The following is a 49,779-nucleotide window of genomic DNA, read 5'->3' as shown; positions in this document are numbered from 1 at the left end:
ACGATCGAGCCGATGCGGGAGCTACTCGGTGAAGAGGAGATCCAGACGGTCGAAGAGCAGCTTAACAGTCCCTGCGTCGAAGAGATCGCCGCCTTCGACAATTTTGTGGACTTCATGGACAGCCCCGAGTACGACGTCGTCGTCTTCGACACCGCACCGACGGGCCACACTATCCGGCTAATGGAGCTTCCCTCCGACTGGAACGCCGAACTGGAGAAAGGCGGCTCGACCTGTATCGGGCCGGCGGCATCGATGGAGGACAAAAAACAGGACTACGAGCGCGCCATCGACACGCTCCAGGACGACGAGCGAACCTCGTTCTCCTTTGTTGGTAAGCCGGAGGACTCCTCGATCGACGAGATCAAACGCAGCGCGAGCGACCTCGGCGAGCTTGGGATCGAGTCCCAGCTGTTGATCCTCAACGGCTACCTCCCCGAGTCGGTGTGTGACGATCCCTTCTTCGAGGGGAAGCGAGCGGACGAGCAGGCCGTCATCGAGCGCGCCCGCGAGGAATTCGACGCCGACGCAACGGCGACGTACCCGCTCCAGCCCGGCGAGATTGCTGGCCTCGACCTGCTCGCGGACGTGGGTGGTGTCCTCTACGATGGCAAAGAAGCGACCGTCGACGTCGGGACCGCGACTGATGTTGATGCTGACGGCGCGGCCGAGTTCGATTCGATGGCGGACCATGACGCGGTAGTCGATCAACTCACGCCCGGCGAGGAGACGCAGTACCTCTTTTTCACTGGGAAGGGCGGCGTCGGGAAGAGTACGGTCGCCTCGACGGCGGCGACGAAACTCGCCGAGGCGGGCCACGAGACGCTCGTCGTCACGACTGATCCGGCCGCGCACTTGGAGGACATCTTCGGCGAGCCCGTAAGCCACGAGCCCACCTCGGTCGGCCAAGAGAACCTCGACGCGGCGCGGATCGACCAGGAGAAAGCGCTTGCGGAGTACCGTGAGCAGGTCCTCGACCACGTCACCGAGATGTACGAGGACAAAGAAGACACCCAGATCGACGTCGACGCTGCGATCGCGAACGTCGAGGAGGAGCTGGAGTCGCCGTGCGCCGAGGAGATGGCCGCCTTAGAGAAGTTCGTGAGCTACTTCGACGAGGANGTCGAGGAGGAGCTGGAGTCGCCGTGCGCCGAGGAGATGGCCGCCTTAGAGAAGTTCGTGAGCTACTTCGACGAGGACGGCTACGACGTGGTGGTCTTCGACACAGCCCCCACGGGACACACGCTCAGACTGCTCGAACTCCCGTCCGACTGGAAGGGGTTCATGGACCTCGGCTCGCTGACGAAAGGTGCCGCGCCTGCGAAGGGCGACCAGTACGACGAAGTCATCGAGACGATGAAAGACCCCGATCAGAGCACCTTCGCGTTCGTGATGTACCCCGAGTACACGCCCATGATGGAGGCGTACCGCGCGGCTGCCGACCTCGAAGACCAGGTCGGTATCGAGACCTCGCTGGTCGTCGCCAACTACCTCCTCCCCGAGGAGTACGGCGACAACGCCTTCTTCGCGAACCGTCGCGCGCAACAGGCCCAGTACCTTGAGGAGATTCGTGACCGGTTCGACGCGCCACTGATGTTGGCACCGCTCCGGCAGGACGAACCGATCGGCCTCGACGAGCTGAGTGCCTTCGGAGAAAAGATCACCGGGCTAGCGAACATCGCCGAGGCGGACGCGCCGGAGGTGACCCCGTCATGAGCGACGCCCAGAGTTCGGACGACATGACAGAGAGCGCCGCAGACGAAGGTGTGGAAGCGAACGTCGAGGCGGCGCTCCGGGAGTTCCTCGACGTCCTCGCCGAGTCGGAAACGTACCGCCGGTTCGTCGCAGCCGACGAGGCGCTCCAGGAGGATGCCGATGCGATGGCACTGCTCCGCGAGTACCAGCGGAAACAACAGCAGATGCAACGCGGTGGCTTCGACGAGTCGGTGATGGAAGAGCTGAAAGAACTCAAATCGGAGCTGTCGTACAACGAGACGATCCAACGCCAGCAGGCCGCACAGGCTGAACTCGTTAACCTCCTCCAGCAGACGAACGACATCATCAGCGAGGAGATCGGTGAGGAGTTCGCGCAGTCTACCGGAGGTGGGTGCTGTTGAGCACCTCCGAGCAGAATCCCGATACAGACGGAGCCACCGACGAGGAGGTCCTCGCAGCCGCCGAGACGCTCGGTGAGGAGCTCGCCGCCGCAAAAGACGAGTCGTCGGAGTTCGCGTTCACCACGATGGTGATGCAGTGTAACGAGGCGATCGGCGACGAGACGGGGATCGATTACGGTAGCGTCTGCGGTGCTGACGACGACGGCTGCTGTTAGCGGAGATCGGCTGCTGGTGGGGAAGACCGGCTGCCGGTAGCAGCGTTTGATAGGATCCGAGTCGGGTCGACTACTCTCCCCCGCCTTATTCCGCAGATGGCGTCTCCGACAGGAGTTCGTTGAACAGCTCGACGACGCGTTCTTCAATCTCGTTGCGGATCTCACGGACCTCTTCGATCGGACGTTCGTGCGGGTCGTCGAGCCCCCAATCACGGCTCTCGCCGTTCCACGTCGCTGGGCACACGTCCGAGGCCGAACAGCCCATCGTGACGACGAGGTCGACCGCCTGTAGCTCGTCGGGGGTCACCTCTCGGGGCGTTCGGTCGCTGATGTCGATGTCCACTTCTGCCATCGCCTCAACGACCATGTCGTGGACGTGATCCGCGGGCTGTGTCCCGCCGGTGACGATCTCGATCCGGTCGCCCGCGCCGCGTCGGTCGCGTTCCCGCTCGGCAAACGCGGTGGCCATCTGGCTCCGTCCCGCATTCTGGACGCAGACGAAGGCGATCCGATGGGCCGACTGATCGTTGTGTTGAGTCACAACACACTATGCGGAAGGTACCAGTATAGTCGTTACTTCACATCGATATAGAGCCCTATAGAGCGATATACAACGAGAATTTCACCGACCCTGGTTTGTTCACAGAAACAGTATTTGAATACAAGGCACGCATCAGAGTCATCCTCCGATACTATGCAGCGCGCTGAGAGCGATTTGATATCGCGGTATGTACTATATTAGTCGCCTCGCCGAACGCACGCCCCTTTTAGGAATCGCCGGAGTAAGGGCGCGTATGGTGCGAAACGTCGCCGGCGACATGGCGGAGCTCGACCCCGAGGACTTCTATCTCCTCTCGGGCGTCGAGCAGGGGATGCGCTTCTCTGAGTGGGTCCGCCGCGACAAGCTCCCGGACTACGCCGACCTGACGCGCGAGGAGGTCGACTACCGCATCGACCGGTGTCTCGACCGGGAGCTGATCGAGCGGAAGACGATCCAGTACGAGGGGTACCAGCTCACCTTCGAGGGGTACGACGCCCTGGCGCTCCGGACGTTCGCCGAACGCGAGACGATAGACGGCGTCGGATCGCCGCTCGGACTCGGCAAGGAGGGGGACGTGTACGAGGCGCAGTCGTTCCGCCCGCTCGCCTTGAAATACCACCGGGAGGGGTACACCAACTTCCGCGAGGTGAAGCGCGACCGCGAGTACACCGCCGACCGCGACCACGTCTCGTGGCTCTACACCGCGCGCAAGGCCGCCGAACGCGAGTACGAGGCGATGGAGGCGCTCTACCCCGACGTGAGCGTGCCGCGACCGGTGGACCACAACCGCCACGCCATCGTGATGGAGAAGTTCGTGGGCGTCGAACTGTCGCGCGCGTCGCTCGACCCCGAACAGGCGGTCGGCGTCCTCGATCTGATCTGCCGCGAGCTCGCGACCGCCCACGATCTGGGCTGGGTCCACGCCGACGCCTCCGAACACAACGTCGCGGTCGCGGAGAGCGGCGTCACGATCTTCGACTGGCCGCAGGCGGTCTCGGTCGACCACGAGAACGCGCGCGAGTTCCTCGAACGCGACGTGGAGAACCTCGTCCGGTACTTCGCCCGGAAGTATCCGCACGAGGTGCCCCGAGACGCCGATACCGACGGGATCGCCGCCGCTATCGCCGACGGCTCGTTCGAGACGGTTCGGGCGTTCGGCGGCGAATAAACTGAATACCGATATACGAAATCTGTTCTCACCCGTTCGGTCTCGGCGGACGGCTGCCCCCACGCCGACAGCTTTTGTTCGCCGGCGTCGAACGGTGAATCGATGGCGTCACGGTCGAACGACTCGTCTGCCGCGTTTCTGGTGACGGTCGCGGCGAACGTCGTCCCGCTGGTCGGCGTGTTCCTCCTCGGGTGGAGCGCACGGACGTTCGCGGTCGTCTACGCGGTCGAACTGGTCGTCGCCCTCCCGTTCGCCGGGGCGAAGGCGCTGTTCGCGCGCCGCCCGCCGAACTACGACGAGCTGGAGCGCTCCGGAGAGGGTGACCCGCCCAAGTCCGACGAGCGGGACGGGGCCTCCGTCGGACCGAGCGATCTCAGACGCCGGCGCGGGAGCGTCGCGATCGCCGACTCGCTCCCGCCGGTCTACCCCCGGAACGTCCCGTTCGCCTCGCGGGCGTTCGGGGCCGCCGTGTCGTGTACCGGAGTGTTCCTCTTCGTGTTGAGCCGGTTCGTCGACGTGCCGGCGACGCTCGCCGACCCGAGCGTGGCGGCGAGCGTCGTCTTCCTGATCGTCTCCCACGTCGGCATCGTCGAGCGCGAGTACTTCCGGCGGCGACGCCACGAGGCGAGCACCCCCCGAGACGTGGTCGCGAGCGCGACGACCGAGGCCGGACTGGCGGCGATGGTGCTCATGGTCACGATCGTCGGCGGCCCGGCCGGCGCGCTGGTCGCGTTCGTCGCGGTGAAGCTGTTCGCGGAGTGGCGGGGCTACCGCGGCGAGGCGGCGTTCGACCCCGAGGAGGGGGAGGGAACGCTCCCGCCCGTGGCGGCCCCGGACGTGCCACCGGCGGCCGAGGTCCGTCCGGACCGGCGATCCGTCCGCGCCACCGCGCTCTGGCGGGGCGCAACGTCTGCGGTCGGCACGGGCCCGGTGTACCTCTTCGCGTGGGCCGGGCTCACTGCCGGGTCGGTAGGGCCGGTCGCCGCCACCGTGATCTGTTTCGGCCTCCTGCCGGCCGGCGTCGGCGGGCTGAAAGCCGTCGAGTACGCCCTCACTCACGGCACGCTGGCGTACCAGCGCCGCGACGACGCGGTGGTCGCGTACGACGACCTCACCGAGACGGTCCAGTGGGCGACCCCCGTCGACGACGTCCGGGACGCCGAGGTGCGGGAGGGGGAGCTCGTCGACCGCGCCCGCGACACCCGGACGTTCTCGCTCACCACCTTCGCGGGCGAGCACGACCGCAGCGTCGCGCACCTCCGGGAGTACGGTCGGGCCGTCGAGGCGTTCGAACTCTCGGTCGAGACGACGGCGTTCGGTCCGCTCGACCGACGCGCTGTCGGGGCGGCGGTCGCGGTCGGAGCCTGCGGCGTCGCCGCGGTTGCCGGTCTCGCCTCCTCCGCCCCCACCATCGCGGCGATCGCCGCCGGGTTCGGCGGCCCGTTCGGCGTCGTCACTCTCGGAAAGGCGTGGCGGTGGGCGCTCCCGGCCGCCTGACGCGACGCCGAGGGCGGGCGGCGGACCACAGGCGCGACGGGGGCGCATCGCGGGCGGTCACCGACGGAAAACACGTGTCGGACCAACTCCCGAGACCGTTCGCTCCGGCTCCGTCCCGCAGTTCGCGTGAGCCCGCCGAACGCGACGACCGTTTAGGCGCGCCTAACATTCGAAACCGCTTTAATCCTTTAGGGTGGCCTAAACCGTATGGAACGAGACGCGGACCGACCCGCCGGCACGCGGCGCGACGCGATCAGGTACTGCGGAGCCGTCGCCGGCGCGGGGTTACTCGCCGGGTGTAGCGGCACCGAGTCGACGCCGAGCGAGTCCGGATCCGGCGGCGGAAACGGCTCGGCGGACGGAAACGGCTCGTCGGGCGAGGGCGACTCGTCGGGCGAGGACGACGACGCGGGGTCGTACACCGCATCGCTCGCGCCCGTCGGCGAAGTCGAGTTCGACGGCGTCCCGGAGAACGTGTTCACGATGTACAACCAGTACGCGGACATGGTGGTCGCGCTCGGCCACGGCGACGCCGTCAACTCCATGTTCGTCCCGGAGATGGGCGGCCCGACGATGAACAACTACTACGAGCGGCTGGACGGCGTCTCCTTCGACTGGAAGGGGCTCCCGAACCCGTACGACAACTTCACGAAGGAGTTCTTCTACGACCTCGACAGCGACGTCCACCTCCTCGACCCCGCGTGGGCGGTCACGCAGGACAACTGGGGCGTCGACGACGTGGCCGACGTCAGCGAGTCCGTCGGCCCGTTCTTCGGGAACTTCTACAGCGGGACCCGCTCCCCCCCGACCGAGGCCTACGCCGACGCCTACGAGTACTACACGCTGTGGGAGATGTTCGGGCGCGTCGCCGACGCGTTTGGGGAGCGCGAGCGCTACGAGCGACTGCGCTCGGTCCACGAGAACCTCGTCGCGTCGATCCGGGCGGACCTCCCGCCCGAGGACGAGCGTCCGACCGCCGTCCGCGTCACCCTCGGCGACGGCCAGTTCTGGGCGTACCACCTGAACCGGCCGGGGTTCTGGCTGGCCGACACCCGCCCGCTCGCCGCCAACGACCCCTTCGAGGACGACGTGTGGGACGGCCTCTGGGGCGGCGTCGGCTACGAGCGGATGCTTGAGGCCGATCCGGACGTGATCCTCCACCTGTGGGGGGCCACCCCCCGGTACGAGATGGCGAGCGTCCGCGAGCGACTCAGGTCGCACTCCGTCGGGAGCGAACTCACCGCGGTACAGGACGACCGCGTGTACGCGCAGGGGATGCGCTACCAGGGCCCGATCATGAACCTGTTCCAGATCGAGATGACGGCGAAACAGCTCTACCCGGACGTCTTCGGCGAGTGGCCCGGCTACGAAGACGGCCAGCCGTACCCGGAGATCCCGGCCGACGAGCGGCTGTTCGACCGCGACGAGGTCGCCGCCGTCGTCACCGGAGGGGCGGAATGAGCGCCCCCGACCGCGACGTCGTCGTGGTCGGGGCCGGTCCCGCGGGCTGCGCGGCAGCGGTGTTCGCGGCGCGCGACGGCCTCGACGTCGCCGTCTTCGACCGCGGCCGGTCGTCGCTCGCGCGCTGCGCGCACTTAGAGAACTACCCCGGGTTCCCGGCCGGAATCGACGTTGGAACCCTCTCGGACCTCATGCGCGCGCAGGTTGAGCGGGCGGGCTGTGCGCTCGTCGACGACCTCGTCGAGTCCGTCGAGCGTCCCGGCGACGACTCTGACGGCTCCGCCGGCTCCGACGGCCCGCGGCTCGTCGTCCGCCCGCAGGAGGGCGACCCGGTGACGGCCCGCCGGGTGGTCGCGGCGACGCGCTACGACGGGGAGTACCTCCGCGGCCTCGACGACGACGACGCGATGTTCGAGGTCCGCGACCGCGGCGGCGAGACCCACGAGCGCTTCGACCGCGAGTACGCCGACCGCGACGGGACGACCCCCGTCGACGGGCTGTACGTGGCCTCGCCCTCCGACGCGGACCGACAGGCGATCACCGCCGCGGGCCGCGGCGCGCGAGTCGGTAAGCGCGTCGTCGCCGACGCCCGGATCGACGCCGGCTGGTGGCCGGACGCGGCCGAAGGGGTCGACTGGGTCCGCCGGGAGAGCGAACTCGACGACGAGTGGGCCGACCCCGACCGGTGGGTCGAGTGGTTCGACGAGACCCACGCGGACGGCCCGGTCGCCCCCGACTCGGAGCGGTTCGCGCGCGTCCGCGAGGCCGCGGTCGACGACGCGCTGTCGTCGTACGTCGACGCGGACGAGGAGGCGGCCCGCGCCGCGGCCGGGCACCGCGCGCTCGCGGAGCGGCTCGACTCCGAGGCGGTCGTCGACGCCCACGGGGCCGACGCGCTGCTCGACGCGATGGACGACGAGGCGGTCGCGGCGCACGTCGCGGGAGACGAACAGAGCGCCGAACGACCCGACGAGGCGTCGCCATGACCGGCGGGGAGACGCGGACCGACGGCGGGTCCGTGGCAGAGGGAGAGGGCCGGACGGTCGGCGGCGAGTCCCCCGCACGGCGGCCGGGCGAGGGGAACCGGCTCGGGTGGCTGTTCGAGCAGCGCCTCGCCGCGGTGATCGCGGGGAGCCTCGCCCTCGTCGTCGTCGCGGGGCTCGTTCAGGTGAGCTTCGGGACGTACTCGATGACGGTCGGGGGGGCGTGGCGGGCCGTGTTCGACCCCGCCATCCTGCTCGACCCGCGGTGGTTCCTCAACTTCCTCCTCGGCGAGGAGCTGATGCGGGCGGCCACGGGCTTTCAGGGCGAACTGCCGCGGCTCGCCCGCGAGACGCTCGTCGTCTGGAACATCCGGCTCCCGCGGGTGCTCGTCGGCGTCGTCGTCGGCATGAACCTCGCGGTCTCGGGCGCGATCTTTCAGGCGGTGACGCGCAACGAGCTCGCCAGCCCGTTCATCCTCGGCGTCTCCTCCGGCGCGGGGCTGATGATCCTGCTCACGCTCGTCGTGTTCGGCGGGCTCTCGACGTTCCTCCCGATCGTCGCGGCGCTGGGCGGCTCGGTGGCGTTCCTCGTCGTCTACGCCATCGCGTGGAAGAACGGGACCAGCCCCGTGCGGCTCGTGCTCGCGGGCGTCATCGTCGGGACCGTGTTCAACAGCCTCCAGACCGGGCTCTTCTTCTTCGCCGACGACATCGGCGTCGTCCAGTCGGCGATCCAGTGGACCACCGGGTCGCTGACCGGGACCGACTGGGAACAGGTCCGGATGGCGCTCCCGTGGACGCTCGTGGCGGTGACCCTGTCGCTGGCGGGGTCGCGGCAGCTGAACCTCCTGCTGCTCGGCGAGCAGACGGCGAAGTCGCTGGGGATGTCGATAGAGCGGGTGCGGTTCGCGCTCTCCGGCGTCGCGGTGCTGGCGGCGGCCGCCAGCATCGCGGTGGCGGGCATCGTGAGCTTCGTGGGCCTCATCGTCCCCCACGTGGTCCGGAACCTCGTCGGCAGCGACTACAAGCGGGTGATCGTCGGCTGCCTCTTCGTCGGCCCGGCGCTGATGGTCGGGGCCGACGTGGGGGCGCGCCTCGGGATGAGCGTGCTGACCGGCGCGGACGCGCAGGTCCCGGTGGGGATCGTCACCGGGCTGGTCGGCGGGCCGTACTTCCTGTACCTGATGCGGCGACAGCAGAACATGGGTGACCTCTGAATGTCCATCTTCGGCGCGAACGCGACCGAACCGGAGGAATCGAGCGGCGGGAACGAACTCGACGGCGCGGACGGACCGACCGCCGTGGACGAGCCGGCCGACCCGGACGGACCCGGAACGGGCGGCGACCCGAGCGACCTCGACGCCGAGGAGCTCGTGTTGGGCTACCCGACCGCCCCGGAGCCGGTCATCGACGGCGAGTCGATCGCGGCCGAGCCGGGGGCGGTCACCGCCCTCGTCGGGCCGAACGGCTCCGGGAAGAGCACCCTGCTGAAGGGGTTGGCGAACCAGATCGCGCCCGAGGACGGCTCCGTGCTCTTGGACGGGCGCGACGTGCACTCGATGGACACGAAGTCGCTCGCGAAGAAGCTCGGACTGCTCTCACAGGAGAGCACGTCGCCGGACAGCATCACCGTCGAGGACCTGGTGTACCACGGTCGCTACCCGCACCGCGGGTTCTTCGAGCGGACGACCGACGAGGACGCCCGCGCGGTCGAGCGCGCCATCGACCTCGCCGGCTGCGGTCACCTGCGCGACCGGGAGGTCGGGAGCCTGAGCGGCGGGCAGAAGCAGTTGGCGTGGATCGCGATGGTCCTCGCGCAGGACACCGACGTCCTCCTCTTGGACGAGCCGACGACGTTCCTCGATCTCCACCACCAGATGGAGGTGATGGAGATCATCGAGACGCTCCGCTCGGAGAGCGAGGTCACCGTCGTCGTCGTCCTCCACGACATCGAGCAGGCCGCGCGGCTCGCCGACCGCGTGGTCGCGCTCAAGGACGGCGAGGTCCGGGCGCGCGGCCCGGCCGAGGAGGTCGTCACCGAGGAGCTGCTCACCGACGTGTTCCGCGTCGACGCCGACGTCGTCGACACCGACCGCGGCCCGCGCGTGACGCCGATCCGGGCGCGACACGAGGAGTAGCGCGCCCCGAAGCGCCCGAACGGCGATCGGCTGCGAATTATTTAGGCTGGCCTAAAGATCGGAACGGTTTTAATTGTTTAGGTAAGCCTAAAAGTATGCCCAGAGACGACGCGGCACGCGGAGAGCCGACCCGCAGAGCGTTCGCGAAGTACGGCGGGACGGTCGCCCTCGGCGGCCTGCTCGCCGGCTGTACCGGCGGCGGCGACGCCGGCAACTCCGCCGACTCCGCGGGCGGCGGCGGGAACGAGACCGGCTCCGACGGCGGCGACTCCGCGGGGGCCGACGGCGACGCCGAGAGCGACGAGGACGACGGGAGCTACACCGTGTCCATCTCGCCGACGGGCGAGGTGACGTTCGACTCGCCGCCGGAGACGGTGTTCACGCGGCTCACCCATCACGCGGGCATGGCGTTCGCGCTCGGCCGAGGAGACGAGATCACCGCGATGCACGCGCCGGACTACTACGACGGCGTGTGGAACCAGTACGTCGAGCGCCTCCCGGGCGTCTCGCTCGACTGGACGGGACTGTACTCCTCGTGGCAGCCGAGCAAGGAGAAGCTGTACGAACTCGACAGCGACGTTCACCTCGCGGACCCGGCGTGGATCACCCGGCAGGACGCGTGGAGCCGCGATGACGTCGACGAGATCGGCGAGCGCGTCTCGCCGTGGTTCGGCAACTCCCTCTCCGACCGCCACCAGGACCCCCCCGATGATTGGGCCGACGGCTACCGGTACTACGGCCTGTGGGAGCAGTTCGAATTCGTCGCCGAGGCCTTCCGGGAGCGCGAGCGCTACGAGGCGCTCGCGGGCGTCCGCGAGGACCTGCTCGCGACGATCGACGAGGACATTCCGCCGGAGGGGGAGCGCCCGAGCGCGATCATGGTCGCCGCCGCCGACATCGACGAGATCTACGCGTACACGCTGAGCAACCCCGGCTTCCTCACGGCCCACACCCGTCCGCTCGGGCCGCGCGACGCCTTCCAGGGGAGCATCGAGTCCGGGACCGTCGTCGACTTCGAGACGATACTCGACGCCGACCCCGACGTCATCCTCTACCTCGGCGGCATGGAGCCGGGGACGGACATGGCCGGGCGGCGGACCGCCTTCGAGGAGGACCCTGTCGGCTCGGAGGTCGCCGCGGTCGAGAACGACCGGATCCACCCGCAGGGCGCTCGGTATCAGGGGCCGATCCTCAACCTGTTCCAGATCGAGATGACCGCGAAACAGCTGTACCCCGACGCCTTCGGCGCGTGGCCGCGCTACGAGGAGGGGCCGTACCCGGAGATCCCGGAGGACGAGCGGCTGTTCGACCGGGGGCGCGTCGCGGACGCGATCAACGGGGACCTGTAGATGCGCGCCCGCGAGTGGACCGTCGCGGCGACGTACGGCGAGCCGACCGACTACGACGTGCCCGCGCTGCCGACGTGGCGCGTCGAGCGCGGCGCGGACGGCGACCTCGCGTTCGCGGCGACCGACCGCGACGAGCCGTTCATCGCCGCCGAGCGGCCGGTTCGGGTGCGCCGGTGACTGATTCGGGTGCGCCGGTGACCGGCGCGGGACGGGCCGTCCCGCCGTCGGGGTCGAGCGCCTCCCGCGACCGAAGCCACTACTTCGGCGCGCCCGTGCCGACGGGTATGGACCAGAGCGATATTCGGGCGGCGGACCGCCGCCGGAGCCGACGGGTGTTCGACCGATGACCGACGGGCCGACCGCCCAACGCGACGTGGTCGTCGTCGGGGGCGGCGTCGCCGGTCTCTCCGCGGCCGTCTTCACGGCCCGGAACGGACTGGACACGCTCGTCGTCGACCCCGGGGAGTCGATCCTCCGCCGGAACGCGCGCCTGGAGAACTTCCCCGGCTTCCCGTTCGGCGTCGACCCCCGCCGGCTCCTCGACCTCCTCGGCGAGCAGGCGGACGGAGCGGGCGCGGACCGACTCGACGCGCGGGTCACCCGGATCGAGGCGGTCGATCCGGGCGACGCCGTCGCCGACCCCACGGACGCCGCGGACGCCGCCGCCGGCGCTCGGTTCGTCGTCGAGACCGACGCTGACGACCGTGACGGCCCGGTCCGGGCCCGGTACGTCGTCGCGGCGACGAAGAACGAGGTCGGCTACCTCGAGGCCGTCGAGGGGGTCGGAATCCTCGACCGCGGCAAGTCGTACGTCGACGTCGACGAGCGCGGCCGGACCGGCGTCGACGGCCTGTACGCGGCGGGGCGGCTCGCGGAGAAACCCCACCAGGCCGCGGTCTGCGCCGGCCACGGCGCGGAGGTCGGGGTGACGCTGCTGGAGGACGACGACGCGCCGTTCTACCACGACTGGGTCGCGCCCGACGGCTACTTCACGGCCCGCGGCCGCGAGGTGCCGCCGGGCTGCGAGGAGGTCGACGCCGACGAGCGCCGGGAGCGCGAGGCCGCCGCGCTCGACGCGACCCGCGAGCGGTTCGCCGAGCCGCACCCGGACCCGCAGGAGACCCACCCGAGCATCGAGGAGTGACTGACCCGCCGCCCCGAACCGACACGTGATCGGAACCACGCTACTTGACATCGCGGACCACATCGAGTCGCTCGCGGCCGCGGACGGCGAGTTCTCGCTCGTCTGCGCGCGGTACGGCGACCGCCCGGTCCCCGCCGCGGGGCTGCGGTTCGACAGCCGGGAGGCCGCCCGCGCGGCCGCCCGAGCGACGGAGCAGTACCGCGACGCGCTCCGTCGATACGACCCGCGGCTGCCATTCTACGACGTCGTCGTCAGACAGGAGTTCGCCGGCCCGGAGCCGCCGTTGACGGACGAGCGGGCCGACAACGCGCGCCGTTTCGTCCCGGGCCCGGGCGACCGACCGACCGATGAACTCTCCGACCGCGTCGTGGACGGCGCGGCCGGGGGATCGCGCGCCGGTGACCGCGACGGTCGGGCGTCGCCGCTCCCCCGGTCCGCCGGCGACTCCTCGGGACGCGGGCCGCGCCGCGACCGCGTCGAGTTCTGTCACGCCGCGGCGGCGGCGACGTTCGAGGCGCTCTCCGCCGGCGGCCACGACCGCGCCGAGTCGGCGGTGATGGACGCGTACTTTGCCCTCGCGGAGCGGCGCTCCGACCCGGACGACCTCTGTCTCTGCCTCCTCGAAGCGATGGCGACGGCGCTCGAACGCCGCCTCGATCCCGAGACGCAGGCGGCGGTGCTGTCCGCGGCCGCCGACCGACTCCCCGACCCCGAGCGGTCGCCCGCCGCCGATCGGTCGTCGTCGGCCTCCGATCCGTCGGCGTCGTCGGCCTCCGATCCGTCGGGGCCGTCGGACCCGGTGACCGCGGCGTTCGACCGACTCGCGGCGGTCGGGCTCGTCGACGACTACGAGCGCGTCGCCCCCGAAGAACGGCCTCCAGAGCTCCGGTCTTCGGCCTCGGACGGCGGGACGGTCCGCGTCTCGGGGTACGCGCTGTCGCCGACCGACGGGCGTCTCCCGACGCTCCCGGTGGCGCTGGCGGTGACGCGACGGGACCCGCGGGGACGGCCCGCGGGGGTCGCGCTCCTCGCGGCCGGGAGCGAGGCGACCGGCCCGGACTGGCGGTTCCGGGTCGCCCACGACGACCCCGTCCGCGACGGCGGTCCGGTGACCGCGCCGATCCCCTCGGAGGAATAGCGCCCGTGAGTCCGGTGGCGGTGGGCGGCGTCGACGCGCGCCCCGACCGGCCCGCGGTCCTCACTCGTCGTCCGGTTCGATCCGGACGAGGTCGGCCTCGACGTCCTCGACGAACGCGCCCTGCCCGCCAACGGTGACCTCGCCGTCGTCGGTCTCGACGACGAGCGAGTGTTCGACCGGGAACTCGTTGTTCGTCGGCTCCACCATCCCCTGTCTCGTCTCAACGACGCGCCCGACGAGGTCGACCGACTCGTCGTCGTCGGTCCGCCGCCCGGCGACGGTCACCCGAGGCGGGTCCCCGGCGCGGAGCCGGAGCGTCGCCTGAAGGACGGTGTGCCTGAAGTTCGTGTACTCGGCCGGGAGCGCCGCGGGCGCGGCGACCGCCAGTTCGGTCGCCGCGGGCCAGTAGTTCCCGAGGAAGGAGCCGACGATCACCGGTGCGAGCTGCTCCTGCGCGAAGGCGATGGCCTGCCGGTCGGTCGTCGACCGGCGGAGGAGCTCCGGCGGGGCGACGACGCCGGCCGCGGAGTCGACGGTGAGCAGCGTCGGCATCGCCTCGCTCCACGTCCGCACGACGTTCGCGACCCCCGACAGGGCGGGGTCGTCCGCGGCGAGGTCTCCCGAAGCATCGGAGACGACGAGCAGGACGAGGACGCCGCGGTCGACCGCGTCCGCGAGCTCGTCGCTGACCTCCGGGAGCTGTCCGGCGGTGAGCGACAGCGTCACCTCGGCCTCGGCGTCTTCGAGCAGCGACCGGACCCGCTTGAGGACGGTGACCCGCGACTTGATCACCTCGAACTGCTCGGCCTGTCGCTCCACGCGCGAGTACCGCTCCGCCAGCCCGGGCCGCATCGCGTCGACGTCGGACCGGAGCCGCTCTATCACCTCCTCGGGCGGGTTCGCGCGGATGGTGGTCGGCACGACGTGGTCGTTCACCTCGACGAAACCGCGCTCCGCCAGCGACTCGCTCACGCTGTAGACGTACCGCTTCGAGACGCCCGCCGCGTCGGCGACGGTGCTGGCCTTCGCCTCGCCGTGTTCGAGCAGACTGAGATAGGTGTCGACCTCCTTGTCGGAGAGTCCGAAGCGTCGGAGGAGGTCCGTCAGCGTCCGGTCGTCCATACGCGTTCCCGGTCCGAGCGGCACTTATAAGGGTCGGTCCGGGACTCGCCCCTCGGCGGCGACTACCGAAAGACGGCGACCGACTCGACCGCGATCACAGCCTCGCCGTCGCCGACTCCGTTCCCGTCCCCGTCGCGGACCGGATCGCCCCCGAACAGGTCCGCGTCGACCGAGTCGGGGACGGCGACGGTCGCCGGCTCCGCGCCGAAGTTGACGACGACGAGGAGCGCGTCGCGGTCGTCGGGACTGCCTCCACCAGTCCCGGTCCCTTCGGACGGCGTCCGCTCGTAGGCGGTGACGCGCTCGGCGTCGCCCTCGACCACGCGCACGTCGGCCGCGCGACCGTCGAACGTCACGGCCCCCTCGCGGAGCAGCGGTTCGGACGCCCGCAGCGCGGCCAGTCCGCGGTGGAACTCGGTGAGGGCGTTGTCGCCGTCGTGCCACCGGATCGGACCGCGGTACGTCTCGTTGCCGCGCTCCTGTCCGGCGTAGATCATCGGCGCGCCCGGCAGCGTGAACGTCACCGCCGCGGCCGCGCGGAAGGCGTCGCGGCCGTACGCCGCGAGGTACCGGTCCTCGTCGTGGTTCTCGACGTACCGCATCTGCTCGTGTCCACCCTCGCCGAACCCGAGCCACTCGCCGCGGGCGAGCGCGGTCTCGACCGCGTCCGCCGGCTCCTCGCCCGCGCCGATCGCGCGGAGCGTGTCGTACAGCGAGGTGTCGTAGTGGCGGTGGAACTCGCCCTCGCCGTAGAACGGGTCGTGCGGCAGGGTCTCGTCGAGGAGCAACACGTCGTCGGGGACGCGGTCGGCGACCTCCTTCCAGAAGCCGTGCGGGACGCCCCACGCCACGTCGGCGCGGAACCCGTCGACCACGCCGGCCCACTCGTCGACCACGTCGAGCAGCCACTCGCGGACCGTCGGGCTGTCGTAGTTCAGGTTCGGAATGCGGCCCCACTCGAAGTAGTAGTCGGGCACGTCGCCGTCGCCGAGTTCCGCCCAGTCGATCCCGGTCACGTCGCGGGCGGCGACGGTCCGGCGGTAGTGGTCGGCGTAGGCGTCGACGCCGGCGGCGTGGAGTTGGAACGCGGGGTGGTCGCGGGAGGTGTGGTTGATCACCAGATCGAATATCACGCGGATCCCGGCGTCGTGACACGCCTCGACGAGCGACTCGAACGACTCGCGGGAGCCGAGGTCCGCGGCGGTGTCGTAGTAGTCGGTGACGTGGTAGCCGTGGTCCGTCGGCGAGGCGAGGACGGGCGTGAGCCAGAGCGCGTCGACGCCGAGGTGACCGAGGTACTCGACCCGCCGCTCGATCTCGCGGAACGTCGTCGGGAGCGTGTCGCCCGCGAACGACCGGACGAAGACCTCGTAGATCGTCGGCGACTCGGCCCACTCCGGCGTCGGGTTCGCGTCGGTCGCTTCGACCGAGACGCCGTCTCCGCCGGTCTCGACCCGCACCGTCTCCGCCGCCCCGTACCGCTCGCCGTGCGGGACCGCGCGGATCCGGACGGCCTCCTCGACGCCGTCGCCCCGGAGCGCGTCGAGCGGGACCGAGAGCGTCCGGCCGTCCGCCCGCGACTCGATCGCCGCGACCGCCTCGGGGTCGGCGTCGCGGTCGTCGACGAGGAACGTCGCGTCGAGCGCGTCCGGATCGCCGCCGCGCTCCACGTCGTCGACCGCCGGAGCCGGCTCGACCGCGGCGGTCAGGCGGAGTCGGGGAGTCTCGTCGGGGTCGTCGGTCCCGACCACGGCGGCGTCCAGCGAGACCCGCGGCCGGCCGGGACCGGGCACCTCGCAGACGCCGTGATGTGCCGCCCCCCGGTCGTCGTCGGGGACGAAGGCGAAGCCGTGGCTCCCCGGCGGGACGCGCACCCGCGCCACCCAGTCGTCGCCGTCGCGCTCGGCCCGGTCGCACGCGAGCCGGTTCTCGTTGAGCGGCCACAGCAGCGAGACGCGGTCGACCTCGTCGTCGGGGTTGCCGCCGTCGCCGCCGCTCCCGCCGTCGGCAACCTCGTCGCCGTCGCCCGCGAGATCGGACGCCGAGACCCGAATCTCCGCCTCGCGCCGCTCGTCGGGGAAGGCGCGCACGCGTTGGCGGTGGACGCCGTCGGGCGCGTCGAGCGCGAGGACGTAGGTGCCGGGGACGTCGGGCGCGAGGTGGACGACCGGGTCGTCGTCGCGCCCCGTCTCGCCCGCGCGCAACGCCGCCGTCGGACCGTCCGGGTCGGTTTCCGGGGCCGCACCGTCCGGTGCGACCGTCGTCGCGGAACTCGGCGGGCCGGTCGCGTCCGGGTCGGGGGCGTCGCCGGCCGACAGCGCGCTGTCGGCGGGCGCGTCGCGGACGCTCCACCGGTACGTCTCGTCGGGGTCCGGGGACCGCGGCGCGAGTTCGACCGACTCGCCGACGCTCGTCGTCCGCGGGGGGCCGGGTTCGTACACGCCCGGCCCCTCGTCTCGCCGGGGCTTGAGGGTTTCCGTTCCCGGAACGCGTGAACAATAATTACACCAAAGCTTCATACGCGGCGACCGCGTGTGTTCGCGTAATGCAGCTCCGCGACGCGCTCGACGACTACAAGCGCCACGCCGGCGACGGGACGCGCTTCCCCGGCGAGCGGCGCACCGTCTCCGGCCGGTTTTCGGGCGGCGACGGGCGGCTCGTCCACGTCGGCGGCGACGGCGAACTCCGCGACTTCGGCTACCCGCTCACGGGTCAGGCGGGGCTCGTCCGGTCGCGGATCGGCCTCGCAGTCGACGGCGAGGTGACGTGGCTCGACGAGACCCACACGACCCAGCGGTACGTCGGCGACACCGCGTTAGTCGAGACGGTCCACGAGACGCCGCACGCGACGGTGACGCGCCACGACCTCACGCTCGGCGACGCGCACCTCACGCGCGCGACGGTCGACGCCGGCGAGGACGGCCACGCGAACGTCGACCCCGAGGCCCTCTCGCTCGTCGTCTACGCCCGGTTCGCCCCCGACGGCCGCGACGACCGGGTTGGACAGCTTCGCTTCGACGACGCCGTCGAGGTGTACCACGCGGACGAGCACGACTTCCTCGCGAGCGCGACCGGCCTCGCCGACCTCCGCGGCCAGCTCCCGGCCACCTTCCCCGAACTGCTCGACGAGGACCCGACCGACCTCCCGCGCGCCCGCGACGGCGATCGCTACGAGGAGGAGCGCCTCTCCGGCGAGGTGATCGCCGACGTCCCCTTCGAGGACGGCGTCGCCACGGTCGCCACGCTGTTGACCGACCGGACGGAGACCGACCGCGAGGCGGCCCGCGACCGCCTCGACGCGCTCTTCTCGGACCTCGATAGCGTCGACGCCCTCGCCGACGCGGCCGCCGCCGAACTCCCGTCGGTCCCCGAGTCGGCCCCCGCCCGCGAGTCCGTCGTCGCCGACCTGCGCGTGCTCTCCCTGCTGTCCGCGCCGTCCGGACTCCGGATCGCCGGCGCGGACTTCGACCCGTACTACGCGCACTCCGGCGGCTACGGCTACACGTGGTTCCGCGACGACGCCGAGATATCCGGGTTCCTGCTGGGCGCGGCCGACGCCGTCGGCGTCGACCTCGACGACCGGCACGCCCGCTCCGCGCGGATGTACGTCGCCACGCAGCGCCCGGACGGCTCGTGGCCCCACCGGGTGTGGCCCCGCGACGGCGCGCTCGCGCCCGGGTGGGCGAACGCCCGGATCGAGGACGGGCCGGACGTCGACTACCAGGCCGACCAGACCGGCAGCGTCGTCGCGTACCTCGCGCGGGCCCGCGACGCCGGCGTAGACGCGGACGGCATCGACCGGACGCTGGTCGCCGCGCTCGCGGGGCTCGACCGGACGCTCGAAGTCGACGGCCGGCCGGTGGTCTGTCAGAACGCGTGGGAGGACTCCGCCGGCCGGTTCACGCACACGGCCGCGACGTTCCTGGAGGCGTACAGCGAACTCGGCCGCCACGGCGAGGGGCTGACCGTCGACGCGCTCGACGATCCCGAGACCGTGCCCGGTGCCGCGTCGCTGCCGGACGACCTCGCCGCGCACGCCCGCGACCGGGCCCGCGAGGTGTACGACGCCATCGACGACCTGTGGGTGCCCGAGCGCGGCTGCTACGCGCTCCGCGAGACGGTCGACGGCGGCATCGACGACCGCCTCGACTCCTCGACGCTCGGGCTCGCGGCCGCGCACCGCTCGTTCGACGCGCTCGGACGGGAAGACGCCGAGGGCGACGAGAAAGCGGCAGAAGGCGGCGCTGTCGACGACGAGCGCCTCGACCGGCTCGTCTCGCACGTCGAGACGGTCGTCGACGGGCTCTACCACGAGACCGACGCGATCGCCGGGCTGACCCGCTACGAGGGCGACGGCTGGCGGCGCGCGGGGCAGGCGTCCGAGAAGGTGTGGACCGTCTCGACCGCGTGGGGCGCGAACGCCTGCGCGGAGCTCGCCGCGCTGCTCGCGGTCCGCGACGACCCCCGCGCCGCCGAGATGGTCGAGCGCGCCCGCGACCTGCTCGCGCACGTCTCGCCCGGCGGCAGCCTCTGCGAGCCGACGACGTACCTCCCCGAGCAGTTCTTCGACGACGGGACGCCCGACAGCGCGACCCCGCTCGGGTGGCCCCACGCCATCCGGCTGGCGACCGTCGCGCTGCTCGACGACGAACTCCCGCAGTTCGCCGACCGCGCCGCCGCGGACGACTGACCGACTGCGACGACTATTCTATACTCCACCGTGCGGTCGGCGCGCGCCGACGAGCGCCCGAAGGGCGCGAGTCGCACGCGCGAGGGACGCGGTGAGCGCTCGGAGAGCGCGAACCGCGAGGCTGGGGAGGTGTGAGGTGCGGTTGCGGTGCTGTGCGGGGCGGGAATCGAAGGGGCAGCCGCGAGGCGGACAGAGGCGACGTAAGCACCACAACGAGGGAGCGCAGCGACCGAGTGAGGAGCGCAACGAGCGTCTGTCCGCCTCGCGGCTGGGGCTTCGGTGGTGTTCGTGCCGATCGGCTGTTTAAAGGCAGAACCAACACCGTATAGCCGAGCGGCTGGGGCTTCGGTGGTGTTCGTGCCGATCGGCTGTTTAAAAGCAGAACCAACACCGTATAGNTATAGCCGAGCGGCTGGGGCTTCGGTGGTGTTCGTGCCGATCGGCTGTTTAAAAGCAGAACCAACACCGTATAGCCGAGCGGCTGGGGCTTCGGAAGCAGTCGCTATTCGGTCACGGCCGACCACGCACGAATAAACGCAGAACTCGAAACGGTATCGCGCTTATCGCCACTCCTCTCGCGGGATACAGTCCGACTCCCGGACCGTGACCCAGCGGGTCGTCCGCTCGTCCGGGTCGACGTCCCGCTCGAAGAACGTCACCTCGCCGGTGCCGTCGCCGCCGTCGGTCCGCTTACAGACGAGTTCCGGCGACCCGTCGCGAACACGTGCGGATGACGTGGACGTGGACATACGTCACGATTCGCGCTCCGTCTGATAATAACTGTTGGTTTCGTGCGCGGAAAAAGATAACACTACGAAGGTAGTGAACGGCGCGTCAGCGCCTGACCGGCACGTCGCGCTCGTCGAGGTACGCCTTCGTCTCCTCGATGGAGTAGTCGCCGAAATGGAAGATGGAGGCCGCGAGCCCGGCGTCGGCGTTCGCCTCGGTGAACACCTCGTACATGTCCTCCGGGCTCCCGCAGCCGGAGGAGGCGATGAGGGGGGTCGACACCGCCTCGCCGACCGCCTTCATGAGGGGCACGTCGTAGCCGTCCTTCGTCCCGTCCTTGTCGATGGAGTTGACGAACAGCTCGCCCGCGCCGCGCTCCTCGGCCTCCTGCGCCCACGAGACGGCGTCGACCCCGGTCCCCTCGCGGCCGCCCTTCTTCGTGCACTCGAACCACACCCGTTCGCCGTCCTCGTCCTCGTAGAAGTGGTCGCCCGCGTCGTCGTACCGCCGGCGGGCGTCGACGGAGATGACGATGCACTGGCTGCCGAACGCGGCCGCGCCCTCCTCGATGAGCTCCGGTCGCTCCAAGGCCCCGGTCGTGATCGACACCTTGTCCGCGCCCGCCCGGAGCGTCTCCTTGATGTCCGCCTTGGTGCGGATCCCGCCGCCGACCGTGAGCGGGATGAAACACTCGTCGGCGACCGCGTTGACCACGTCGAGCATCGTCTCCCGGCCGTCAGCGCTGGCGGTGATGTCGAGGAAGACGAACTCGTCGGCCCCCGCCTCGTTGTACTTCTTCGCCAGTTCGACGGGGTCGCCGGTGTACTCCAGGTTCTCGAAGTTGACGCCGGTGTACACGGCGGCGTCGCCCTCGTCGTCGAGGTCGACGTCGATACAGGGGATGATACGCTTCGTGAGTCCCATTCGTTGCCGAAGCGTTGTCCGTCGGCCGGGTTAAAAGGCGCGGGGCGCGCTCGCCGGGGTCCCGGGACGCGACCTCACTCGGCGTCGTCGACGCCGGTCGCGGCCGCCTCGGCCTCGCCCGACTGCTCCCGCCTGTCGTACTTCGCGACGGCGCGGTCCGCGCGCGTCGAGACGCCGTTCGGGTTCCGCGCCGGGCTCCGGTCCCGCCGCCGCGCGACCAGTCCGTCGGAGCTCCCGCCGGTGAGGCCCAACAGCACGTCGCGGCCCGTCGCGGCCCACCGCGAGGGGGTCGACTCGCCGCGCACGACGTCCTTCGCCGCGCCGATCGCGTCGCTCAGGGCGTGTGACCCCGTGCGGAGGAGGACGGACGGCCGCACCCCGTAGTTCTTCAACAGCCGGTAGGCGAGCGCCCGGTACTTCCAGCCCCACTCGCGGGCGCTCCGCCCGCCGTCGGCGGCGGCCGGGTTCGGCAGTTCCTTCCGCGCGGACAGGTCCGGTCGCCACGCCACCTCGCGGTCCATGCGCGCGAGCCGGTGGGCGGCGTCGCGCGCGCCGCCGACCCGGAGGTACTCGTCGAAGCCGTCCAGGTCGCGCAGGGCGTCCCGCCGGAAGGCGACGTTGCCGCCCTCGAAGTAGGTCACGTCTCGACCGGCGATCCGGCTGCGCTCCGGCTCGTCTGGGTCGTCGGCGTCCGCGCCGTCCGGAAGCTCCGGCCCGCCCCCGTCGCCGAAGTCGGCGTCGGCCGTCCCGCCCGGCGGGACCGGCGTCACCGGTCCCGAGACCACGGGGGCCGCGTCCAGCCCGGCCGCGACCGCGGCGCGCCAGCCGGCCTCGATCCGGTTGTCGTAGTCGACCAGCGCGACCGCGTCGCCCGTCGCGGCCTCGATGCCGGCGTTGCGGGCGACGTTCACCGTCCGGTCGGAGATTTCGACCAACACGTCCACGTCGTCGCGGTCGCGGACCATGCCGGTCGTGCCGTCGGCCGAGGGACCGTTGACCACGACCACCTCGGCGTCGGGGGCGTCGGCCGCCAGCGCGTCGAGGCAGGCGGCCAACCGGTCCCGACCGTTGAGCGTCGGGACGACGACCGAGAGGTCCATACACGCTGATAAGGGAGCGAGAGGGTAAAAAGGACTGCGTGTGTGACCGACCGAGCCGACCCGGACGGTTCGTCGGAGCCGATCGAATTTGAACGGCGAAAACGGACGCCTCAGACGGGGTAGTCGTACTCCTCGACTTCAGACGGCGTAGTCGTACTCCTCGACTTCAGACGGCGTAGTCGTACTCCTCGACTTCAGACGGTGAGGTAGTACACCTGCTTGCGGGCGTCCTTGAAGCTGTACCGCGAGTCAACGAGGCCCTCCTCTTCGAGGCGGTTGAGCGCGTAGCGGACCGTGCGGTCCGGCAGCAGCGACTCCTCGGCGAGGCCGCCCTGCGAGAGGGGCGCGTCGCCCTCCAGCACTTTGGCGACGAGCTTCGCGCTCGGGGGCAGCTCGCGCAGGCGGTCGCGGTACTCGGTCTCCGACAGGCGCTCTTGGTCAGCGGTCTCCGCGGGACTGGTACTCATGTCTCACACGAATTCCACGAGTAGTGGTAAAGGTTGGCTACATATAGGGGAATCTGCCTCTGATAATATAATGTGTTAATATCACGCTTGGCGCGGATCGCCCCCGCCGATCCGCCCGGCACTTTTCCGCCGAGCGCTCGTATCCGGCCGCGTGATCCCCGAGTCCCACGTCGACATCCTCGAAGCCGAGTCGTACGCGCACTTCGCCACCGTCGGCCCGGACGGCCTGCCCCACGTCACTCCGGTGTGGGTCGACCACGAGGACCGGGAGTCCGTCCTCGTGAACACCGCCCGCGGGCGACGCAAGGAGCGGAACGTCCGCAACAACCCGAAGGTCGGCGTCAGCGTGCTCGACCCCGACGACCCGTACCGCTACGTCTCCGTCCGCGGCGAGGCCGAACTGACCGAGGAGGGCGCGCGCGAACACATCGACGAACTCGCCCGCCGCTACTTCGGCGTCGACGAGTACCCGCACCACGACGAGGAGGAGGGCGCGCGGGTGATCGTCAAGATTCCCGCCGAGAACGTCGCCACGAGCGGGTGAGCGAGGCGACCGCGGCGGAGCCGTCCCCGTCGACGCGGACCACTGACGGTGGACAGCGAGCCGCCGCACGCGGGTCGACGCCGGAGACGGCAACCCGTCGCACGCGGGCCGTCGCCGGACCGCATCCAGTACGGTTTTGTCGGTCCGGCTTCCATCACGGACAACGTGAAGGGACAGGACTGGTACCAGGCCGACGAGGTCGCCGAGGAGTACGACGACGTCCGGTTCTCCGGCGGGGGACAGCTCATCGACCGTCGGGAGAAAGAAGCCGTCCTCTCCGCGCTGGGCCCCATGGACTCGGGCCACCGCGTGCTGGAGGTCGCCTGCGGCACCGGGCGGTTCACGACGATGCTCGCCGATCAGGGCGCGGACGTCGTCGGACTCGACGTCTCCCGCGAGATGCTCGAACAGGCCCGCGAGAAGGTCGCGGCCGCCGGCCACGCCGACGCGGTCGAGTTCCTCCGCGGCGACGCCTCACGGCTCCCGTTCCCGGACGACCACTTCGACACGGTCGTGGCGATGCGATTCTTCCACCTGATGGACGACCCGGTCCCGTTCGCGCGGGAGCTCTGCCGGGTCAGCCGCGATCAGGTGTTCTTCGACACGTTCAACAGCCGCAGCCTGCGGACGCTGTACACCTGGCTGCTCCCGATGGGGTCGCGGCTCTACTCCGAGCGACAGGTCGCCGCCATGCTCGGCGAGGCGGGGCTCACGCTCGCGAACGAGGAACACGACTTCGTGTTACCGTACGGGTTCTACCGCGAGCTTCCGGGCGCGGTCGCGAAGCCGTTCCGGACGCTCGACGAACTCGCCGGGAACACGATCCCCGGCGACTACGTCGCGTCCGTGTCGTACTGGGACGCCAGAGTGGCGGACGAGAAGTAGCGACCGGGGCTCAGACCGCCTCTTCGACGACCTCGCCGACGGCGAAGTTGGACTTCACTTCCGTCACTTCGATCTTCACTCGCTCGCCGACCTCGGTGTCGGGGACGATGATCACGTAGCCGCGCTCGACGCGGGCGATCCCGTCGCCCTGCTTGCCGAGGTCCTCGATCTCGACGTACCGCATCTCGCCGGGCTCGACCGGCGGCTGCGGGCCGTCGCCGCCGTGCGACGCGGAGTCGTCGGCCTCGTCGGCCGCCCCGTCGGCGGACTCGTCGCGCGCGACGAGCGCGACGCGGTACGTCTCGCCCGGCTCCAGCGCACCGGTCTCGACCTCTCGTTTCGGCACGTCGACGACGAACTCGCCGTCGTCGGTCTCGCGAACGTCCGCGCTGAACAGACAGAGGAGCTTCTCGGAGATTTCCATAGTAGACTCCATCGGGAGCAGGGTGCGAGGTAGTATAGTTGTACCGCCGACACAGTCAGGACCCGCGCGGTCGGCGGCCCGTCACGCGCTCAGGAACGCGTCGACCAGCGCCGACTCGGCCTTGCGGAGGTGCGTTCCCGCGGTAGACGACGAACAGCCGACCGCGTCGGCGACGTCGCCTACCGACCCCGTCCGCGGCACCTCGTAGTACCCGACGCGTCGCGCGGCGCGGACCACCTCGCGCTGGCGCTCCGTGACCTCGACCCCGGCCAGCCGCCGGCCGCCGGCGTACGACCCGATCCGCCCGATTTCGACCTCGATCCGGTCCGGCATCGAGGCGAGCGCGTCGCGCAGCTGGTCCGGCGGTCCGATCAGTCCGAACGACAGCCGCCCGCCGGACCGGTACACGAGCGGGGGAACCGAGATCAGCTCGGTGTCGGCGAACGCGCCGAGAAACGCCTCCAGCGGCCCCCCAAGCCGTTCGTACGCCTTGAGATAAAACGGGGGATCGCCCGGTGCGGTCTCGAACCGCTCGATGGTGTCGACCGCCCGCAGTCGCTCCAGGTACGGCTCGCGTGGAGCCGCGACTCGGAACAGCGTGGCGAGCGTCTCGTCGGGGAGACGCCGCCAGGTCACCATTTCGGTCCGCCAGCCGTCGCCGTCGTCGAGAAACGCGTGCATCGGGTGCCGGACGGACGGCGGAAACGTGACCGTCACCTGGACGTATCGCATGCGTGGCGTCCCGCCCGCCCGGCACTTATATCTTAAAAACGCACGGACGAATGCGTGCGAAGGCTCAGCGGGCTGCGCGCCCGACCGTTTCACATGGGCCAGTCGACGACGCGGTCCGACGCGGACGGTGACCGGTCGCGCCCGCCGGACCCCGGCGGCGTCCCGGTGTTGGGTAACGTCCACGAACTCGCGAGCGACGCGCTGGGATTCTACGAGCGCCGGTCGGCCGAACACGGCGGCGTCGTCGGATACGACGTGTTCGGGACGGAGAGCTACCTCGTCACCGACCCGGCGGCGATCCGTCGCGTCCTCGTGGACGATCACGACCGGTACGAGAAGGGAGCGATGCCCAGAGAACAGCTCGGCGGGCTCCTCGGCGACGGGCTGTTCCTCGCCGAGGGCGACGACTGGCGCGAGCAGCGGACGGCGATGCGCTCGGCGTTCTTCCGCGAGCGAGTGGCCGACCACGGTGACGCGATGGTCGCACACGCCCGCCGCACCGCGGCCCGATGGGACGACGGTGACGTCGTCGACGTCCACGCCGCCGCCACCGACTACGCCTTCGCCGTCCTCGCCGAGAGCCTCCTCGGGAGCGACGTGGAACGCGAGCGCGAGACGGTCCGGGCGGCCGCCGAGAGCGTCACGGAGCGGTTCGACACGGGTCGCCTGACCTCATTCCTCCCGGAGTGGGTCCCGACGCCGACGAACCGCCGGTACCGCCGGCGGCTCGCCGCGCTCCGCGCCGCCCTCCGCGGCCTCGTGGCCGAGCGCCGCGCCGACGGCCCCCCGCCGCCCCCGGAGAGGCGGACGACCTCCTCGGGACGCTGATCGCGGCCGCGGAGCTGGGGGCGTTCGACGACGACGCGCTCGTCGACAACGCGGTGACGTTCCTCTTCGCCGGCCACGAGACGAGCGCGCTCGGGCTGACGTACGCGCTCTACTGCCTCGCTGACCGCCCGGCGTTCCAGCGGCGGCTCCGTCGGGAGATCGCGGCCCTCGACGGCGACCCCGAGCCGGAGAACCTCCGGGAGTGCCCCGCGCTGACCGCGGCCGTCGACGAGGCGCTCCGGCTGTACCCCCCGGTCCATTCCTTCTTCCGAGAGCCGACCGAGCCGGTGACGCTCGGCGGCTACCGCGTCCCGGCCGGCGTCGTCCTCACGGTCGCGCCCTGGGCGGTCCACCGCGACGGTCGTTGGTGGGAGGATCCCGAGTCCTACCGGCCCGAGCGGTGGCTCCGAGAGACCGGCGACGGCGAGGTCGTCCACGGCGACGACCGCCCCGGTCCGGCGGTCGGCGAGCGCCCCGAGTACGCGTACTTTCCCTTCGGGGGCGGTCCCCGCCACTGTATCGGGATGCGGTTCGCCAGACAGGAGCTCCGACTCTCGGTCGCGACGCTCCTTCGTCGGTTCCGTCTGGAGCGGGTGACGACCGACCTGTCGCTCCGAGCGAGCGCCAACACCCGCCCCGCCGAGCCGGTCCGGGTCCGCGTTCACTCCCGGGGCGTACCCGACGATCCGGCCGCGGAGGTGAACGAACCCCGCGGCGGCCGCTGACCGCCGTCGACCCGACACGAAAGTTCATATAATCCGACATTAACATCCAACGCATGAACCCTTCACCAGCCGTCACCCGTCGTCGCATCGCAATCGCGCTCGCCGTCGTCGCGCTGCTGTCCCCGCTCGCGACCGGTCTCGCGGCCGCGCAGTCGACGCAGGGCACCGGCGGCGCGGTCGTCGTCGCCGAGGGAGAGACGGTCGACGGGCTCCAGACCGCGGCGGGCACTGTCGTCGTCCGCGGCACCGTGGCGGGAGACCTCTCCGGTGCCGCCGGTTCGATCCGGATCGCCGAGACCGGACGGATCGACGGCGACGTCTCGGCCGCCGCGGGGACGATAACCGTCGAGGGACGAGTCGGCGGCGACGTCGAGGTCGGCGCTGGCGCGTTCGAGCTGACGGACACCGGCCGGATCGACGGCTCGCTCGACGTCGGTGCGGGGTCGGTCCGGGTCGACGGCGCGGTCGGCGGCGACGTCAGGGCGACGGCCGACGACGTCGTCATCGGCCCGAACGCCGACGTCGGCGGAGAGTTCCGGTACGACGCGGAGACGTTCACGCGCAGTCCCGACGCGACCGTCGCGGGCGGGATCGCAGAGGATACGAGCCTCGGCGGCGACTCCGGCGTCGGCTTCGGCGGCGACCTCGTCCCCTCGTGGGTCGGCGGCGTCTACGGCGTCGCCGTCAACCTCGCCCTCGGCGCGCTCCTCCTGCTCGCGTTCCCCCGGTTCTCGCGCGGTGTCGCCGACCGCGTCGCCCGGGGAGCGCTCCGCAGTACCGCCGTCGGGCTGGGCGTTCTGGTCGGCGTCCCCGTCCTCCTCGCGCTCGTGGCGATCACGGTCGTCGGGATCCCGCTCGCGCTCGTCGGGATCGCCGCGTACGTCGTCGCGCTCTGGGTCGGGTCCGTCTACGGCCGGTACGCTCTCGGATCGTGGGTGCTCGACCGCCTCGGTAGTCCGAACCGCTGGCTCGCGCTGGTTGTCGGCGTGATCGGCGTCGCCCTCGTTGGGCGGATCCCCTGGATCGGCGGGCTCGTCGACCTCGTCGTGCTGTTGTTCGGGGTCGGCGCGCTCGCGCTCGGACTGGCCGGCCGCTACCGGAGCGGGGGCGATTCCGCCCTCTCGGGGGGAGATCCGGGCCCTATCGAGTGACCCCGTCCGAGGACGTTCCACGCTTCGCCCGCTATCCGTACGCTTCGGCCCTCTGTCCCGCACGCTTCGGCCCTCCCCGAGGGTACCTCGCCCCGGATCAGTCGCCGTCGACGGGCGTCCCGTCGGCCTCCTTCGGGCCCTCGGAGTCGAAGACGACCACGTCGCCGTCGGCGCGGTCGCTCGCGCCGGGGTCGTAGCCGTCGCGGACGCCGATCGCCTCCTCCAGTTCGCGGACCGCGCGCTCCTTCAGCGCGGCGGCCAGCTCCTCGGCGTCCTGCCGGGTGATGTCGCGCCCGAGGCCCTCGCACTCGTGGGCGCGGACGACGCCCGCCTCGTCGACCGCCTCGCCCATCGGCTGGCTCGTCCCCTCCAGCGCGACGCTGAACGGGTAGGTCCGACAGATGAGCGGCCGCGCGTCGTGGACCGTACACGCCCCCCGCCCGTCGGACTCCTCGTAGAAGGTGCAGTCGCCGCAGTCGTCGGTGGCGAGCGCCCACTCGAACGTCTCGCCGACCGGGTCGCCCTCGGCGTCGGCGTCGAGTCCGAACGGCATCGGCCGGGCCACGTCGCGCCAGTCGTACGCCTCGCCGAACTCCCTCTCGGCGGCCTCGGCGACGCGCCGGACCTCGTCCGGGAAGACGGTCGCGGTGTGCGGCTCGCGGTCGACGTCGCCCCCGTCGCCCCCGTTGCACCCGCCGGTGTCGTCGTCCGCTTCAGATTTCACGTCTCCGCCGGTCTCGTCGACCCCCGCTCCGGCCGGCGCGCCGCCGGGTTCGTCCGGGGCGTAGCCGGTACAGCAGCCGCCACAGCGCGTGCACTCGAACCCGATCGACTCGATGGCGTCGGCGAGGGCCGCGACGTCGAGGTCGCGGGCCGCGGCGAGTTCGGATTCGAGCGTCTCCATGCCCGTCGATCCGGGCGCGCCGGAGTTAACGTCGTCCCTTCCGGGCGAAGGAGCGAAGTGCGACCGCCCCCTACCGAGCGGGCGTGAAGGAGTACGAGCGAAAACAGCTCTTGGAGCGGGTCAACCGCGAGTCCTCGACGGTGGGCGTCGAGATCCCGGAGTCGATCGAGATCCAGGGCGAGGATATCGACCTCCGCTCGTTCGTCTTCGAGATCAAGCGCCGCGACTCGGTCCCGCCGGGCGAGCGCGACCGCGTCGACCGCGCGAAGCGGAACCTCCGGCGCGAGCGCCTCGACCGGCTCGAACCGATCGAGGAGAACGAGGTGAGCCGCGAGGAAGGCGAGGAGCTGGCGTCGGCGATCATCGGCATCGACCGCGCGCTGGAGGCGCTGGAGGGGTTGGACGCCCCCGATCCGGAGACCGAGGCGAAGCGGCAGGAGGCGGCCGACCAGAAGCGGTGGATGAACTTCCTGAAGAAGGCGCTCGGGCGCGAGGACGCCGGCGGCGGGCGCACGAAGTTCTGACTGGCCGCTCCTGCGGCCGTGCGGGCGACTCAGTTCCCGGTGAAGTCGATCCGCGAGCCGCCGCCGTCGCCCTGCTTCGCCGAGGGGCCGAGCCGGACGAACTCGTAGTCGTCGTCGGCGAGGAACACGCCGTCGCCCTCGACGCTCACGTCGACCGATTCGAGGACGGCCCCCTCGCAGGGGCCGAAGTTACAGTAGCCGCCGTCGGCCTCGAAGGTCGCGCCGTGCTTCTGGCAGAACACCTCGCCGTCGCGGACGAACGCGCCGTCGTCCTTGTCGAGGCGCACGTCGGTCCAGTGCTGACAGTAGTTGCGGAACGCGCGCACCTCGCCGGCGGCCCGCGTGAGGATCGCTTCGACCTCCATCGCCCCGTCCTCGCTTTCGCCGATGTCGCCCTCGCCCTCGTCGACCGCCGCGGCGTCGACCGGTCGCAGCGTCGCGAGCAGCGTGCTCTCCTCCGGAACCTCCTCGACGCCGGCGATCCGGCGGCTCTCGTCCATACGGATGCGAGGCCGGCGGCCGGCTTCAACGTTGTGCGTCCCGGCGTTCGGGACCTCCCGGCCGCTCCGACGCGCACGGTCCCGGGATCCCGTCCCGGCTCAGACCCCGAGCCACTCGTCGTCGCGGACCTCGTAGCCGTGCGCCCGGCAGTACTTCGCTCCCTGTCGGCGGAGGTCGCGCGACCCGGGGACCGACTCCTTCTCGCGGATCCGGTCGACGACCCAGTCGGCGATCGCATGGACCCCCTCCTCGTCGTCGAGTTCGTCGACGTCGCTCAGCGCGCGGAAGGTCCGCTCGAACGCCTCGTGTTGCGACCGGCCGAAGTCGACGTTCTCCAGTTCGGCGGCCGCCTCGACGACCCGTTTCATCGCGGCCGCGACCGCGGGGCGACGCACGCGCTCGCGGACGGTCGCGGGCGCGTCGAACGCCTCCAAGTCCGCGTCGGGGACCAGGTCGGCGACGGTGTACACGCGGGCCTCCGTTTCGAGTTCCCGGTCCCCGACCGCGGCGACGACCTCGCGGCCCGTCGCGGGGAACGTCAGCGGTTCGAGCGCCGCTTCGAGGGCCTCGGCCGTCTCGTCGTCGAACGCCGGCTCCGGCTCGTCGCCGCGGCTCAGTTCCGCCTCGACGTCGCGCTCGCGCTGTCGTCGGTCCTCGTCTGCCGCCTGTTTCTCGCGTCCGTCTTTGTCGTCTGCCATCCGTCATTTAGGATCCCTGACGGGATAACGCTGTGGGCGAACTCCGGATCCCCCGCGGTTTCAGCGGTTTCGGACGCCGAACCCCACGCTCACAGCCGCTCGCCGTCGTAGTGTTTCTCCTCGATCCGCCGGTCGAACAGCCGGGAGATAAGGGTCGTGAGCGGCCCGGCGACCCCGTCGCCGTCGCCGTCGACCGCGATGCCGTCGACGGTCGCCACCGGGCGGACCTCCCACGTCGAGTTCGTGAGGAAGGCTTCGTCGGCCTCGCGCACCGCGTCCGGCGCGTACGTCCCCTCTTCGACCGGGATCCCTTCCTCTTCCGCGACCTCGATCACGGTCGCCCTGGTGACGCCGGGGAGGATCGGCCCGTCGAGCGAGGGAGTCCGGAGCGCTGCGCCGTCGGCGAAGAAGAGGTTCGAGGTCGCCCCCTCGGCGACGTGGCCGTCCGGGTCGAGCATCAGCGCCTCGTCAGCGCCGGTCACTCGGAGTTCCAACCGGGCGAGGATTCCGTTGAGGTAGTTGTGCGTCTTGGCGGCGGCCGGGATCGCGCGGTCGTCCGCCTTGCGCGTCTTCGTCGTCTGGAGCGCGGCCGGCCCGCCGTGGACCGGCTCGCCCCCGACGCCGCCCCGCGGGAGCGGCTTCGCGATGACCACCACGGTCGGGTCGACCTCGGGTCTCGGGTCGAGCGTCCCGGGCTGGACGCCCCGCGTGATCGAGCACTTCACGTACGCGTCCGCGAGGTCGTTCGCGGCCAGCGTCTCGTCGACCCGCCGTTTCAGCTCCGCGTCGGCGATGCCGTGGTCGAGCCCGAGCGTCTCGCAGGTGTCGCGGAGCCGGTCGGCGTGCGCATCCCACCGGAAGGGCTCGCCGCCGTACGCGCGCATCGTCTCGAAGGCCGCGTCGCCGTAGGCGAACCCGCGGTCCTCGACGGAGACGGTCGCCTCGCTCGCGGGGACGAGGTCGCCGTCGACGTGGTAGCGCAGGTCGCGGTCGGCGTCGCTCACGGCTCGCACCCCGCGACGAAGTTCCGCACCAGCCGCTTCCCGCGGGGGGTGAGGATGCTCTCCGGGTGGAACTGGACGCCGACGTGGGGCTTCTCGCGGTGGCGCACGCCCATCACGACCTCGCGCTCGTCCTCGGTGCGGGCGGTCTCGACCAACTCGTCGGGCAGGTCCTCGCGCTCGACGCACAGCGAGTGGTACCGTCCGACCCGGAGCCGGTCGGGGAGTCCGGCGAAGACGCCCTCGCCGTCGTGGGTGATCGTCGACGGCTTCCCGTGGACGACCTCGGGCGCGTGGCCGACCCGGCTCCCGCCGCTCGCGCACAGCGCCTGATGGCCGAGACAGACGCCGAACACGGGCCGGTCGAGTTCGAAGACCGCGGTCGAGACGCCGGCCTCGGACGGGGTCCCGGGACCCGGCGAGACGACGACGCCGTCCGGGTCGAGCGCGCGGATCCCGTCGAGGTCGACCGCGTCGTTGCGCCGGACCGTCACCGCGCCCGCGACCTCGCCGACGTACTGGACGAGGTTGTACGCGAACGAGTCGTAGTTGTCGACGACGAGGACCCGCGCGTCGGTCTCGCCCGTCCCGGCGCGCCAGCCGTCGCCCGCTCCGGCGGTCGTCGCCGCGTCTGCGTCCGTCATCGCTCGACCGCCCCCTCGGTCGTCCCGTCGGGTGCCTCTCCGGCGGCCTCATCGCCCCTCGTCTCGTCGACCGCCATCCCGCCGGTCGCGAGCGCCTCGTCGACCGCGCTCACCAGCGCCCGCGCCTTCGCGAGCGTCTCCTCGTACTCGGCGTCGGGGTCGGAGTCGTGGACGATCCCCGCCCCGACCCGGAGGTGGTACTCGGCGGCGTGGCGGACGAGCGTGCGGATGACGATGTTGAGCGTCGCGCGCCCGTCGAACCCGGCCGCGAACATCGACCCGGTGTACGGCCCCCGGCGCGTCGGCTCCAGTTCGTCGATTATCTCCATCGTCCGCGGCTTCGGCGCGCCGGTGATCGTCCCGCCGGGGAAGCAGGCGGCGACCGCGTCCGCGAGCCCCACGTCGCTCCGCGCCTCCCCCTCGATCAGGCTCACGAGGTGCATCACCTCGCTGTAGCGGTCGACGCGGCGATACTCGCTCACGTCGACCGTGCCGAACCGCGACACCTTGCCGAGGTCGTTGCGCTCCAGATCGACCAACATCGCGTGCTCGGCGCGCTCCTTCTCGTCGCCGGTCAGCTCCGCTTCCAGCGCGGCGTCGGCCTCGTCGCCGTCGCCCCGCGGGCGCGTGCCGGCGATGGGCTCCGTGACGAGGCGCGCGCCGCGCTCGGGGTCGTCGGTCGGCTCCCGCTCCAAGAGCAGTTCCGGGCTCGCGCTCACGAAGTCGGTGCCGCTCGGGCGGTCCGTCCCGCCGGCTCCGCCTTCGCCCGCTCCGCTCCCGCCGAACTCGATCAGCCCGGAGTACGGCGCGGGGTTCACCTCTCGGAGCGCGTCGTAGGCGTCGACCGGGTGGACGGCGGCCGGCGCGGTCAGGCGCTGGGAGACGTTCGCCTGGAACGTGTCGCCCTCGCGGACGTACCCCTTGACGCGCCGCACCGCGTCGGCGTACCCCTCGCGGCCCACGTCGCTCTCGAAGGTCGCGCGCTCCGCGGTCGGGTCGGGCGGCTCCTCAGCGTCCGGATCGCCGGTCTCGATGCGGCGTATCAGATCCGCCGCCCGTTCGGCCCCCTCGTCGAACAGCGCGTCGAGCGCGTCGCGGTCGGCGTCCGGGTCGTCGAGCCCCTCGGGAACTCGGGGACAGGCGGTCACCCGGAGCGTGACGGTCGCGCCGTCGGCGTCCGCGTCGCCGTCCGCGCCGGTCAGTCCGTCGCCGTCGCTCCCGGTCGGACACTCCCACGCCGCGATCCGGTCGAAGAGGGCCGCCTCGAGCCGCGGGAGGCCACGGTCGTCGACCGCGCCCGGTCCCTCCGGCGCGGGGGCCGGGAAGTCCTCCAGTTCGCGGGCGGCGTCGTAGGAGAGCCAGCCGAACGCGCCGCACGGATAGGGGACCTCGCAGTCGCCGCGCGCGAGCGTCTCGCCGTCGAGGACGCCCTCTAGCGCGGCGAGCGACGGCGACGGGCGGCGGTAGTCGCCGGAACGCTCCGAGCCCGCGGACTCGATGACCGCCGCCTCGCCGGAGACGGTCAGCCGCTCGACCGGATCGACGCCGAAGTACCCCCAGCCGGACTGGCCGCCGGTCGTCTCGTAGAAGACGCCGCCGGGACCGTCCCGCGCCCGGCGGTAGGCCCCGAAGGGGTCGTCGACCGCGACCCGACGTTCGACCGGGACCCGCGCGCCGGCCGGCGCTGCGGCGGCGACCGCGCGGAACCGGTCCCGGTCGGTGTGTGCCGTTCGCCTCATGTGCCCCCCTTCGGCGGGGGCGGTGAAACAGTTGCGGTCGTCGAAACCGCCCGGCTTCAGAACTCGCTCGCGCGGTCGATCCACGTCGCGGCGCGCTTCTCGCCGACGCTCGCCCCCTCGGCCACGTCGGCGGCGTCCGCCCCCGCGAGCTCGTCGACCGTCTCGATCCCGATCGACGCGAGCCGCTCCGCGTACGCCGGGCCGATGCCCTTGATCTCCTCGACGCTCGGCCCGCGGTCGTCGTCGTCGACCGCGACGTCGTCGCCCTCGGCCCCCGCGGCCTCCGCCGGCTCGGCCGCCCCGTCGTCGGTCGCGCTCTCGGCGTCGTCGGTCTCGTCGTCGGCCGCAGCCTCCTCGTCGACGAGCGACTCGGTCGAGGCCGCGGCCTCCGTCCCCGCGGCGACCGGCTCCGCGTCGTCGGTCCCGGCGTCGCCGGTCTCGGCGTCGTCCGCGCCGTCGTCGCTCTCGGCGGCGGCCGCGTCGGCGGCCGGTTCCGACTCGCGCTCGACGGTCACTTCGGTCTCGGCCGACTCCCGTTCGGCGGAGCCGCTCCCGAATCCGAGCTTCTCTTTGAGCTTCTGAAGTAGGGCCATTGGCGACGGCTACACGTGCGAGATATTTAAAAACCGTCTCCGCCGCAAGCGCCCGTCGTCCCGTCCCGCCGGTTTATAAGTACGGTCGCGCCGTCCCAGCGGTATGGACGTCATCAACCCCGTCATGTGGTCGGTCCACGTCGGCTTCGCCGTCCTCTGGGTCGGCAGCGTGCTGTTCGTCACCCTCGCGATACTCCCGCCCGCGCTCCGCGGCGATGTCGGCACCGACGCGCTCGGCTCGGTGGTCGGTCGCCTGCGGTGGATCACCCGGATCGCCGCGGTCGCGTTCGTCCTCTCCGGCGGCCACATGGCCGGCAATCTGTACACGTTCGAGGCGCTGACCGGGACGCCTCGGGGCCACCTCGTAGTGACGATGCTGGGGCTGTGGTTCGTCGGGACCGGCCTCGTCGAGGTCGCCGGCTCGAAACTGGCGGACGGGCTCGATGCGGGCAAGCTCCGGGAGCCGGCCCGCGACGCCAAGCCCTTCCTCTACGGCGCGTCGGCGGTCTCGGTCGGGCTGATCGTCACCGCCGGGCTGCTCGCCAGCCCGACGCTGTTTTGAGATAGCCCGGTTCTGTCGCCGGTCAGTTTTACGCGGTTGTCTCGACTGAAACGACTGATCGTCACGCGGCCGTTTATAAACCGACGAGCGGCACGGACACTCCCGAAGCCCGGTGACAGCCGGCGCGCAGCGCCGGCGACCGCCCCTTCGAGTCCCGCCCCGCACAGCACCGCCCCGCACCTCACGCCTCCCCAGCCTCGTCGGGCGCGTCTCCGGGCTCCCTGCGGTCGCCCTCGTCGCGCCCGACTCCCTGCGGTCGCCCTCGTCGCGCCCGACTCCCTCGCGCGACGCTGTCTCGCGGTCGCCTGCGGCGACCGCTCGCAGGCGCGCGCCGCCACAGTTGTATTTATAACTGATCGCTCCGCGGAGTCACTCCAACACCGCGCGCAGCGCCGCGTTCATCGCGTCGACCGGGGCGTCCTCGCCGGTCCAGACCTCGAACGCCTCGACCCCCTGGTACAGCAGCATCCACGCGCCGTCGACCGTCGTCGCGCCCGCGTCGGCCGCCTCCCGGAGCAGGCGCGTCTCGATCGGGGCGTACACCGCGTCGAGCACCGCGAGGTCGCCGTGGAGGTGGGCGGCGGGGACCGGCGTCTCGTCGGGCGACTCCATCCCGACGCTCGTCGCGTTGACGAGCAGGTCGGCGGCCGCGACGCGGTCGGCGAGGTCGTCGAGCCCGCCGCCGGTCGCGTCGGGGACCGCCTCGGCCAGTTCGACCGCCCGCTCCGCGGTGCGGTTCGCGACGTGGACCGCCGCGCCCGCGTCGGCCAGCGCGAACGCGGCCGCCCGCCCCGCGCCGCCCGCGCCAACCACGAGCGCGTCGCGACCGTCGACCGTCACGTCGTGGTGTTCGAGCGCCCGCGTCACCCCGGCCGCGTCGGTGTTGTGGCCGCGCGGGCGGTCGGCGTCGCCCTCGCGGACCGGCCCGTAGTCGACCGTGTTGACCGCGCCGATGCGCTCGGCGAGCGGGGCGGGGTCGACCGCGTCGAGCGCGTCGCGCTTGAACGGCACCGTGACGTTGAGGCCGGCGACGCCGAGGTCGGCCGCGCCCGCTATCGCCGCGGCCGCGGCGTCGGCGTCCGGCTCGAAGGTCACGTACCGCGCGTCGAGTCCGAGCGCCTCGTAGCCCGCCTCGTGCATCGGCGGCGACAGCGAGTGGCCGACCGGGTTCCCGATCAGTCCGTACACGTCCATGCCCGCCGACGCGGGCGCGACCGACAAAAGGCGGTCGGTCGGCCGCGAGGCCGCTCGACCGTCACGACGGTACCCCGCGTCACTCCCGTCGCCCGTCCGCCTCCCGCTCCGCGTCGATGACGTCTTCGAGGGTCTCCGTGCCCACGTCGCTGGCGACCTTGACGCCGACGAGCGACACGACGATGCCGCTCACGATGAACGCCGCGAGCTGCTGGACCGGGGTCATCGCCATCCCGTAGACGGACAGGGGGTCCCGCACCGCTTCCTGCGCGAGAAAGTAGCCGGCGAAGCCGCGGACGACCAAGGCGACCGCGGCGATGACGAACGGGAGGTTGAGGTACGGCGTCCGGATCCCCTCGTCGCGGATCAGCTCGTCGAGCAGTCGCCCCACGGCCGCGGTCACGCCGGCGACCGCGAACCACGGGACCGCCGCGAAGGCGAACTCCACGGCCTCGACGAGGCGGGGCGACCCGGCGTTCAGCTCCGACGCGGCGAGGAACCCGAAGAACCCGCCGACCAGCGCCAGCCCGCCGGCGACCACGTACGTCACGACCGACACCTGCCCGGCGTACAGCGCCTCGCGCACGCGCTCGGGCATCCCCGCCACTCGCCGGTCGATCGCGAGTCCCTTGTACAGAAGCGCCGCGCCGAGCAGGCCGGCGACGCCCGCGATCGCCTCCCCGGCGGAGAACCGGGCGAAAAGCACCGGCAGCAGGAGGAGCGCGACGCCGATGGGGACCAACACCGTCGACCGGAGCTGCTCGTCGGCGAGGAACTGCTTGAGCAGGTAGTAGGTGGACTCGATGTCGCGGGCCTGTCGGACGACGACGCGGTCGACCGAGTCGACGGGGACCCGCGACTCCACGACCGGGAGGACGCGCTCGTCCTCGGCGGAGTCGACGACGACGATCGCCGCCCGCGGGTCGTACCGCTCCACGAGGTCGTCGAGTTGGGCCGCGATCGACCGGTCGGCCCCGACCGGGGTGTCGCTCTCGGCGGAGACGACCGCCACTACCGACTCCTCGCGTTCGTCTCGGAGGTCGCGCGCCACGCGCAGCGACTCCAGCAGGCAGTTCACGCTGGCGTCCTCGGGGTCGTCGAGGCCGGCGTCCGTCACCAGCGAGCGGACGGCCTCCCAGCCCGCGACCGGCATCGGGACGTTGGTGGCGCGACCGATCGCCCCCGACCGGTCGACGCAGATGACCAGCGTCGTCACGTGTCGTCTCACACCGCGGCCGGACAAAAATCCTCCCCGTCGTCCGTCCAAGTCCGCCGTCCGTCGTCCGAGGTCTCGCGCCCGCCTCGACCGTCGCTATCGCAGTTCCACGTCGATGTCGCCGCCGTCGTCGGCGAACACGCCCGCGACGCCGCTTCCGGCCGCGAACGCGACGCGCTCCGCGCCGATCCCGAGCCGCTCGGCCAGCCCCCGCTCGGGGGTGAACTCGCGCACCTCCGGCTCCGCGCCGAGCAGGTCGGCGAGCCGCTCCTCGACGTCGTCCTCGGTGCCGAGTTCGTCGACGAGGCCCATCTCGGCGGCGTCCTCGCCGAGGTACACGCGCGCTTCGGTGTCTCTGATCTCGTCGGGGTCCATGTCGCGGCCCTCGCTCACGGTCTCGACGAACTGCTCGTAGTAGCCGTCGATGATCCCCTGGAGGTACTCGCGTTCGTCCTCCTCGATCTCCTTCAGCGGGACGCCGGCGTCCTTGAACTCGCCGGCCGTGAACTGCTCGTAGGAGATCCCGAGCTTGTCCGCCAGCCCCTTCGCGTTCGGCCGCGAGCCGACGACGCCGATGGAGCCGACGAGGCTCGCCTCGCGCGCCCACAACTCGTCGCAGCCGCTCGCGATCCAGTAGCCGCCCGAGGCGCAGGTGTCGGTCGCGTACGCGACCGTCGGCCCGTCGAAGTCGGCGGCGGCCCGCCGGATGTCGTCGCTCGGTACGACCTCGCCGCCCGGCGTGTTGAGCTCGACGAGCAGCGCCTCGACGTCGTCGTCCTCGTCGGCCGCCTCGATCTGTTCGACCACGTCGTCCGCGGTCGCGCCGCCCGGTCCCGACAGCGGCGACGGCCGCCCCTGACTCCGCCGGATCGGTCCCGACACGGTCACCTTCGCGGTGTTGTACGTCTCGGCGTCACCGAACCGCCCGCCGGTGAGCCGCGCGAGGGCCGCGCGGCCCGCGATCGTCGTCGCCGCGCCCACCGCGGCGGCCGCGAGCAACCCCTTCCGTCCGTTCGTCGGCACGTCGTCCATACCGGCGGTTGGCGTCGCACGCGCTTATAAGCCGTGGCCGGGGTCGGTCGCCGCGTCGATCGGCCGCCGGCCGCCGCGCGGAGCCGTGGCTGGCGGCGGCGCGGAGCCGTGGCCGGTCGCGGCGCTATCGCGTGAGAAAAACCGCAGAAAACCGCGTCGGAACCGCCGGAGTCGCCGGCTTACAGGAGGCCGGTCTTCTGGAGCTTCATCAGGTCCTCGGTGTCGAGCGTCTCGCCCTCCTTGAACTTCTGATAGATCTCCTCGGCCTCTTCCTTCTCCTCTTCGCGCTTCTCGGCACGCTCGTCCTGGCGCTCCTCCTCCTCCTTCTTGTCGAGCTCGCGCAGGCGCTTCTGGACGCGGACGAAGTCCTCGTGGTGGCGGTCGGCCGCCTCCTGGGCCTCGACGAAGAGCTCGTGCATCTCGTCGGCCTCGTCGCGGATGTCGTCGGCCTCGCGGTAGGCCTCGATCATCTGGTTGTGGTGCTCCTGGGCCTTGTCGGCGAGCTCCGTCACCTTCTGGTGGTGCTGGGACGCCTCGGAGCGGACCTCCTCGGCCTCCTCGACGAGCTCGTCGAGCTCGCTCGTGTCGTCGACCTTCTCCTTCTTCTCGGCGAGCTTCTCGCGTTTGTCGTCGATCTTCTCGATCAGCTCGCGCTCGTCTTCCGCGTCGAGGACCTCCGTCTGCTGACGGAACTCCAGGTCCTCGATCTCCTCTTCGAGCTCCTCGATGGACTTGCCGGAGCCGAGTTCGAGGTCCTGTTTGAGCTCCTCGACCTCGTCGAACAGCTCGTTGGCCTCGGCGTTGAGCTCGTTGCGCTTGTCCTTGTGCTCTTGGACCTGCTCGTTGAGCTCGTCGCGGCTCTCGCGGTGTTCTTGGGCCTCGTCGACCTTCTCGCGCGTCTTCGCGTTGAGGTCGTCGCGCTTGGAGGCGCGCTCCGAGGCCATCTGGTTCAGCTCGTTGCGTCGGTCTCGCAGCTGACCGGCGCGCTTGATGAGCTGCCCCTTGGAGCCGTTGTCCAAGTCGTCCTCAGAAAGGTCCACGTTGTCCGCCTCGTCCATCGGTTCCACGTCGTACTGCTCGATGACTTCTTCTTTCGTTACCATTTGTTATCTCTCCATCACCGCTCCGGCGATAGCGACCGCTCGCTGTGGTGCGTCGGGCCGTCTGCAAGAACTCCCGTTCATTTCAGCGTGCGATTCCACCAGCGCCAGAGGCGTTCTGGTACCAGCAACTACCCCCGGGCGATACATAAATACTTCGGTGATTTGCGTGTACACCGGTGTCACGGACCGTGTACCGTCGGATTTCGTGGTCACAGTTCACACGATCCGCGAAGGAGGCCGGGAGGCCCCCCTACGAGCCGTCGCCGTCCCCGACGTCGTACGAGAGGACGACCCCGTCGTCGAGCCGCTCCGCGTCGGTGAGCGTCAGGTCGGGGAACCCCTCTGTGAACCCCGCCCCGTCCGCCAGCGTGGGCGCGTCGCGGCCGCCGATCACGAGCGAACCGACGTAGACGTGGAGTTCGTCCACCACCCCGGCCTCGAAACACGAGAAGATCACCTCGCCGCCCCCCTCGACCATCAGCCGGTCGACGCCGCGGTCCGCGAGCCGCTCGACCCCGACCGCGACGTCGACGCGCTCCTCCCCGGCGATGATCACCTCCGCGCCCGCGTCGGCGAGCGCCTCCCGTCGCTCCCGGTCGGTCGCCTCCGAGACGAGCAGGTACGTCGTCGCCTCGTCGTCCAATATCCGGGCGTCGGTCGGCGTCCGGCCGGTGGAGTCGACCACGACGCGGGCGGGGTCCCCGGACCGCCCGACCCGCAGGCGCTCGACCCGGCGGTCCTCCTCGTCGAGCGTGAGGTGCGGGTCGTCCGCGAGGACGGTCCCGACGCCGACGAGGACCGCGTCCGCGGCCGCCCTGACCCGGTCGACCCGGTCGAAGTCCTCCGGCCCCGAGATCCGGAGCTGTTCCCGGCGGCGGGTGGCGAGCTTCCCGTCGACGCTCTGGGCGGCGTTGACGACCACGTGCATGTGCGACGTGTCGTCCGGATCCGGGTTGGTCGTTTCGGTCCGATACGTTTACGACCTCGATTCAGGCGTATCGGAAGTGGAGGGGCTCGAATCGCTCGCCACCAGCCACTACGGAACCGGGGTCGTGACCGACACTACCGAAGCCCCGCACCGCGCCCGCAGCCTCACGCCTCCCCAGCCTCGCCGCTCACGCCCTTGCGGGCGTTCGCGGCGTCCCTCGCGCGTGCTGACTCGCGGTCGCCTGCGGCGACCGCTCGCAGGCGCGCGCCACCGCGTCCGGGTGGGTTCGGACTTCCCCGTCCCGCTTCGCGCTCGACGCCTGTCGACACGGTTTTTGCGCCGGTCGTCGACCGATCCGCCGTGACAGACCCAACCGCGCACCACGTCGGGGTCACCGTCGACGACCTCGACCGCGCCGTCGACTTCTACGCCGAGACGTTCGACCTCGACGTCGTCGCCGAGTTCTCCGTCGGCGGCGACGCCTTCGCGGAGGCGGTCGCCGTCGAGGGCGCGTCCGCCGAGTTCGCCCACCTCGACGCCGGCGACGCGATCGTCGAACTCGTCGCCTACGAGCCGGCGGGCGAGGCGGGTGCGGACCCCGAACTGAACCGCCTGGGCGCGACCCACCTCGGGCTGACCGTCGACGACGTCGAGGCGTTCTACGCGGGCCTCGCAGACGACGTGGAGACGCTGAGCCCGCCGCGGACCACGTCGAGCGGGACGACGGTCCTGTTCGTCAGGGACCCGGAGGGGAACCTGATCGAAGTGCTGGACGCCTGAGAAGGCGAGTCCGCGGTCGACCGCACCGCGACCGCACTATCGGTTCGCCTCGCGCATCACGAGCATCGACAGCGGGAGGCTCGCGGCGACGAGCCCGTAGACGCCGCCGATGAGCGGCTCCATGCCGAATTCGGGCGCGAGCAGGTAGCCCGCCCCGAACCCGATCGGGTCGAACACGACCGCGAGGAGGATCACCTGCGCCGGAAACGACAGCGCCTCGAACCGGCGGGGAAGGAGGGGCATGTCGGTCTCCGGTTCACACGTCAACCCGATAAAACTTCGAGAAACCGCGCCGCAGCCGACCGCGCCGCGACGGACCGCGGCCTCACTTCACCTTCGTGCCCGGTCCGGCGTCCTCGTAGGTGGTGAGGAGGTCGGCCTCCTCGCCGGCGGCCAGCACCATCCCGTTCGACTCGACGCCGAACAGCTCCGCCTTCTCCATGTTCGCGAGGACGATCACCTTCGTGTCCGGCAGGTCGTCGACGTCGTGGAGCTGCTTGAGTCCCGCGACGATCGTCCGGGTCTCCGCGCCGAGGTCGACGGTGAGCTTCACGAGGTCGTCGGCCCCGTCGATCCCGTCGGCCTCCTCGATCCGGCCGACCCGGACGTCCAACTCCTGGAACTCGTCGAAGCTGATGCGGTCGTCGCTGAGGGGTTCGATGTCGGTCATGTCGGCGTCGTCGGATGCGTCGTCGTTCGCGTCGTCGCTGCCGTCGTCATCGTCATCGCTGTCGCCGTCGCCGCCGTCGTCCTCGGACTCGGCGACGCGGGCGTCGAGCTTCTCGTTGAGCGCCTCGACGCGCTCGTCTTCGATCTGTTCGAACAGCTCGGTCGGCTCGCTCAGGTCGCCCGCGGGGGCCTCGCCGGCCGCCTCGACCGTCGCGTCGTGGACGGAGCCGGGCTCGCCGAGCTGGTCCCAGAGCCGCTCGCTCTTCTCGGGGGCCAGCGGCTCGAAGAGGACGGCGATGGCCTTCGCGAGCGCGACGCAGTCGTAGATGACCTGCTCGGCCTCGTCGGGCTCCTCGTCGACGAGCTTCCACGGCTCGTTGCGCTGGATGTACTCGTTGCCGAAGCGGGCGAGGTCGGTGACGGCGTCGCCGAGCGCCCGGACGGAGTAGTCGTTGACCGCGGCGGTCACGTCCTCGACCGCCTCGTCGATCCGCGCCGCCACGTCGTCGCTGGGGGCGTCGGCGTCGGGCCCGTCCTCGTAGTTCCGGTGAGCGAAGAGCAGGGAGCGGTAGAGGAAGTTGCCGACGGTCCCCACCAGTTCGGTGTTGACGCGCTCGGCGAACTTGTCCCACGAGAAGTCCACGTCCTGCTGGAACCCGCCGTTGGTGGCGAGGTAGTAGCGCAGCGGGTCGGGGTGGAACCCCTCGTCGAGGTACTCGTCGGCCCAGACCGCGCGGTCGCGGCTCGTCGAGAACCCCTTCCCGTCGAGCGTGACGAAGCCGCTGGCCATCACCGCGCGCGGCTCCGCGTGGTCGGTCGCCTCCAGCATCGCGGGCCAGAAGATCGTGTGGTGTTGGATGATGTCGCGGCCGATCACGTGAACGATCTCCCCGCCCTCGGGGAACTCGTCGCTCACGCCCTCCTTCCAGGCGGTCTCCCAGTCGAAGGCGTCGGACCCGACGCGCTCGGAGTGCTGTTTCGTCGAGGCGATGTACTCGATCGGGGCGTCGACCCAGACGTATAAGACGAGATCCTGCTCCCCGTCGTCGCCGGGGTAGTCGATCCCCCAGTCCATGTCGCGGGTGATACACCAGTCCTGAAGCCCCTGCTCGATCCACTCGCGGGGCTGGTTCCGGGCGTTCGAGGTCCCTTCGAGCCGGTCGAGGAACTCCGAGAGGTAGTCGGCGAACTCGGAGACCGCGAAGAACTCGTGGGTGCGCTCGCGGTACTCCGCGGGGTTGCCGGTGATCGTCGACTCGGGGTCCTCGATCTCGCCGGGTTCGAGGTGGCGCTGACACCCCTCGTCGCACTCGTCGCCGCGGGCGTGCGCGCCGCAGTACGGACAGGTCCCCTCGACGTACCGGTCCGGGAGGTACTGGTCGTCGACGGGGTCGTACGCGACCATGATCTCCTTCTCGTAGAGGTGACCGGCCTCGTCGAGGTCGCGGACCAGATCCTGCGTCAGTTCCGTGTTCGTCTCGTCGTGGGTGTGGCCGTAGTTGTCGAACTCGACGTTGAACTTCGGGAACGTCTCGGCGTAGCGCTCGTGCCAGTCGAGCGCGAAGTCCTCGGGGGAGACGCCCTCCTGTTCGGCGTTGACCGCGACGGGCGTGCCGTGCATGTCGGAGCCGGAGACGAACGCGGTCTCCTGGCCGAGTCGGTCGAGCGCGCGGCTGTACACGTCGCCGCCCACGTAGGTGCGGAGGTGACCGATGTGGAGGTCGCCGTTGGCGTACGGCAGTCCACAGGTCACCACCGCGGGGCGGTCGGTGGGGAAGTCGTCGTGGCTCATGTGGTGTGTATGTCGTGTGTCGGTCGATCGGGTCTAAAGCCCGCTGGTTCGGGGCCGCGCGGAGCGTCCCGCTCGCGTCGGTTCGACACCGCTCGCGTCGGCGGTTCCGTGCGCGTCGGCGGTTCCGTGCGCGTCGGCGGTTCCGTGCGCGTCGACGCTTCTCGGTCGCGTGTGGCGGGCGGTCGCGCCTGCGTCTCGTCGGCGGCCCGGGCGCTACGGGGAGGCGACGGGCTTCGTCGCCGCGCCGCCGCCGACCGCGTTACCGGTCGCCGCCGACGCGACGGGTCCACCCGTCGCTAGAAGGAACGCATCCGCATCCCGGGCCGCCGATGTCGCGTCACGCCCGGTCGTTCGCCGCCGCGGAAAATAAAAGCACCCGTGTCGGCGGCTCACAGCAGGCCGCGGACGATCCGCGCCGCCTCGGCCGCGGTGGGCGCGAGGACGTAGACGATCGGCTCGACGCCGACCGCCCCGGTCTGGTACGCCACGAGCGCGTCCGCGTCCGCCGGGAGATCGGCCGCCGAGACCGCGCCCGCGACCGCCTCCCGGGTCGGCCGCTCCGCGTCGAACTCGACGGTCGGGTGGTCGGCGGCGAGCGCCTCGACGGTCTCGGGGTCGTACCGGAGGTTGACCGCGCCGCGGACGGCAGCGTCCCCCTCGCGCGCCGCGAGCAGCACCGTCGCGACGTGTTCGCTCACGCCGAACTCCGGCTCGCCGGGGACCATCGCCCGCCCCTTCACGTCGACGAGCCGGCCGGGGACCGCGGCCACGTCGTCCACCGTGGCGGCGTCGGCGAGGCACTCCGCGACGTTCGCGCCGACGTTCGGGATCAGCCCGGCGAACCCGGAGGCGTTCGTCAGGGTCCGCAGTCCGCGCCGGACCGACGTGAGGACCCGCTCGCGCTCGCGGAGGCCGCTGTCGGGGTCGTGGACGGAGAACTCCACGTCGGCGTCGGCGAGCGCGGGCATCGCCTCCTCGTGGAGGTCCGCGAGCAGGTCGCCCTCCTCCAACTGCCGGATCAGCACCTCGATTTCGACGAGCGCGCCGACCGGCGTGAGATCGCCGCTCGCCAGCCCCTCGCCCACCCGCTCGACGAGGTCGCGTACGCGCTCGTCGGCGACGATCCGGTCGTGTCTGGCCACGTCGCCCGCGGCGTACTTCGAGACNCCAGCCCCTCGCCCACCCGCTCGACGAGGTCGCGTACGCGCTCGTCGGCGACGATCCGGTCGTGTCTGGCCACGTCGCCCGCGGCGTACTTCGAGACCGCCGACTGGGAGATGCCGAGCGCGTCGGCGACCTCCAACTGTGTGAACCCGCGGTCGCGGAGGTCCTCCGCGAGCATCGAGCGGACGGTCGGGAGGAACTCGTCGACGACGACCTCCTCGATGAACCTCATGGCTCTTCCCCCGCGGCGGTCTCCTCCCCGCCGCCGGACTCGTCTCCCTCCGCCGCGAACTCCGGATCGTCGCCGATCCGCGACGCCTGCGGGCCGTCCTGTCCCTGATACTTGGATCCCCGCTCGGCACCGTACGGGCGCTCGGCGGGCCGTTTCAGCTCCGTGAAAGTGAGCTGCGACACGCGCATGCCCGGCGAGAGCGCCACGGGAGCGGTCCCGAGGTTCGACAGTTCGAGCGTGATCTGGCCCTCGTAACCCGGATCGCACAGCCCCGCGGTCGCGTGGACGACGATCGCGAGCCGCCCGAGCGACGACCGCCCCTCGACGTGGGCGACGAGGTCGTCCGGGATCGCGACGCGCTCGGCGGTCGTCCCGAGGACGAAGTCGCCGGGGTGGAGGATGAACTCGTCGCCCTCGGGGACCGTCGTCTCGGTGACGTACTCGCTCACCTCGCCCGCGTCCGTCGGGTGGATACACGGGATGTTGGTGCGCTGGAACTCCAGGAACCGCTCGCCGAGCCGCAGGTCCACGCTGGCGGGCTGGACCTGCTGATCGACGTCGTCGAGCGGCTCGATCGCGAGGTCGCCCTCCGCGAGCCGGTCGAGGATGTCCGCGTCCGACAGGATCATGTCGGAACGGGGAGCGCCGTCGGCTTAAAAACTCCCGAAGTTCGCGGGCGCGGCGAGCAGGAGGGCGACCGCGGCGAAAACCGTCGCCACGCCCGCCGCCGCCCCGCGACCGAGGTCGTGGCGGGCCTCCAGCCCGCCGACGACGATCGCCCACTGGACCGCTATCGCGACTGCGGACGCGACGAGCAGGGGGCCGGTCGTGGTCGCGAGCGCGGCGACTATCTGCTCCGCGAGCGCCTCGAACGTCGACCCCGTTATCGCCGCGTTCGAGAGGGCGAACCAGATCGCCGCGAGGCCGGCGATCACCCGGAGCAGTTCGCCGACGAGCGCCCAGCCGGCGATCAGGAAGGAGTCGCCGACGGACCCCTCCCCGCCGGCGACGCGCGCGCCGATGTGGAGCGCGAGCGCGAAGATCCCCCACCAGACCGGCACGCCGATCAGGCCGTAGTGGAGATAGCCGTCCGCGGCGTCGCGGAGCTCCGCCCCGGCGTCGACCTCGACCCGCGCCGGCTCGTCGCACCGCTCGCCGAACACGGAGTCGGGGTCGTCACCGAACGTCTCGCAGGTCGACTCGGGGGGGCGGTCCGGGTTGTCGACGGTGACCTGCTGGTCGACTGTCGCGTCGAAGACCCCGCCGAGCGCGACGATCCCGAGCGTGACGCCGATCGTGACGACCACGAGGGTCGCGACGGCGACCGACGTGGCCCGGGGCGATTCGAAGCCGTCGCGGACGCGGTCGAGCAGGCCGCCGACCGGTCGCGAGAGGCGGGCGAACGGGGAGGGCATGGCCGGGCGATCCGCCGCGAGCGGCAAGTGCTTTTTTCTCGGCGGTGCGCGCCGCGGCGCAATCGTCCGCCCGCGTCACTCCCGCTCCAGTTCGGTCTCCGGGCCGGCGTCGCTTTTCTCCGACTCTCCCGCCTCGGCCTCGTCCGCCGCCTTCCGGGCGCGGTCGGCCGCGAGTTCGCGGTCGATGTCGTCCTCGACGTACCCCATCGACTCCACGGTGACGACGTTGCCCCCGCCGGGGTCGACGACCATCACCTCCTCGCCCTCCTCGATCTCGCCGTCCATCGACCGGGCGGAGTAGTGAGGGTTGAAGCCGCCGCCGGCGAGTTTCACCTCGCCGCCCGTGGGGGTCACCCGCTCCGTGACTGTCCCCGTCTTCCCCTTCAGCGAGTCGCTGTCGCTGGTCTGTTGCTGTCCCTTGCCGCCGTAGAGGTCGAACTCGTGGTAGCCGTAGAAGGCGGCCGCACCGAACGCCAGCGTGAGGACCGCCATGAAGAGCGTGAGGAGCGCGCCGGCGACCCCGAGCGAGGTCAGGAGCAGCCCCCCGAGCCCGGCCCCGATGAGCGCGATGCCGACGACGATGAAGTTCGCTCCGGGAGCCAGCGCCTCCGCCATCGAGAGGAGCAGTCCCGCGGTCAAAAGCAGGAGCGGGAGAGTGTCCGGCGAGAGGAGGCCGGCCTGTGCGAGCGCGTCCATGTTCGGTCCTACGGCCGCGGCCTGATAAGTGGTGGTGCGCGCCGTCGCGGCCCGAAGCGGTGGTGCGGTGTGCGCGACCGCGCCGGCCGCGCTCAGAACCCGACGACCAAGACGCCGACCGTGAGCGCCACGCCGAGGACGACGAAGACCGCGTGTTCGAGGGTGACGTCCCCCGGCTCTATCGGCTCGCTCTCCGGCGTGGCGGTGTCCTCGGTGACGCCGTCCGGCCCGACCTCGTCGACCGAGAAGCGCCACTCTCCCCCGTCGCCCTCGGCGTCGCCGGGAGTCCCGTCGCCGGCGTCGTTGGCCCGACTCCCGTCGCCGGAGACCGGGGCGTCGTCGCGGGCACCGTCGCCGGCGTCGGCGGCCGGCCCCTCGTCGCGGGCACCGTCGCCGGATTCGTCGCTCATGGACGCACGTAGGCGGTTCCGTAATAAATGGCTGGCGGGCGGTCGACGCGCGCCGGCGCGAGGCCGGGGGTTACCGCTCCCGGGCGGCGGCGATCACGTCGCCGTCGTACACGACGCCGCGCTCCCCGTCGACGGTCACCGTGGTCCCGTCGACGACCGACTCGGGCAGGCGAGCGCCGGAGACCATCGGGACGCCGAGCTCCCGGGCGACGACGGCCGGGTAGCCGGTCATCCCCTCGCGGGCGTCGACGATGCCGGCGATCCGGTCGAGGTCCCCGGAGAACTCCCCGTCGAAGTCGGAGCCGATCGCGACCACCGACCCGTCCGGCAGCGCGTCGATGTCGCCGTCCTCGGTCCGGTGGACCGGCGCGGCGACGCGGCCGGCGACGACCGCCTTGCCGGTCACGAGCGTCTCGGCGGCGACGTGGACCTTCAGGGTGTTCGTCGTGTTCGTCCCCTCGAACTCGGTGAGCATCCCCGAGAGGACGACGAGCGTGTCCCCGGACGCGGCCCCGCCGCGGTCGAGCGCGGCGTCGACCGCGTTGTCGAGGATTCCCTCCATGTCGTCCGCGTACTCGGTCAACACGGGGCGGACGCCCCACGAGAGCGCGAGCTGTCGGCGGACGCGGTCGCTCGGCGTCGTCGCCACGACCGGGACGCCCGGCCGGAACATGGCGGTCTTGCGCGCGGTGAAGCCCGACTCGGAGACGGCGACGACCGTCGACGCGCCGATGTCGCGCGCGAGGTAGCGCGCCGAGCGCGCCAGCGCCTCCGTGCGCGACCCCTCGTCCGCGGTCGGGACGCGCTGTTCGCGCGTCTCCGCGTACTCGTCGCTGGACTCGACCTGCCGGACGATCCGGTCCATCGTCTCGACGACGTTCACGGGGTCCTCGCCGACCGCGGTCTCGCCGGAGAGCATCACGGCGTCCGTGCCGTCGAGGACGGCATTGGCCACGTCGGAGGCCTCCGCGCGGGTCGGCCGCCGCGAGGAGACCATCGAGTCGAGCATCTCCGTCGCGGTGATGACGGGCACGCCCTCGTTGACGCAGGTGCGGATGATCCGCTTTTGAATGACGGGCACGTCCTCCAGCGGGCACTCGACGCCGAGGTCGCCGCGGGCGACCATCACGCCGTCGGCGGCGTCGACGATCCCCTCCAGGTTCTCGACCGCGCCGGCGCGCTCGATCTTGGCGACGATCGGGATGTCGTCGCCGCCGCGGGCCTCCAGTTCGTCGGCGATCTGGTACACGTCGTCGGCGTCGCGGACGAAGGAGGCGGCGACGAAGTCCGCGTCGGTCCGCGCCGCGAGGTCGAGTTCGGCCTCGTCCTCGGGGGTGATCAGGTCGACGTCGATGGCGACGCCCGGGAGGTTCACGCCCTTCCGCGACCCCAGCTCTCCGCCGGAGCGGACGGTCGCGACCACGGACTCGCCGTCGACGCGCTCGACGCGGCACTCGATCCGGCCGTCGTCTAAGAGGATCGTGTCGCCCGGGCCGGCCGCGGCGATGGAGTGCGTGAGCCCGACGCGCTCGGGGGTGGCGTCGTCGCCCTCCTCGAAGGTCACTTCCGACCCCTTCGCGAGGTGGATCGGCTCGTCGATCTCGGCGGTCCGGACCTCTGGACCCTTCAGGTCGACCATCACCGCGAGGGGGTCGTCGATCTCGTCGTCGACGGCGCGGGCGCGCTCGATCACCGTCTCCCGGTGGTCGGTCGTTCCGTGGCTGGCGTTGAGCCGGACGACGGACATCCCCGCATCCGCGAGGCCGCGGATCGTGTCCCGGTCGTCCGAGGCGGGACCGATCGTACAGACGATCTTGGCGTTGCGCATACCGCCGCGTTCGGCGTAGGGGCGGAAAAAGGGACACGGTTGAGTCGCCACCGAGTGAACGTTCTGTCTCTTATACACATCTCTG

The 49,779-nt window shown here is 71.4% G+C and carries 50 protein-coding genes and 1 pseudogene; 22 read left to right on the top strand and 29 right to left on the bottom strand.

Annotation, left to right across the window (positions count from 1 at the left end):
* From C472_RS15665 to hcsS, 3 genes are all read left to right on the top strand, one after another.
* Nucleotides 1–1,713, top strand: a 1,713-nt coding sequence (locus tag C472_RS15665; protein ID WP_006630842.1) for an ArsA-related P-loop ATPase, incomplete at its 5' end; no start/stop codon positions are given.
* Nucleotides 1,710–2,114 carry a halo-CC-star protein HcsL gene (hcsL, locus tag C472_RS15660; protein ID WP_006630841.1) on the top strand — a complete coding sequence of 135 codons (405 nt, stop codon included), beginning with the start codon at nucleotides 1,710–1,712 and terminating at the stop codon, nucleotides 2,112–2,114. The genes C472_RS15665 and hcsL, both read left to right, overlap by 4 nt.
* Entirely contained in the window at nucleotides 2,105–2,329 is a 225-nt protein-coding gene (gene hcsS, locus C472_RS15655) for a halo-CC-star protein HcsS (protein ID WP_006630840.1), read from the top strand. The genes hcsL and hcsS overlap by 10 nt, the downstream gene beginning before the upstream one ends.
* Nucleotides 2,330–2,414: 85 nt before the next feature.
* Here the strand turns inward: hcsS and C472_RS15650 are convergent, their stop codons facing one another.
* Nucleotides 2,415–2,837 (bottom strand): arsenate reductase ArsC, encoded by a 423-nt coding sequence (locus C472_RS15650; protein ID WP_394295127.1) that lies wholly within the window; start codon nucleotides 2,835–2,837, stop codon nucleotides 2,415–2,417.
* A gap of 286 nt (nucleotides 2,838–3,123) precedes the next feature.
* Here C472_RS15650 and C472_RS15645 point away from each other — a divergent pair, with 286 nt between their 5' ends.
* The 10 genes from C472_RS15645 (at nucleotide 3,124) to C472_RS15605 (ending at nucleotide 13,748) form a co-directional block, all read left to right on the top strand.
* Entirely contained in the window at nucleotides 3,124–4,038 is a 915-nt protein-coding gene (locus tag C472_RS15645; protein WP_006630838.1) for a serine/threonine-protein kinase RIO2, read from the top strand.
* 102 nt (nucleotides 4,039–4,140) lie between these two features.
* The gene (locus C472_RS15640; protein ID WP_006630837.1) at nucleotides 4,141–5,535 is read left to right on the top strand and encodes a DUF6498-containing protein; all 1,395 of its coding nucleotides are present in this window, start codon (nucleotides 4,141–4,143) and stop codon (nucleotides 5,533–5,535) included.
* Between the two features lie 207 nt (nucleotides 5,536–5,742).
* Complete coding sequence (locus C472_RS15635) at nucleotides 5,743–6,996, top strand: ABC transporter substrate-binding protein (protein WP_006630836.1); 1,254 nt, start codon at nucleotides 5,743–5,745, stop codon at nucleotides 6,994–6,996.
* Nucleotides 6,993–7,982, top strand: coding sequence for an FAD-dependent oxidoreductase (locus tag C472_RS15630; RefSeq protein ID WP_006630835.1), 990 nt, complete (start codon nucleotides 6,993–6,995; stop codon nucleotides 7,980–7,982). Before C472_RS15635 ends, C472_RS15630 begins: the two co-directional genes overlap by 4 nt.
* Nucleotides 7,979–9,196, top strand: coding sequence for a FecCD family ABC transporter permease (locus tag C472_RS15625; RefSeq protein ID WP_006630834.1), 1,218 nt, complete (start codon nucleotides 7,979–7,981; stop codon nucleotides 9,194–9,196). Before C472_RS15630 ends, C472_RS15625 begins: the two co-directional genes overlap by 4 nt.
* On the top strand, nucleotides 9,197–10,117 hold the full coding sequence (locus C472_RS15620) for an ABC transporter ATP-binding protein (protein WP_006630833.1): 921 nt from the start codon (nucleotides 9,197–9,199) through the stop codon (nucleotides 10,115–10,117).
* Between the two features lie 95 nt (nucleotides 10,118–10,212).
* A complete protein-coding gene (locus tag C472_RS15615) occupies nucleotides 10,213–11,466 on the top strand; it encodes an ABC transporter substrate-binding protein (protein ID WP_006630832.1) in 1,254 nt (417 codons plus the stop codon).
* On the top strand, nucleotides 11,467–11,643 hold the full coding sequence (locus tag C472_RS17610; RefSeq protein WP_006630831.1) for a hypothetical protein: 177 nt from the start codon (nucleotides 11,467–11,469) through the stop codon (nucleotides 11,641–11,643).
* Between the two features lie 166 nt (nucleotides 11,644–11,809).
* Entirely contained in the window at nucleotides 11,810–12,610 is an 801-nt protein-coding gene (locus C472_RS15610; RefSeq protein WP_006630830.1) for an FAD-dependent oxidoreductase, read from the top strand.
* A gap of 25 nt (nucleotides 12,611–12,635) precedes the next feature.
* Nucleotides 12,636–13,748 carry a DUF7551 domain-containing protein gene (locus C472_RS15605; protein WP_006630829.1) on the top strand — a complete coding sequence of 371 codons (1,113 nt, stop codon included), beginning with the start codon at nucleotides 12,636–12,638 and terminating at the stop codon, nucleotides 13,746–13,748.
* Nucleotides 13,749–13,808: 60 nt separating this feature from the next.
* On the opposite strand, the gene C472_RS15600 is transcribed toward C472_RS15605, so the two are convergent.
* Together C472_RS15600 and C472_RS15595 are read right to left on the bottom strand one after the other, a co-directional pair.
* Entirely contained in the window at nucleotides 13,809–14,870 is a 1,062-nt protein-coding gene (locus C472_RS15600) for a TrmB family transcriptional regulator (protein WP_006630828.1), read from the bottom strand.
* A gap of 62 nt (nucleotides 14,871–14,932) precedes the next feature.
* Nucleotides 14,933–17,311 carry an alpha-amylase family glycosyl hydrolase gene (locus tag C472_RS15595; protein ID WP_006630827.1) on the bottom strand — a complete coding sequence of 793 codons (2,379 nt, stop codon included), beginning with the start codon at nucleotides 17,309–17,311 and terminating at the stop codon, nucleotides 14,933–14,935.
* Nucleotides 17,312–17,415: 104 nt separating this feature from the next.
* Between C472_RS15595 and C472_RS15590 the strand changes: the two genes are divergently transcribed.
* The gene (locus tag C472_RS15590; RefSeq protein ID WP_006630826.1) at nucleotides 17,416–19,560 is read left to right on the top strand and encodes a hypothetical protein; all 2,145 of its coding nucleotides are present in this window, start codon (nucleotides 17,416–17,418) and stop codon (nucleotides 19,558–19,560) included.
* Nucleotides 19,561–20,120: 560 nt separating this feature from the next.
* Here the strand turns inward: C472_RS15590 and C472_RS15585 are convergent.
* The 4 genes from C472_RS15585 to C472_RS15570 form a co-directional block, all read right to left on the bottom strand.
* Nucleotides 20,121–20,309, bottom strand: a complete 189-nt coding sequence (locus C472_RS15585) for a DUF7511 domain-containing protein (RefSeq protein WP_006630825.1) — start codon at nucleotides 20,307–20,309, stop codon at nucleotides 20,121–20,123.
* 85 nt (nucleotides 20,310–20,394) lie between these two features.
* A complete protein-coding gene (gene hisF, locus C472_RS15580) occupies nucleotides 20,395–21,213 on the bottom strand; it encodes an imidazole glycerol phosphate synthase subunit HisF (protein WP_006630824.1) in 819 nt (272 codons plus the stop codon).
* Between the two features lie 74 nt (nucleotides 21,214–21,287).
* Entirely contained in the window at nucleotides 21,288–22,313 is a 1,026-nt protein-coding gene (locus C472_RS15575) for a glycosyltransferase family 2 protein (RefSeq protein WP_006630823.1), read from the bottom strand.
* 194 nt (nucleotides 22,314–22,507) lie between these two features.
* Nucleotides 22,508–22,780: a MarR family transcriptional regulator gene (locus tag C472_RS15570; RefSeq protein ID WP_006630822.1), complete on the bottom strand. Its 273-nt coding sequence runs from the start codon at nucleotides 22,778–22,780 to the stop codon at nucleotides 22,508–22,510.
* Between the two features lie 151 nt (nucleotides 22,781–22,931).
* Between C472_RS15570 and C472_RS15565 the strand changes: the two genes are divergently transcribed.
* Together C472_RS15565 and C472_RS15560 are read left to right on the top strand one after the other, a co-directional pair.
* Nucleotides 22,932–23,324: a PPOX class F420-dependent oxidoreductase gene (locus tag C472_RS15565; protein ID WP_006630821.1), complete on the top strand. Its 393-nt coding sequence runs from the start codon at nucleotides 22,932–22,934 to the stop codon at nucleotides 23,322–23,324.
* 165 nt (nucleotides 23,325–23,489) lie between these two features.
* A complete protein-coding gene (locus C472_RS15560; RefSeq protein WP_006630820.1) occupies nucleotides 23,490–24,209 on the top strand; it encodes a class I SAM-dependent methyltransferase in 720 nt (239 codons plus the stop codon).
* A 10-nt stretch (nucleotides 24,210–24,219) separates the two neighbouring features.
* On the opposite strand, the gene C472_RS15555 is transcribed toward C472_RS15560, so the two are convergent.
* Both C472_RS15555 and C472_RS15550 read right to left on the bottom strand, forming a co-directional pair.
* On the bottom strand, nucleotides 24,220–24,633 hold the full coding sequence (locus C472_RS15555) for a TRAM domain-containing protein (protein WP_006630819.1): 414 nt from the start codon (nucleotides 24,631–24,633) through the stop codon (nucleotides 24,220–24,222).
* Between the two features lie 81 nt (nucleotides 24,634–24,714).
* On the bottom strand, nucleotides 24,715–25,365 hold the full coding sequence (locus C472_RS15550; RefSeq protein ID WP_006630818.1) for a helix-turn-helix domain-containing protein: 651 nt from the start codon (nucleotides 25,363–25,365) through the stop codon (nucleotides 24,715–24,717).
* A gap of 54 nt (nucleotides 25,366–25,419) precedes the next feature.
* Here C472_RS15550 and C472_RS18070 point away from each other — a divergent pair, with 54 nt between their 5' ends.
* Genes C472_RS18070 through C472_RS15540 form a run of 3 tightly spaced genes read left to right on the top strand, consistent with a single transcriptional unit; the run spans nucleotide 25,420 to nucleotide 28,069 of the window.
* The gene (locus C472_RS18070) at nucleotides 25,420–26,193 is read left to right on the top strand and encodes a cytochrome P450 (protein WP_275039761.1); all 774 of its coding nucleotides are present in this window, start codon (nucleotides 25,420–25,422) and stop codon (nucleotides 26,191–26,193) included.
* A complete protein-coding gene (locus tag C472_RS18065) occupies nucleotides 26,190–26,918 on the top strand; it encodes a cytochrome P450 (protein ID WP_275039762.1) in 729 nt (242 codons plus the stop codon). The genes C472_RS18070 and C472_RS18065 overlap by 4 nt, the downstream gene beginning before the upstream one ends.
* 53 nt (nucleotides 26,919–26,971) lie before the next feature.
* Nucleotides 26,972–28,069, top strand: coding sequence for a bactofilin family protein (locus tag C472_RS15540; RefSeq protein WP_006630817.1), 1,098 nt, complete (start codon nucleotides 26,972–26,974; stop codon nucleotides 28,067–28,069).
* A gap of 97 nt (nucleotides 28,070–28,166) precedes the next feature.
* On the opposite strand, the gene C472_RS15535 is transcribed toward C472_RS15540, so the two are convergent.
* The gene (locus C472_RS15535; protein ID WP_006630816.1) at nucleotides 28,167–28,973 is read right to left on the bottom strand and encodes a YkgJ family cysteine cluster protein; all 807 of its coding nucleotides are present in this window, start codon (nucleotides 28,971–28,973) and stop codon (nucleotides 28,167–28,169) included.
* 83 nt (nucleotides 28,974–29,056) lie between these two features.
* Here C472_RS15535 and C472_RS15530 point away from each other — a divergent pair, with 83 nt between their 5' ends.
* The gene (locus tag C472_RS15530; RefSeq protein ID WP_006630815.1) at nucleotides 29,057–29,497 is read left to right on the top strand and encodes a DUF5788 family protein; all 441 of its coding nucleotides are present in this window, start codon (nucleotides 29,057–29,059) and stop codon (nucleotides 29,495–29,497) included.
* Between the two features lie 29 nt (nucleotides 29,498–29,526).
* On the opposite strand, the gene C472_RS15525 is transcribed toward C472_RS15530, so the two are convergent.
* The 6 genes from C472_RS15525 to C472_RS15500 all read right to left on the bottom strand — a co-directional run bounded on the left by C472_RS15525 (nucleotide 29,527) and on the right by C472_RS15500 (nucleotide 34,673).
* A complete protein-coding gene (locus C472_RS15525) occupies nucleotides 29,527–29,997 on the bottom strand; it encodes a Rieske (2Fe-2S) protein (protein ID WP_006630814.1) in 471 nt (156 codons plus the stop codon).
* A 99-nt stretch (nucleotides 29,998–30,096) separates the two neighbouring features.
* Nucleotides 30,097–30,696 carry a DUF5789 family protein gene (locus C472_RS15520; RefSeq protein ID WP_006630813.1) on the bottom strand — a complete coding sequence of 200 codons (600 nt, stop codon included), beginning with the start codon at nucleotides 30,694–30,696 and terminating at the stop codon, nucleotides 30,097–30,099.
* A gap of 89 nt (nucleotides 30,697–30,785) precedes the next feature.
* Nucleotides 30,786–31,700, bottom strand: a complete 915-nt coding sequence (locus C472_RS15515; RefSeq protein ID WP_006630812.1) for an aminotransferase class IV — start codon at nucleotides 31,698–31,700, stop codon at nucleotides 30,786–30,788.
* Nucleotides 31,697–32,341, bottom strand: coding sequence for an anthranilate synthase component II (locus tag C472_RS15510; RefSeq protein WP_006630811.1), 645 nt, complete (start codon nucleotides 32,339–32,341; stop codon nucleotides 31,697–31,699). Before C472_RS15510 ends, C472_RS15515 begins: the two co-directional genes overlap by 4 nt.
* Nucleotides 32,338–34,080 carry an anthranilate synthase component I family protein gene (locus C472_RS15505; protein WP_006630810.1) on the bottom strand — a complete coding sequence of 581 codons (1,743 nt, stop codon included), beginning with the start codon at nucleotides 34,078–34,080 and terminating at the stop codon, nucleotides 32,338–32,340. The genes C472_RS15510 and C472_RS15505 overlap by 4 nt, the downstream gene beginning before the upstream one ends.
* Before the next feature lie 56 nt (nucleotides 34,081–34,136).
* Complete coding sequence (locus C472_RS15500; RefSeq protein WP_006630809.1) at nucleotides 34,137–34,673, bottom strand: helix-hairpin-helix domain-containing protein; 537 nt, start codon at nucleotides 34,671–34,673, stop codon at nucleotides 34,137–34,139.
* A 103-nt stretch (nucleotides 34,674–34,776) separates the two neighbouring features.
* Here C472_RS15500 and C472_RS15495 point away from each other — a divergent pair, with 103 nt between their 5' ends.
* Complete coding sequence (locus C472_RS15495) at nucleotides 34,777–35,235, top strand: hypothetical protein (RefSeq protein WP_006630808.1); 459 nt, start codon at nucleotides 34,777–34,779, stop codon at nucleotides 35,233–35,235.
* 369 nt (nucleotides 35,236–35,604) lie between these two features.
* Here C472_RS15495 and C472_RS15490 read toward each other — a convergent pair whose 3' ends face one another.
* From C472_RS15490 to C472_RS15470, 5 genes are all read right to left on the bottom strand, one after another.
* Nucleotides 35,605–36,429 carry a shikimate dehydrogenase gene (locus C472_RS15490; protein WP_006630807.1) on the bottom strand — a complete coding sequence of 275 codons (825 nt, stop codon included), beginning with the start codon at nucleotides 36,427–36,429 and terminating at the stop codon, nucleotides 35,605–35,607.
* Between the two features lie 79 nt (nucleotides 36,430–36,508).
* Nucleotides 36,509–37,645 (bottom strand): DUF373 family protein, encoded by a 1,137-nt coding sequence (locus C472_RS15485; RefSeq protein WP_006630806.1) that lies wholly within the window; start codon nucleotides 37,643–37,645, stop codon nucleotides 36,509–36,511.
* Nucleotides 37,646–37,741: 96 nt separating this feature from the next.
* Nucleotides 37,742–38,677, bottom strand: coding sequence for a signal peptide peptidase SppA (sppA, locus tag C472_RS15480; RefSeq protein ID WP_006630805.1), 936 nt, complete (start codon nucleotides 38,675–38,677; stop codon nucleotides 37,742–37,744).
* A gap of 179 nt (nucleotides 38,678–38,856) precedes the next feature.
* A complete protein-coding gene (locus C472_RS15475; protein WP_006630804.1) occupies nucleotides 38,857–39,780 on the bottom strand; it encodes a coiled-coil protein in 924 nt (307 codons plus the stop codon).
* A 250-nt stretch (nucleotides 39,781–40,030) separates the two neighbouring features.
* Nucleotides 40,031–40,708 carry a 2,5-diamino-6-(ribosylamino)-4(3H)-pyrimidinone 5'-phosphate reductase gene (locus C472_RS15470; RefSeq protein WP_006630803.1) on the bottom strand — a complete coding sequence of 226 codons (678 nt, stop codon included), beginning with the start codon at nucleotides 40,706–40,708 and terminating at the stop codon, nucleotides 40,031–40,033.
* A 360-nt stretch (nucleotides 40,709–41,068) separates the two neighbouring features.
* Here C472_RS15470 and C472_RS15465 point away from each other — a divergent pair, with 360 nt between their 5' ends.
* Entirely contained in the window at nucleotides 41,069–41,488 is a 420-nt protein-coding gene (locus C472_RS15465; RefSeq protein ID WP_006630802.1) for a VOC family protein, read from the top strand.
* A 36-nt stretch (nucleotides 41,489–41,524) separates the two neighbouring features.
* On the opposite strand, the gene C472_RS15460 is transcribed toward C472_RS15465, so the two are convergent.
* From C472_RS15460 to pyk, 8 genes and pseudogenes are all read right to left on the bottom strand, one after another.
* Complete coding sequence (locus C472_RS15460) at nucleotides 41,525–41,731, bottom strand: hypothetical protein (protein ID WP_049906824.1); 207 nt, start codon at nucleotides 41,729–41,731, stop codon at nucleotides 41,525–41,527.
* Nucleotides 41,732–41,813: 82 nt separating this feature from the next.
* Nucleotides 41,814–43,949, bottom strand: coding sequence for a methionine--tRNA ligase (gene metG / locus C472_RS15455; RefSeq protein WP_006630800.1), 2,136 nt, complete (start codon nucleotides 43,947–43,949; stop codon nucleotides 41,814–41,816).
* 389 nt (nucleotides 43,950–44,338) lie between these two features.
* Nucleotides 44,339–45,345, bottom strand: a pseudogene (locus C472_RS15450) (thiamine-phosphate synthase family protein).
* Nucleotides 45,342–45,974 (bottom strand): dCTP deaminase, encoded by a 633-nt coding sequence (dcd, locus tag C472_RS15445; protein ID WP_006630799.1) that lies wholly within the window; start codon nucleotides 45,972–45,974, stop codon nucleotides 45,342–45,344. The pseudogene C472_RS15450 and the gene dcd overlap by 4 nt, the downstream one beginning before the upstream one ends.
* Nucleotides 45,975–45,998: 24 nt before the next feature.
* Complete coding sequence (locus C472_RS15440) at nucleotides 45,999–46,760, bottom strand: YIP1 family protein (RefSeq protein ID WP_006630798.1); 762 nt, start codon at nucleotides 46,758–46,760, stop codon at nucleotides 45,999–46,001.
* A 75-nt stretch (nucleotides 46,761–46,835) separates the two neighbouring features.
* The gene (locus C472_RS15435; RefSeq protein ID WP_006630797.1) at nucleotides 46,836–47,456 is read right to left on the bottom strand and encodes an NfeD family protein; all 621 of its coding nucleotides are present in this window, start codon (nucleotides 47,454–47,456) and stop codon (nucleotides 46,836–46,838) included.
* Between the two features lie 92 nt (nucleotides 47,457–47,548).
* Complete coding sequence (locus tag C472_RS15430; protein ID WP_006630796.1) at nucleotides 47,549–47,866, bottom strand: DUF7312 domain-containing protein; 318 nt, start codon at nucleotides 47,864–47,866, stop codon at nucleotides 47,549–47,551.
* A 70-nt stretch (nucleotides 47,867–47,936) separates the two neighbouring features.
* Nucleotides 47,937–49,694 carry a pyruvate kinase gene (gene pyk / locus C472_RS15425; RefSeq protein WP_006630795.1) on the bottom strand — a complete coding sequence of 586 codons (1,758 nt, stop codon included), beginning with the start codon at nucleotides 49,692–49,694 and terminating at the stop codon, nucleotides 47,937–47,939.
* Nucleotides 49,695–49,779 lie beyond the last annotated feature (85 nt).

This window comes from Halorubrum tebenquichense DSM 14210 (assembly GCF_000337415.1).
In the GTDB taxonomy this organism is placed as follows: Archaea; Halobacteriota; Halobacteria; order Halobacteriales; family Haloferacaceae; genus Halorubrum; species Halorubrum tebenquichense.
Note: the sequence above shows the minus strand (reverse complement) of the source record. Positions and strands in the feature narration are given on the sequence as shown.

Excerpts from the sequence above, each read along its gene's own strand:
- hcsL (WP_006630841.1), top strand. The coding sequence starts at position 1,710 with ATGAGCGACGCCCAGAGTTCGGACGACATGACAGAGAGCGCCGCAGAC.
- C472_RS15645 (WP_006630838.1), top strand. The coding sequence starts at position 3,124 with ATGGTGCGAAACGTCGCCGGCGACATGGCGGAGCTCGACCCCGAGGAC.
- C472_RS15640 (WP_006630837.1), top strand. The coding sequence starts at position 4,141 with ATGGCGTCACGGTCGAACGACTCGTCTGCCGCGTTTCTGGTGACGGTC.
- C472_RS15635 (WP_006630836.1), top strand. The coding sequence starts at position 5,743 with ATGGAACGAGACGCGGACCGACCCGCCGGCACGCGGCGCGACGCGATC.
- C472_RS15630 (WP_006630835.1), top strand. The coding sequence starts at position 6,993 with ATGAGCGCCCCCGACCGCGACGTCGTCGTGGTCGGGGCCGGTCCCGCG.
- C472_RS15625 (WP_006630834.1), top strand. The coding sequence starts at position 7,979 with ATGACCGGCGGGGAGACGCGGACCGACGGCGGGTCCGTGGCAGAGGGA.
- C472_RS15620 (WP_006630833.1), top strand. The coding sequence starts at position 9,197 with ATGTCCATCTTCGGCGCGAACGCGACCGAACCGGAGGAATCGAGCGGC.
- C472_RS15615 (WP_006630832.1), top strand. The coding sequence starts at position 10,213 with ATGCCCAGAGACGACGCGGCACGCGGAGAGCCGACCCGCAGAGCGTTC.
- C472_RS17610 (WP_006630831.1), top strand. The coding sequence starts at position 11,467 with ATGCGCGCCCGCGAGTGGACCGTCGCGGCGACGTACGGCGAGCCGACC.
- C472_RS15610 (WP_006630830.1), top strand. The coding sequence starts at position 11,810 with ATGACCGACGGGCCGACCGCCCAACGCGACGTGGTCGTCGTCGGGGGC.
- C472_RS15600 (WP_006630828.1), bottom strand. The coding sequence starts at position 14,870 with ATGGACGACCGGACGCTGACGGACCTCCTCCGACGCTTCGGACTCTCC.
- C472_RS15590 (WP_006630826.1), top strand. The coding sequence starts at position 17,416 with ATGCAGCTCCGCGACGCGCTCGACGACTACAAGCGCCACGCCGGCGAC.
- C472_RS15585 (WP_006630825.1), bottom strand. The coding sequence starts at position 20,309 with ATGTCCACGTCCACGTCATCCGCACGTGTTCGCGACGGGTCGCCGGAA.
- hisF (WP_006630824.1), bottom strand. The coding sequence starts at position 21,213 with ATGGGACTCACGAAGCGTATCATCCCCTGTATCGACGTCGACCTCGAC.
- C472_RS15575 (WP_006630823.1), bottom strand. The coding sequence starts at position 22,313 with ATGGACCTCTCGGTCGTCGTCCCGACGCTCAACGGTCGGGACCGGTTG.
- C472_RS15570 (WP_006630822.1), bottom strand. The coding sequence starts at position 22,780 with ATGAGTACCAGTCCCGCGGAGACCGCTGACCAAGAGCGCCTGTCGGAG.
- C472_RS15555 (WP_006630819.1), bottom strand. The coding sequence starts at position 24,633 with ATGGAAATCTCCGAGAAGCTCCTCTGTCTGTTCAGCGCGGACGTTCGC.
- C472_RS15550 (WP_006630818.1), bottom strand. The coding sequence starts at position 25,365 with ATGCGATACGTCCAGGTGACGGTCACGTTTCCGCCGTCCGTCCGGCAC.
- C472_RS15540 (WP_006630817.1), top strand. The coding sequence starts at position 26,972 with ATGAACCCTTCACCAGCCGTCACCCGTCGTCGCATCGCAATCGCGCTC.
- C472_RS15535 (WP_006630816.1), bottom strand. The coding sequence starts at position 28,973 with ATGGAGACGCTCGAATCCGAACTCGCCGCGGCCCGCGACCTCGACGTC.
- C472_RS15525 (WP_006630814.1), bottom strand. The coding sequence starts at position 29,997 with ATGGACGAGAGCCGCCGGATCGCCGGCGTCGAGGAGGTTCCGGAGGAG.
- C472_RS15520 (WP_006630813.1), bottom strand. The coding sequence starts at position 30,696 with ATGGCAGACGACAAAGACGGACGCGAGAAACAGGCGGCAGACGAGGAC.
- C472_RS15510 (WP_006630811.1), bottom strand. The coding sequence starts at position 32,341 with ATGACGGACGCAGACGCGGCGACGACCGCCGGAGCGGGCGACGGCTGG.
- C472_RS15505 (WP_006630810.1), bottom strand. The coding sequence starts at position 34,080 with ATGAGGCGAACGGCACACACCGACCGGGACCGGTTCCGCGCGGTCGCC.
- C472_RS15500 (WP_006630809.1), bottom strand. The coding sequence starts at position 34,673 with ATGGCCCTACTTCAGAAGCTCAAAGAGAAGCTCGGATTCGGGAGCGGC.
- C472_RS15495 (WP_006630808.1), top strand. The coding sequence starts at position 34,777 with ATGGACGTCATCAACCCCGTCATGTGGTCGGTCCACGTCGGCTTCGCC.
- C472_RS15490 (WP_006630807.1), bottom strand. The coding sequence starts at position 36,429 with ATGGACGTGTACGGACTGATCGGGAACCCGGTCGGCCACTCGCTGTCG.
- sppA (WP_006630805.1), bottom strand. The coding sequence starts at position 38,677 with ATGGACGACGTGCCGACGAACGGACGGAAGGGGTTGCTCGCGGCCGCC.
- C472_RS15475 (WP_006630804.1), bottom strand. The coding sequence starts at position 39,780 with ATGGTAACGAAAGAAGAAGTCATCGAGCAGTACGACGTGGAACCGATG.
- C472_RS15470 (WP_006630803.1), bottom strand. The coding sequence starts at position 40,708 with ATGCACGTGGTCGTCAACGCCGCCCAGAGCGTCGACGGGAAGCTCGCC.
- C472_RS15460 (WP_049906824.1), bottom strand. The coding sequence starts at position 41,731 with ATGCCCCTCCTTCCCCGCCGGTTCGAGGCGCTGTCGTTTCCGGCGCAG.
- metG (WP_006630800.1), bottom strand. The coding sequence starts at position 43,949 with ATGAGCCACGACGACTTCCCCACCGACCGCCCCGCGGTGGTGACCTGT.
- dcd (WP_006630799.1), bottom strand. The coding sequence starts at position 45,974 with ATGATCCTGTCGGACGCGGACATCCTCGACCGGCTCGCGGAGGGCGAC.
- C472_RS15440 (WP_006630798.1), bottom strand. The coding sequence starts at position 46,760 with ATGCCCTCCCCGTTCGCCCGCCTCTCGCGACCGGTCGGCGGCCTGCTC.
- C472_RS15435 (WP_006630797.1), bottom strand. The coding sequence starts at position 47,456 with ATGGACGCGCTCGCACAGGCCGGCCTCCTCTCGCCGGACACTCTCCCG.
- C472_RS15430 (WP_006630796.1), bottom strand. The coding sequence starts at position 47,866 with ATGAGCGACGAATCCGGCGACGGTGCCCGCGACGAGGGGCCGGCCGCC.
- pyk (WP_006630795.1), bottom strand. The coding sequence starts at position 49,694 with ATGCGCAACGCCAAGATCGTCTGTACGATCGGTCCCGCCTCGGACGAC.